We start from the raw sequence: 56,024 nt of genomic DNA on the forward strand, positions 1-56,024 counted from the left end.
CTACCCCGCCCAGGTGGGCAGAACCCACACCGAACCCTACGGTTCGCATGGGATCGCTTAGCTGATCAGAGACGCTGGACAGCCAGTCGGTGAGGGCGTTCTGGAGGCTCGCGATCGGTTTGCCGATCACCAGGAACATCAGGAAGCCGACGACGATCGACGCGAGCAGGGGAATCACCACCACCGGCATGATGCCCCGCAGAGCGGCGGGCACCTTCACCTTCTGGATGGCGAGGACCGTGCCGCCCGCGATCAGACCGGCGGCCAGACCGCCGAGGAAGCCCGCGTTGATGGTGAGGGCGATCGAGCCGCCGACGAAGCCGGGGACGAGGCCGGGCCGGTCGGCCATCCCGTACGCGATGTAGCCGGCGAGGACCGGAACCAGGAAGGCGAACGCGAGCCCGCCGATCTGGAACATCAGCGCGGCCCAGCTGTCGGCCTGGCCCCAGGCGAAGTGCTCGGCTACGGAGGGGGCCTTGTCGATGTCGTACCCGCCGATGGCGAAGCCGAGGGCGATCAGGAGACCGCCTGCGGCGACGAACGGGACCATGTAACTGACGCCGGACATCAGCCACTTGCGGAGCTTGGTGCCGTAGCCCTCTTGCTGCTCGCCGGCGCTCTCGACGGGGGTGGGCTTTCCGGCGTCCGGTACGGCGATGTCACCGCGCTCGGCCTTGCCGCGGACCTCGGAGATGAGCTGGGCGGGCCGGTTGATGCCCGCCTTGACGCCCACGTCGACGGTCGGCTTCCCGGCGAACCGTTCCTTCTCCCGTACGGGTACGTCGTGCGCGAAGATCACGCCGTCGGCGGCGGCGACGACCGCCGGGTCGAGCCGGGTGAACCCGGCGGACCCCTGCGTCTCGACGACGACCTCGACGCCGGCGGCCTCACCGGCCTTCTCCAGGGATTCGGCTGCCATGTAGGTGTGGGCGATGCCGGTGGGGCACGAGGTGACGGCGACGATCCGGAAGGGTGCGCCTCCCCCACCCCGCCCCTCCCCGAAACTGGGGGTTCCCCCCAGCCCCCCATCGCCTGCGGCGGGCTCGGCCGCCGGGGCGGCGGAGGCCGCGGCCGGCGGAGCCGAGTCGGCGCCGGAACCCCTCTCGGGCGCAGGGCTGCCTGCGGCCGCGCCCGACGAAGCCGGGTCAGCCGGCGTGGCGGCGCCGGGACCGGCCCCGGCCTCCGCCGCGGCCGTCTCCTCCCCCGCGATCAGCGCCGCCGCCTCCGTCGCCGAGGCCGCCGACCTGAGCGCCGTCGTGAAGTCCTCGTCCATGAGCTGGCGGGCCAGCGAGGAGAGGATCGTGAGGTGGGCGTCGTCGGCGCCCGCCGGGGCCGCGATCAGGAAGATCAGGTCTGCCGGGCCGTCCGGGGCGCCGAAGTCGATGCCCGCGGGGGCGCGGCCGAAGGCGAGGGTGGGGGCCGTGACGTGGGCGCTTCGGCAGTGTGGGATGCCGATGCCGCCGTCGAGGCCCGTCGGCATCTGGGCCTCGCGGGCGGCCACGTCCGCCAGGAAGCCGTCCAGGTCCGTCACCCGCCCGAGCGCGACCATGCGCTCCGCGAGCGAACGGGCCGCCGCTTCCTTCGTGCCGGCGGACAGGTCGAGATCGACCAGGTCCGCGGTGATCATCTGGCTCATCGCGGGCTCCCTTGCTCGCTGAGTACTCGGTCGAGAGGTACGTCGGCGGTCACGGTGACCGCCGCCGGGTTCAGATCGGCCGGGGTGGGCATCTCGCTCCCCGGCAGCTGGACGGCCGCCGCGCCGTGCGCGACCGCCGCCGCCAGCGCCTCGGGGCCCTCTCCGCCCGCCGCGAGGAAACCGGCCAGGGACGCGTCGCCCGCGCCCACGTTGGAGCGGACCGTGTCGGCCGCCGCCGTGCCGAACCAGGTGCCGGCCTCGGTGACGAGGAGCTGGCCGTCCGCGCCCAGGCTCGCGAGCACCGCGCCCGCGCCCCGCTGGCGCAGCTCCTCCGCCGCCTTCACCGCGTCGGCGACGGTCGCCAGGGGGCGGCCGACCGCCTCGGCCAGTTCCTCGGCGTTCGGCTTGACCACGTCCGGCCGGGCCGCGAGGGCCGCGAGCAGGGAGGGGCCCGAGGTGTCGAGGGCGATCCGGGCGCCCGCGCCGTGCGCGCGGGTGACCAGTTCGGCGTACCACTCGGGCCCGAGGCCGCGCGGCAGGCTGCCGCAGCAGGCGATCCAGTCCGCTGCCGGGGAGTAGGCGCCCACGGTGGCGAGGATCGTCTCGGACTCGTCCGAAGTGAGCTCCGGGCCCGGCGCGTTGACCTTCGTCAGCGTGCCGTCCGGTTCCGCGATCGCGATGTTCGAGCGGGTGTGGCCGGCCACCGGTACCGGCGCGACCTCGATCCCCTGGTCGGCCAGGAGTTGGGCGACCAGCGCGCCGGGCGCGCCGCCGAGCGGGACCACGGCCACGGTCCGGCGGCCGGCGGCGGCGACGGCCCGGGAGACGTTGACACCCTTGCCGCCGGGGTCCATCCGCTCGGCGGAGGCCCGCAGCACCTCGCCGCGCTCCAGGGCCGGCACCTCGTACGTCCGGTCGAGGGAGGGGTTGGGGGTGACGGTGAGGATCATGTGCGTACGACTTCCGTTCCCGCGGCCTCGATCGCCGCGGCGTCCTCGGGGCTGAGCCCGCTGTCGGTGATGAGCAGGTCGACGTCGGTGAGGGCGCCGAACCGGGCGAAGTGCTCCTGCCCGTGCTTGGCCGAGTCGGCGAGGAGCACGACCCGGCGGGCGGAGGCGATCACGGCCCGCTTGACGGCGGCCTCGGCGAGGTCGGGGGTGGTGAGCCCGTGGTCGGGCGAGTAGCCGTTGGCGCCGAGGAAGGCGACGTCGGCGCGGATCTCGCCGTACGCGCGCAGCGCCCAGGCGTCGACGGCGGCCCGGGTACGGTGCCGGACCCGGCCCCCGACGAGGTGGAGGTCGATGCCGGGGTGGTCGGCGAGCCGGGCGGCGACGGGCAGGGCGTGCGTGACGACGGTCAGCCCGCATTCGAGGGGGAACCCGGCGGCGAGCCGGGCGACGGTGGTGCCCGCGTCGAGCACCACGCTGCCCTCCTCGGGGAGTTCGGCGAGGGCGGCGCGGACGATCCGGTCCTTCTGGTCGGCGGCGGTCGCCTCGCGCTCGGCGAGGTCGGGCTCGAAGTCGAGCCGCCCGGCCGGTATCGCGCCGCCGTGCACCCGGCGGACGAGTCCGGCCCGGTCGAGGGCCTTGAGGTCGCGCCGTACGGTCTCGGCGGTGACCTGGAACTCCTCGGCGAGGGAGAGGACGTCGACGCGTCCGCTCTCGCGGGCGAGCCGGAGGATCGCTTGCTGTCGCTCGGGTGCGTACATGTTGTTTTGCATCCGTTCCATGCCCGAACCTGTGGTTTCTCTGCAGGCTACGTCCGCGTTTCCGCGAAGTAAACAGATTCGGGCATCAAGCCGGACACGGAAACGGACATACGGCGAAGGGCCCCGGCCCCGGGGACATCCATCCCAGGGGGCCGGGGCCCTTCGTCCCGCAGATACGGGGGTCGTTCAGGAAGCGAGCACGGGCTCCTTCTCGACGGTCGGAAGGTCGTCGTCGCCGTCCTCCGCGTCGTCCGCGCCCCCGCCCTCGATGTGCTGCTTCGGCTTCGCAGGCAGCGCGAACATCACCAGGAAGATCACGGCGAGCACCGCCGTCGCCCACCCGAGCGCGTTCTGGAAGGCGTCCGTGAAGGCCGCACCGACCTCGGCCGGGGCCTGCGCGATCCGCTCCTCGTCGATCACGCCGAAGAAGACGACCGAGACCAGCCCGAGCCCGAGCGCGTTGCCCATCTGCCCGGTCGTGTTGATGAGGCCCGAGGCCGAGCCGGCGTGCTCGCGCGGCACGTCCGAGAGGACCGCGTCCGTCAGCGGCGCCACGATCAGGCCCATGCCCAGACCCATCACGACGAGCGGCGGGATCATCTGCCAGGGGTCGATGCCGGAGCCGTACCGCCCGGCCTCCCACAGGTACAGCACCATGCCCGCGGCCATCGTCAGCGCGCCCGTCTGGAGCACCTTGCGGCCGAAGCGCGGGACGAGCTTCTGCACCGACAGGCCCGCCGCCGTCGAGACGGCGATCGAGAACGGCACGCCCGTCAGACCCGCCTTCAGCGGGCTCCAGCCGAGCCCGATCTGCATGTACAGCGTCCAGACCAGGAAGAAGATGCCCATCACGACGCCGAAGGTCAGCTGCACCGCGATACCGGCCGCGAAGCTCTTCACCTTGAACAGCGAGAGCTCAAGAAGCGGGGAGCCGTCCTTCTTCGTCTTGTACTTCTCGTACGCGATGAGGGCGGCGAAGACGACGAGGCTGCCGGCCATGCAGAGGTGGCCCCAGAGCGGCCAGTCCAGCTCGCGGCCGCGGGTCAGCGGGTAGATCAGCATCAGCAGGGCCAGCGTCACGAGCAGCACGCCGACGATGTCGAGGCGGAGCGCCTTCGGCGCCTTCGACTCGGTGATGAACTTCCGGCCCAGGAGCAGGCCCGCGATGCCGACCGGCAGGTTGATGAGGAAGATCGGCCGCCACTCCAGGCCGGCGATGTTCCACTGGGTGAGCAGCGCGCCCAGCAGCGGTCCGGAGACCGCACCGAGGCCGATGATCGCGCCGAACATGCCGAAGACCTTGCCGCGCTCGTGGGCGGGGAAGGTGACGTGGATGATCGACAGGACCTGCGGCACCATCATGGCCGCCGCCGCGCCCTGGAGCAGGCGGGAGGCGACCAGCATCTCCGGGTTCGCGGCGAAGCCGCAGAGCGCGGAGGCGACGGTGAAGCCGGCGGTACCGAGCAGGAACAGCCGCTTGCGGCCGTAGATGTCGCCGAGCCGACCGCCGGTGATCAGACCGGCGGCGAAGGCGAGGGCGTAACCGGCGGTGATCCACTGGATGGCACCGAAGGAGGCGCCGAGGTCCCGCTCGATGCTGGGGATCGCGATGTTGACGATCGTGGCGTCGACCAGGTCCATGAAGGCGGCGGTCATGACGATGGCGAGGGCTATCCAGCGCCTGCGGTCGGTGGCTGCCGACTCCGTGGCTGCCGCCTCCGTGACGGCGTCTTGTGAACTCATGTGAAGAAACCTAGAGCGGATATAGGTCAGTGGATGTCCTAGATGCGACGCATGCTGGAACACATGACGGACACTCCGGCACGACTGCTGAATCTGCTCTCGCTGCTCCAGACGCCGCGCGAGTGGCCGGGCAGCGAGCTCGCCGAGCGGCTCTCGGTCTCCGCGCGCACGATCCGCCGGGACATCGACCGGCTGCGGGAGCTCGGCTATCCGGTGGAGGCGACGAAGGGCGCGGTGGGCGGGTACCGCCTGGTCGCCGGTACGGCCATGCCGCCGCTGCTGCTCGACGACGAGGAGGCGGTGGCGATCGCGGTGGGGCTGCGGGCGGGCGCGGGGCACGCGATCGAGGGCGTGGAGGAGGCGTCCGTACGGGCGCTGGCGAAGCTGGAGCAGGTGCTGCCGTCGCGGCTGCGGCACCGGGTCTCCACGCTGCAGAACGCGACGATCCCGCTGACGCGCGGGGACGGCGCGACGGTCGCCCCGTCGACCCTGACGGCGCTCGCGGGCGCGGTGACGGCACTGGAGCGGCTGCGCTTCGGGTACCGGGCGGGGGACGGCACGGAGTCACGTCGCCAGGTCGAGCCGTACCGGCTGGTGTCGACCGGGCGGCGGTGGTACCTGGTGGCGTACGACCTCGAGCGCGAGGACTGGCGTACGTTCCGGGTGGACCGGGTGTCGGACCCGTTCCCGACGGGGGCGCGGTTCACGCCGAGGGAGCTGCCGGCGGGCGGGGCGGCCGAGTTCATGAACCGCTCGATGGCCCGGGCCCAGACCGAACTGGACCTCGACGTCACCTTCGAGGCCCCCGCCGACTTCGTGGCCGCCCGCCTCCCGTCCCACCTGGCTCCGACCCCGACGGGCCCGACGACCTGCCGGCTGCGCACGCGCACGGCGGACTCGACGGAGTGGCTCGCGGTCCGGCTTGCCCTGGTCGACGCCCCCTTCACGATTCACGCGCCGGCGTCCCTGATGACGTACACGAAGGACCTGGGGGCGCGGCTGACGGCGTCGGTGCGGTAGCGGGGCCAGCGGTAGCGGGGCCCAGGGGCCGAAGCCCCTGGGTCCGGTCCGCCGGCCGCTCTGGGCCACCGCCGCTCTAGGCCACCGCGTCGAAGCCCGTGTCGCGGGCCATCTTCTTCAGTTCCAGGAGCGCGTGCTTCTCGATCTGGCGGATGCGCTCGCGCGTCAGGCCGTGTTCCTTGCCGACCTCCGTCAGCGTGCGCTCGCGGCCGTCCTCGATGCCGTACCGCATCCGGATGATCGACGCCGTGCGGTGGTCGAGCTTGTCGATCAGGTCGTCGAGCTCCTCGCTGCGCAGCAGCGTCAGCACCGACTGCTCGGGCGACACCGCCGACGTGTCCTCCAGCAGGTCGCCGAACTGCGTCTCGCCCTGGTCGTCCACCGACATGTTCAGCGAGACCGGGTCACGGGCCCAGTCCAGGACGTCCACGACGCGCTCGGGCTTCGAGTCCAGCTCGGCCGCGATCTCCGCGGGCTCCGGCTCGCGACCGTGCTCCCGGTTGAACTCGCGCTGCACACGACGGATCCGCCCGAGCTCCTCCACCAGATGGACGGGCAGCCGGATCGTGCGCGACTGGTCGGCTATGGACCGCGTGATGGCCTGGCGGATCCACCACGTGGCGTACGTCGAGAACTTGAAGCCCTTCGCGTAGTCGAACTTCTCGACCGCGCGCACCAGGCCCGCGTTCCCTTCCTGGATCAGGTCGAGCAGCGGCAGCCCGCTGCGCGGATAGCGTCGCGCGACGGCGACGACGAGCCGCAGGTTCGACTTGATGAAGAGGTCCTTGGCACGCTCGCCCGCTTCGTACAGCGCTTCGAGCTCCTCGCGGGACGCGCCCCCCGCCTCGGTCTCCACCTCACCGTCGAGGATCTGCCGGGCGTACACGCCCGCCTCGATCGTCTGGGAGAGCTCGACCTCCTTGGCGGCGTCGAGCAGGGGTGTGCGCGCGATCTCGTCGAGGTACATGCCGACCAGGTCGCGGTCGGCGATCTCCCCGCCCACGGCGCGAACGCTGCTGGCCCGGCTCTTGCCGCTTCCGCTACCGCTGGTGGCGGAGGACTGACGACGGGCGACGGCACGGGTTGCCATGCGTGCTCCCTTGCTGAGTAGGTCGCGACACCCTTGCGGGTGCCCTGCATCCGACGGAAACAACGACTGGAATCAGGACAGAATTCCCACCGGGCGCATCGATTTTCGCGATCATGCAGTACCCTGTGCCGCCACCGAGGGGGTCAGATGGCGTCCACACGCACAGAGGTGCAGGTCAGGCCTGGCACGGAGGGTGACCTGGCACCGCTCACGGAGCTGTACAACCACTACGTCCGCGAGACGGGGATCACCTTCGACACCGAGCCCTTCACTCCGGAGCAGCGACATCCCTGGCTCCGCTCCCACCCTGAAGACGGCCCGCATCGCCTTCTGGTTGCGAACGATGTCCGAAATGGGAAGAACGGCCGAATTCTCGGGTACGCGACCAGCAGCGCGTTCCGCCCCAAGCCCGCGTACACCACCTCCGTGGAGGTCAGCGTCTATCTCGCCCCCGACGCCGCCGGCCGCGGCATCGGCACACTCCTCTACGAGCGCCTCTTCGAGGCCCTCGCCGCCGAGGACGTCCACCGCGCCTACGCCGGCATCGCCCTCCCGAACGAGCCCTCGATCCGCCTCCACACCCGCTTCGGCTTCCACCACGTCGGCACGTACGGGGAGGTCGGCCGGAAGTTCGGCCGCTACTGGGACGTGGCCTGGTACGAGAAGCGTCTCGGCCCCGGGGACTAGGTCCGCCGACCGTTACGGAGCCGGTACGGCCCCGCCTACGGTCACGTCATGACCGACTCCGGTACGCCCACCTCCGCCTCAAGCTCTCCCGACACCTCAGGCACCCTCGACGAAGCGCTCCAGCGCCTCCACGCCAGCGGCCCCGAGCGGAACGGCTGGCTCAGCAATCACGCCCCCATGGCCGTCGAGGCGCTCGTGCGCAACGGCCAGGCCCCCGCCGCGCACCGCTGGCTGGACCACTACCGGCGCAAGCTGGAGGACATGCCGGCGCCCCACTCCCCCGTCACCGCCGCGAACTGGCGCGAGGCCCTGGGCGACCCGAGGCGGATCGCCGACTGGGCCCGGTTCTTCGAGCGGGAGACCGCCGAGCGGCCCTGGCGCGAGGTGCTCGCGGTGTGGTGGCCACGGCTGCTCCCCGGCATCGCGGGCGGGGCGACCCACCCCGTGATCCGTACCGGTCACGCCGTACGCACCCTGCTGACGACCCGGGAGACGGAGCCGCGCCGCACCGAGCTGGCCCACGCGCTCGGATACTGGGCCGCCCGCGTCCAGCCGCTGCCCGAGATCGCCCCGCTCGCCCCGGCCCCCACGGCGGCGGCCGCCCTCGACGCCGTACCGCCCGTCCCCCGCCAGGACGGCGGGGTCCGCGACCGGCTGCCGCAGCTGACCGCGTTCCCGCACTGGGGCGCCACCGCCGATCCCGACACGGCACACACGCTGCTCACCGAGCTGGTCACGGCCGCGACCCACCGCTACGCGACGCACGGCCACGGCGAGCCGATCATGCTGGTCCACGCGGCGACGGCGCCCAATGCCGTGCTGCGCGCCCTCCCCGCGCTCCCGCGCGAGCTCTGGCCGGCGAGCCTCGCGGCCGCCTGGGCCGCCTCCGCCGCCTTGACCGCGGCCTACACGCCACGCGAGGCGGAGGCCCGCGGGGCCACGGCCCTCACCGCTCTCACCGCCGAGGAGGTCTTCGAGCGGGCCGCGGCGCACGGCGACGACCACACGATCAAGTTCGCCGACACCGCGCTCGACGTCGCGGACGCGCGGGCGCTGACCGCCGCCGTACGCGCCGTCGAACTCAACCCACCGGCCTTCTGACAGGCCCGCTCAGCAGAAACGGACCTCCGACAGCCCGCTCAGCCGAAACGGCCTTCTGACAGGCCCGCTCAGCCGAACTGGACCGAGCGCTTCGCGAGCCCCATCCAGAAGCCGTCGATCACGCTCCGGCCGCCGGCCAGGTCGCCGGCCGCGTCCGCCGCGCCGAGGGTGACGAAGAGCGGGGCGAAGTGCTCCGTACGCGGGTGGGCCAGGCGGCCCGCCGGGGACTTGTGCTCGAAGTCCAGGAGGGCGTCGACGTCCGTCGCCTCCAGCGCGTGGCGCCCCCAGTCGTCGAACTCCGCCGACCAGCCCGGCACCCCCGGCCCGGTGTGCCGCAGCGCGGCCAGATTGTGGGTGAAGAAGCCGCTGCCGACGATCAGCACGCCCTCGTCACGCAGCGGCGCGAGCCGGCGGCCGATCTCCATCAGCTTCCGCGGGTCGAGCGTGGGCAGGGAGACCTGGAGTACGGGGATGTCGGCGTCCGGGAACATCTCCACCAGCGGGACGTACGCCCCGTGGTCGAGCCCCCGGTCGGGGATGTCCTGCACCGGCGTACCGGGCCCGTGCAGCAGCTTGCGGACCGAGGCGGCCAGCGCGGGCGCGCCCGGGGCGTCGTACCGCACCCGGTAGTAGTGCTCGGGGAAGCCCCAGAAGTCGTGGACGAGGGGGATGGTCTCGGTCGCGCCGAGGGCGAGCGGGGCTTCCTCCCAGTGGGCGGAGACCATCAGGATCGCCTTCGGCCGGGGCAGGCCGGCGGACCAGGCGGCGAGTTCGCCGGGCCAGACCGGGTCGTCGGCGAGCGGCGGGGCGCCGTGCGAGAGGTAGAGGGCGGGCATCCGTTCCAGCGTGGCGTCCATGGCGACGACCGCCTCCTGAGAGTGGGAATCAGTTCCTTGAAGTTTCAAGCTTGCCTGACGGGCCAAGCCTAAGCGCACATAGTTCAACTTTCAAGGACGAGTCGTACGATGGATCCATGACCACCGCACCCGAAGACGCCCCTCGCTGGCTGAGCGACGAGGAACAGTGCGTCTGGCGCGCGTACCGCCACGCCACCACCCTCCTTGAGGACCATCTCGACCGCCAGTTGCAGCGCGACGCCGGGATGCCGCACATCTACTACGGCCTGCTCGTGCAGCTCTCCCAGGCGCCCCGGCGGCGGCTGCGGATGACCGAGCTCGCCAAGGACGCCAAGATCACCCGCTCCCGCCTCTCGCACGCCGTCGCACGCCTTGAGAAGAACGGCTGGGTGGTGCGCCAGGACTGCCCCTCCGACAAGCGGGGACAGTTCGCGCACCTCACGGACGAGGGCTTCGAGGTGCTGAAGCGGACGGCGCCCGGCCATGTCGACGCCGTACGGCAGGCCATGTTCGACCGGCTCAGCCCGGAGCAGGTGGCGCAGCTCGGCCAGATCATGAAGGTGATGGCGGAGGGCCTCCAGCCGAGCGGCCCGAACGCGGACCTGCCCTGGCTCCGCTGAGCGGAACCAGGGCAGGACCTTGCGTACGAGGAATCAGTGCGCGATGACGGGGATCTTCACCTCGTCCTCGGCGCCCTTGCCCTCACCGGAGCCGACGACCGCACCCATGTCCGGCTTCCCGGTGTTGATCAAGGTCACGGCGATCGCGGCCGAGACGACCAGGATGCCGACGGCCCACCAGATGGCCGCCGCGTAGCCCTCGACCATGCCCTGGAGCTGGAGCAGCTTCTGGGCGCCCTCGCTGGTCGCGCCGGCCGCGCGGTCGGCGATGTACGCGGTGGTGGCCGAGGCGGCGATCGTGTTCAGCAGGGCCGTACCGATGGCGCCGCCGACCTGCTGCGAGGTGTTGACCATCGCGGAGGCCACACCGGCGTCCCGCGGGTCGACGCCGTGCGTGGCGAGCGACATGGCCGGCATGAACGCCGTACCCATGCCGAGGCCGAGCAGCAGCTGCGCGGGCAGGATCAGACCGGCGTACGAGGTGCCGATCTCCAGCTGCGTGAGCAGCAGCATGCCGGCGCCGGCGGTCAGGAAGCCGGGGCCCATCAGCCAGCGCGGGGGGACCCGCGTCATCAGCCGCGTACCGATCTGGGTGGAGCCGATGATCATGCCCACGATCATCGGGAGGAACGCGAAGCCCGTCTTGACCGGCGAGTACCCCTTCACGACCTGGAGGTAGTACGTCAGGAAGAGGAACAGGCCGAACATCGCGATGACGGCCAGGCCCAGCGAGAAGTACACACCGCCGCGGTTGCGGTCGGTCAGGACGCGCAGCGGCAGCAGCGGCGACTTGACCTTCGCCTCGGTGAGGACGAAGGCGGCGAGCAGCACGGCCGAGGCGACGAACATGCCGACCGTCGTGGCGTCCGACCAGCCCTCGGACTCGGCGCGGGTGAAGCCGTAGACCAGCGCGACCAGGCCGAGCGTGGACAGGATCACGCCGGGGATGTCGAGCGGCGAGCGGTTCCGGCCGCCGGCCGGCTCACGGATCACGAAGTACGCGCCGGCGGCGGCGACGATCGCGAAGGGGATGTTGACGAAGAAGGTCCAGCGCCAGTCCAGGTACTCGGTGAGGAATCCGCCGAGGATCAGACCCACGGCGCCACCGCCACCGGCGATCGCACCGTAGATGCCGAAGGCCTTGGCGCGCTCCTTGCCGTCGGTGAACATCACCGCGAGCAGCGAGAGCGCGGCGGGCGCGAGCAGCGCGCCGAAGGCGCCCTGGAGCGCGCGGGCCCCGAGCATCATGGCCTCGCCGGTCGCGGCCCCGCCGAGCGCGGAGGCGGCGGCGAAGCCGATCAGACCGACGACGAAGGTGCGCTTACGGCCCCACAGGTCGGCGATGCGGCCGCCGAAGAGCAGCAGACCGCCGAAGGCGAGGGCGTAGGCCGTGATGACCCACTGCCGGTTGCCGTCCGATATCCCCAGGTCCTGCTGGGCGGAGGGCAGCGCGATGTTCACGATCGTCGCGTCGAGCACGACCATCAGCTGGGCGAGGGCGATGAAGACCAGCGCTTTCCAGCGCCGGGGATCTGTTTCGGACATGGGGGGAGCCACCTCATGGTGCATAAAAGGAAAAACGGGACGTAAGTGCGGGGCGCCGTAAGGGAGTCAAGAGACTTACGGGACTACGGGATTAAGGAGTTACTAGACCGTCAGCTCGGGCTCACGACTTGGCGGAGTCGACCCGCAGATCCTCCAGAGTCGCGGCCGAGCCGGGCAGCACGGAGCGCGCGGGCGCTTCGAGACCGTCCAGGAACAGCTGCAGATGGCGGTGGACGAAACGGTCCATGTTCAGGCAGGCGGTGCCCGGGAGCGGGCGGGTGAGCTGGGAGACGGCCACCAGCAGATCCCCGACGCCGACGTCGGCGCGGAGCCTGCCCGAGCCGTGCGCACGGTCGACGAGGCCCTGGACGGCCGCCTCCAAGCGCTCGCGCTCGGCGTGCAGTGCGGGGTGGTTCTTGTCGAAGGCGCCGTCGAGCACCGGGCACAGGGCGCCGATGCGTTCGTCGGCGGCGCCGTGGACGAAGCGGCGCAGCGCCTCGAAGGCGTCGGCCTCCCCGGCGTCGACGGCCGCGGCCGCCTCCTGCGCCAGATCCGTGGTGCGGCAGGTGACGGAGACGACGACCTCGTGGACGAGGTCGCTGCGCTCGGGGAAGTTGCGGTAGAGCGTGGCGTTGCCGACCCCCGCGCGGCGCGCGATCTCGTCGAGCGGCACCTGCGGGCCGAACTCGACGAACATCTCACGGGCCGCGGTCACGATCCGCTCGCGGTTGCGCAGGGCGTCCGCCCGGGCGCGGGGTACGCGGCGAACGGGCGCGGTGTCGGCATCGGCGGTCACGCCAGGGACTCCCTTTTCGATCATCGGATCGGCGATCCGGGGACTGGGTCCCCACTTCCTCGAACACAGGCGTAAACGGGGAGAGAGTCCCCGGTTATTTCCCGACTGGATTGTGACCTGAGTCACATACTCCCGGACCGGGCGGAATACCCACGATCGGGCCACCCGACGCGCGCCCGCGCGGCTCTCGACACAGGCTGATCGAACAGCAGCGCTGATCAAAGCCTGACGGCCGATCGAAGGCTGACCAGAGAGGCGACCGCATGCAGCAGACCCGCCGGCGCATACGCAGACCCGTCGTCCTCGCCGCGGCGGCGGCCCTCACGCTCGCCGCCCTCGCCTCCGCCAGCACCTCGCTCCCCGGCCCCGCCCCGGCCTCGGCAGGCCCGGTGGCCGCCGCGCCGGAGGACGCCACGGCGCTCAGTGCGTGCAGGATCGCGACGACGATGGGTGTGCAGATGTCGGAGGGGATGCCCTCGGCCCCCGGGTACGCCCGCTCGACGGGCCGGATCAGGGCCCTCAACCTGATGGTCGACTTCCCCGACGCCGAGGGGGAGGGCACGGCGCTCGACCGGTACGGCGAGTTCTTCCCGAAGACCTCCGAGTGGTTCAGCACCAGCTCGTACGGGCGCCTGCACTACGCCCCGGAGGCCCCGATACCCGACTGGCTGCGGATGCCGCGGCCGTTCTCCTCGTACGGGATAGAGCGCGGCTCACCGTACGAACCGGGCTACCGCGGTCTCGTCGAGGACATCGTGAAGACCGCCGACCCGAAGGTGGACTTCAGCGGGTACGACCTGGTCAACGTACTGATCACGCCGAACGCCGGGCCCTCGGCCCTGGACACCGTCCTCTCCGTCACCTTCTCCGGGAACGACGAGGCGCCGTACGCGGACGGCGTCCCGCTCTCGAACACGTCCTTCGTCTACAGCCGCCAGGACGACGGCTCGGGGACGTACGACGAGACCGGCTACCGCGTCCTGCCGCACGAGAACGGCCATGTCTTCGGCCTGCCCGACCTCTACACCGTGGACGGCGGGGGCACGGTCGGGCACTGGGACATCATGTCCGAGGACTGGGGGGCCAACAACGACCTGCTCGGCTGGCACAAGTGGAAGCTGGGCTGGCTCGACAACAGCCAGGTCGGCTGCGCGTCCAAGCCCGGGGCGCACGACTACACGCTGACCCCGCTGGCGACGGCGGGCGGCCCGAAGCTGGCCTTCGTACCGCTCTCGGAGAGGTCGGGATACGCGGTGGAGGTCCGCACCCGGGAGGGCAACGACGAGGCGGTCTGCGAGCCGGGCGTCCTGATCTACCGGGTCGAGTCGGACGTGGACACGGGGCACGGCCCGGTGACGGTCTCGGACAGCGACAAGGACAGCGGCGGCTGCACGCGCCGCCCGAACGTCCACGCGGAGCTGTCGGACGCGCCGTACCGGCCGGGCGAGACGTTCACGGACCGGACGAACGGCATCCGGATCACGGTCCTGGAGGAGGGCGCGGAGGGCGCCTACCGCGTACGGATCACCCGCAGCTGATCGCTCAGCTGATCGCGCAGCTCCGTCTTGAGGACCTTGCCGACGGCGTTCCGAGGCAGATCGGCGGTCTGCAGCAGGACATGGGCAGGCACCTTGAAGGCGGCGAGCCGAGCGCGCACGTGGTCCTGGATCTGCTCCGGGTCGAGCCGGGCCCCTTCCCTGAGGCGCACGACGGCGGCGACCTCCTCGCCGAGGGTGGGGTGCGGGACGCCGATGACGGCGGCGTCGAGGACGTCGGGGTGGTCGTGGAGGACGGCCTCGACCTCCACGCAGTACACGTTCTCGCCGCCGCGGATGACCATGTCCTTGAGCCGGTCGACGATGGTGACCCGCCCGTCGCGGAGGTGGGCGAGGTCGCCGGTCCTGAACCACCCGTCGTCGGTGAAGGCGGCCCGGGTGGCGGCCTCGTCGCCCCAGTACCCGCGGACGAGGGACTGCCCGCGCAGCAGCAGCTCCCCGACCCCGTCGGCGTCGGGCCGGTCGACGCGGACCTCGGTGGCGGGGGTGGGCCGGCCGACGCTGTGCGGATGGGCGCGGTAGTCGGCGCCGAAGTTGGCGAAGACACCGCCGCAGGTCTCGGTGAGGCCGTAGCCGTTACGGGGCTCGATGCGCTCGCCGTAGGCGGCGGTGAGCCGGGAGACGAGCTCGGGCGGGGCGGCGGCGCCACCGGTGTTGAGCATGGTGAGGGAGGAGAGCGGATCACGAAGGTCGAGCGCGAGCTCAACCAACTGAAGGGCGGTGGTGGGCACCCCGGCGTAATGGCTGACGCGATGGATCCGAATGAGCTCAAGGGCCCGCCGGGCATCCCACTTGCGCATGAGGACGAGGGTGCCGCCGGCGGCCATGACGGAGTAGAAGGAGGTGAAGGCGGCGACGTGGAAGAAGGGGAACGTGGTGAGCGAGACGGGCGCGGGGCCAAGACCGGGGACGGTGCCGCGACCGAGGGCGGAGGCGGCGGCGTAGTACCGCGGGTTCATGGCGGCGCCGGCATGGGCGAGGTGGGTGGCGACGGCACCCTTGGGGCGGCCGGTGGTGCCGGAGGTGTAGATGATCGTGGCGTCGTGCTCGGGCAGGACGTCGACGGGCGGGGGCCCGAGGAGGGAGTCGGTGTCGCGCACGTACGCCTGGAACCCCTCTCCGCCCTCCCCCCGGAAAACAATGCCGGGCACGCGCCGAGCGGCGGCCCACTTGCCGAGCCGCTCCTTCCGCTCCCCGTCGACAAGCAGAATGCGGGGGGTGCAGTCGTCGAGGGCGTACGCGCACTCCTCCTCGGTCCACCAGGCGTTGAGGGGCACGGCGACGAGGCCGGCGAGCTGGGCGGCCCAGAAGGCGATCTGCCACTCGGGATGATTGCGCATGGCGATGACGGCCCGGTCTCCGGGCCGGAGGCCGTACTGCCCGACGAGGGTCCTGGCGAGCCCACAGGCGGCGTCGAAGAACTCCCGATAGCTCAGCACGTCGTCCTCGGCCACGAGAAACGGCCGGTCCCCGTACGCCCAGGTGGCCTCGACGAACTCCCGCAGAGTCCGGGGCCCCTCGACGTACACGCCCCCGTCGACGGCGAAGGGCGCCCCGACCCCGGCCAGCCGCTCGCCGAAACCACCCACGCCGACCACCCTCCTAAGCGCCCGCTCACCCAGCCCGGACGCTATGCGCCCCCACCCACCCCGTCAACCCCGAACCCCGCTCCCCCCACCCGCTACACTGGCGCCCGTACCAGGCCTTCGTAGCTCAGGGGATAGAGCACCGCTCTCCTAAAGCGGGTGTCGCAGGTTCGAATCCTGCCGGGGGCACAAAAGGAAAGGCCCCCTGCCGATCTTGGCAGGGGGCCTTTGGCATCCGCCCGGGTCCGAAGGATGGGGCGGTGAGGGTGGCGGCCCGCGGTGAACAGCAGGTGAACCCCCGTCAGCATCGGCGTACAACCGTCCGGTCTTCTCGCGGGTCTTGTGGGTGTGGCGTTCTCCGCCGCGTCCGCACGTAGTTCTCCGAGGAGGCCCCACTCCATGTCACGCGCCCGCGCCCGCGCCCCCCGGTTCCGGCTGACCGTCGGTGTCGCCGTCGTCCTGGCCGTCACGACCGCCGGCACGCTCGTCGGCCCGGCCGGCGCCGCGACGGCGGCACCCGCCGGTGCGGCCGCGGTCGCGCGGCAGAGCGGCGCGGTCTTCCCGTTCCCCACCGGCGCCGTCGCGACCGCCGGGCCCAGCGGGTTCCTCGCGTTCCGGACGGACGACGTCGTCTGGACGCGGTACGCGGACGGCTCCGGCACCACGTTCCCGAAGAGCGCCGCGGTCACCTACCGGGGCGCCGCCGGAGCCGACGTCGTCGTGGCGAGCGAAGGAACCCGCCACACGGTCCACGACATGGCCGGGGGCGGCGACCCGGTCGTCATCGACGTCCCCTACGAGCTGCGCGAGGTCAACGGCTCGACGCTCGTGATGGTCGACACGGCAACCAAAGAGCTCCACCTCGTCAGCCGGGCGCCCGGTGGCGAGGTCGTCGACCGCAAGGTGACCGGGATGCCGGCCGGAGTCCCCTGGAAGTTCTACGGCTCCACGCCCGGCACGGTCGCCGTGCTGACCTCGACGCCGGACAGCGGCTTCCCTCTCGCCCTGGTCGACGTGGCCACGGCCGCCAACGTCGAGACGTACGACCTCGGCAGCTACAGCGACTTCGCGCAGGTCACGCCCGACCGCGTGCTCTGGGAGCCGGTGTACGGCCAGACCAGGATCGTGGACCGGAAGACCAAGCAGGCCGAGACCCTCCCCTACCGGGCGAAGATCGCCCTGGGCGGCGACTGGCTGGCGATCACGGGCGGCGACAAGGTCGTCGTCGACGGGGTCACGTACCCGAACAAGCCGATCGTCCTCAAGTCGCTGAAGGACGGCCGGAAGGTCCCACTCCTCGACCTCGCGAGTCGCGTGGTCGAGGTCGGCGACGGCACGCTCCTGGTGTTCGGCGGCACCTTCGCGCAAGGCGAAGGCCTCTTCCGCGTCTCGCTCGACGCGAGCGGCACCCCGGTGGCCACCATGATCGGGGACGGGCAGCGCCCCCTGGAAATGGTCCTGGAGCGGGTGAACGTTCCGAGCGTGTACCACTTCTACGGCACCGACGAGAACGTGACCTGGGAGACCAACCAGGGTGACCTGGGCGTCTCGCTGGAGCTGACCCACGTGGCCACCGGCCGCAAGGTGTCGCTCTGGAGCTACTACGACACCTTCATCCGCTGGGACGGCTACCTCGACCAGGTGACCGGCGCCTACAACGGCGCGTACACCTGGAAGATGACCGCCAACCCGCCGTCCGGGGTCGGCCCCGCCGCCGTGAAGACCGGTACGACCACGGTGGACCGTGGCACCGCGCCGCGCGACTTCAACGACAACGCCCGCCCGGACGCGCTCGTCCGCGACAGCTCGGGCAACCTCTCCGCGTACGACATCAGCCAGCTGGGCGCCATGGGCAACAGCCCCGACTGCCATGAAGAGGGCTGCCCGCCGGTCGTCCGCGACCCGAAGCCGGACGTGCTGGGCACCGGCTGGAACACGTACACGCTGATGGCCTCCCCCGGAAACCTGGCGGGTTCGGCCTCGGACGACGTCGTCGGCCGGGACCGCGACGGTGTGCTGTGGCTCCACCAGAGCGACAGGCAGAAGCTCCTGCCCCGGACGAAGATCGGCGGCGGCTGGAACATCTACGACAAGATCACCGGCGGGTCCGACCTGAACGGCGACGACCGGGGCGACCTCCTCGCCACCGACAAGGCCGGCGTGCTGTGGTTCTACGCCTCCACCGGCAACGCCACGGCCCCCTTCAAGACCCGCACGAAGATCGGCAGCGGCTGGGGCGCATACAACCTCCTCACCGCCCCGGGCAACATCGCGGGCGCCTCCGGCGGCGACCTCCTCGCCCGCGACACCTCCGGCACCCTGTGGCTCTACCTGGGCAGGGGCGACGGCACCTTCACCGCCCGCCGCGAGGTCGGCGGCGGCTGGCAGAAGTACACCCACATCTTCCCGGCGGGCACGAACGGCAGGGGCGTGGCCGACATCTACGCCATCGGCCCCTCGGGCTCCGCGCTCTACTCCGGCCGCGACAGCACGACCCGCCCCTTCGAAACGGCCCACCCGCTGCCCCTGCGCAGCGACTCCACCCGCTTCAGGACCTTCCTCTGATCCCTGGCCCTCGAAGGGGGAATGGCGACGGCCGCCCCTCCCGCCCTAAGGCGAGAGGGGGCCTTTTCGTGTCGCAGAGGCGATCACGGAGGAGAAGCCGGCAGTCACGATGAGGCTTCCCACCATGACCGTCAACACGCCGATCATGAAGAGGCCGCTGGCGTCGTCCGACCAGTCGTAGAAGGCGGCAACGGTCAGACCGGCGGTGGTCCCGAGCACGGCGCCCGCGATGTAGCGCCGGGACGCCGACCAGTAGACCGGTGCCAGCAGAGTCGACACCAGCCCGATCACCTGCCACGCCTCGTAGGGGCCGGTCTCGGAACCATCAGGCTGCACGTCACGATGCTGGTCCCAGCCCAGCCAGGCAGCCCACACCGCCATCGTCAGCAGAGCCAGCACGGGGATCGCCCACAGCTGGGGATCGAGTTTCAGAAGTCGCTGTCGCATGGCCCAAGCGTTCCGGCTCGCCTCATGGGCGCCCAGAGCGCAGGTACTCAGCCGCACCCGAGTACTGCCTCACCGCCCCACCCGACCCGGCGCCTACGCCTCAGCGCAGTTCCTCCGGGCACGCCGTGCCCCTCGGGAAGAACTTGTACGGGGCCGACAAGCGGTAGGTGCCGGCCTTCGGGGCCAGGAGTTCGGTCCATTCGTCGCCGTCCGCGTCCGCCTCCGTCTTCAGGAGGCAGCCGGACTCGTTCACGAAGACCTTCTCCAGCTCCTCCGGTGACGTCTCCCTCGCCTTCTTCGACGCCTCCGTCTCCTCCGGCGGCTCGATCTTGCCGCCGTTCTCGTCGACGAGGGCCAGCCAGGGCGAGTACGGGACGCGGATCAGGACCCGGCCCGGGGCGCCGACCTCGATCACGACCTCGTCCGCGCCCGCCCGGCGCACCTCCGCCGGCGGGTCCGCCAGCGGGGTCGGGTCCTGGACCTCGTACAGGCGCCAGTTCGCGTCCGACCAGACCTGGTTCAGGTACGGCAGCCCGTCCCCGACCAGCTCCGCCTCCAGCTCCGCGCCCGAGTCCGGTGCCCCCGTCGGCAGCACCACGTAGTGCACCGCCCAGCGGTCCAGCCAGTCCTGGTAGTTCGTGGCGTTCAGGGTGTCGTCGTAGAAGAGCGGGTTCCGCTCCATGTCCGCCTGCCGGTTCCAGCCCCGCGCCAGGTTGATGTACGGGCTCAGCGCCGACGACTCGCGGTGGCTCGACGCCGGGACGACCTCCACCCGCGCCTTCTCCGCCCCCCGCACCTGCAACTGGTTGATCAGCGGCGCGACCTCACGCGCCCACGACGCGTCCGGAGCCGTACGGATCACGTCGTCGACGCCCTTGAAACCGATCCAGAAGTTCAGCCCCGCGAAAGCCAGCACGATCGCGTACCACTTGCGCGAGCGCGGAGCCGTGTACGGGAGGGCCGCCAGCAGGACGACACCCGCGAAGAGCATCACCAGCCGCGAGACGTTCGAGCCGATCTGAGAGTCGATCAGCCAGGTCAGCAGCGTGCCCGCCGCGTACACCGCCGCGCCCGTACGGACCGTGCGCCACTCGCGCGGTACGAGCGCGAAGCACAGCACCCCGAAGAGGAACGGCAACGCCGTCGACGCCCACGACATCGGCTGCGTGCCCGAGAAGGGGAAGAGCCAGGAGGAGAGGGCTACCACCAGTACCGGGGCCAGGCCCAGTGCGTACGCGCCCGGGCGTCGGCGGTTCAGGAACAGCGCCGCCGCCGCCACCCCCAGGAACAGGCCCGCCACCGGGCTGCACGCCGTCGCGATGCCCGCGAGCGGCGCCGCCACCGCCGCCTTCGCCCAGCGCTTACGGCGCCAGCGGTGCGGCCAGCAGAACACCGCCGCGACCGCGCCCAGCGCGAACATCATGCCGAGCCCGAACGTCACCCGCCCCGACAGCGCGTTGCACAGGAACGCGAACACCCCCGCCAGCGCGCACGCCAGCGGATTGCGCACCGCCCGCACCCGCACCAGGATCAGCGCCGTCAGACCCGCCGACAGCGTGCCCGCGATCATCATCGTCGTACGGACGCCGAGCACCGACATCACGTACGGCGAGACGACGCTGTACGAGACCGGGTGCATCCCCCCGTACCAGGCGAGGTTGTACGCCGAGTCCGGGTGCCGGCCCACGAACTCCGCCCACGCGTCCTGCGCCGCGATGTCCCCGCCGCTGTTCGCGAACAGGAAGACCCAGAGAACGTGGGTGAGCGCCGCCACGCCCGTCGCGATCATGACGGGGTAGCGGCGCCGGCGGCGTCGAGGGCGGCAGTCCGGGGACGGCTCCGCCGGCTGCCTCGGCGTCGGTAGGTCTATTCGCGAAGGCGAAGAGGGGGGAGAAGAAGGGGGAGAAGAGGGGGGCGCGGAAAGGGGCTGCGCGCCCTCCGCGGCGCGTGTCGGCTCGGCGGTGGTCACTCGCGTCCCCCTCCCGTACTGCTCCCGAACTGCCTTTCGCCCATGTCTCGATCCCCGGAACGCTAACAGCCGGGCGCCCCTCCGAGACCGGAGGGACGCCCTGACACGTCAGCCCAGACGGGTCAGCTTCTTGTCGAAGCCGGGCTCCACCAGGTCCGTCTGCAGCGAGACCGGGGCGCTGACCTTGCCCGTACCCGTACCGATCGACACCTGGCCGACGACGTCGCCCGCCTTGCCGGTGTTCGGGACCGCCTTGCCGCCGTCGGTCAGCGCCAGGTCGACCTTCAGGCCCGGCCAGCCGACGGCCTTGAGCTCCTTGTCCGCGACCACGGGCGTACGACCGCCGAGACCGTCGTCGATGTAGCCGACGACCTGGCCCTTCCGGACCACGGCGGCTGAGGTCACGTCCCTCTGGGCCTGCTGGATCAGCTTGAGGCTGTAGTCGATCGACAGCTGGAGCTTCTCGTGCAGCACGGCGGCGTCCTTCGCCCCCATGACGATGCCGAGGATCCGGCGCTCCTTGCCGTCGATCACGGTGTTCGCCGACCAGAGCAGATTGCCGCCGGCCGGGGTGGACGAGCCGGTCTTGATGCCCGAGACGCCCGGCTTGAGGACGATGTTGTTGTTGTTCTCGACCTTGCCCGGGATGCCGTCGACGGTCAGGTTCGGCATGTTCACGATCTCCCGGAACACGTCGTACTGCATGACCGCCTTCGCCAGCTTCAGCTGGTCGAGCGGGGTCGAGACGGTGGTCGACTCCAGACCGGACGGGTCCGTGTACGTCGAGTCCGTCATCCCGAGGTCCTTGGCGGCGGCGTTCATCTTCTCGACGAACGCGGCCTCCGAACCGGCGTCCCAGCGGGCGAGCAGCCGCGCCACGTTGTTCGCCGACGGGATCATCAGGAGCTGGAGCAGCTCCTTCTGCGTGTACGTCTGCCCCTCCTTGACCTTCGCCGTCGACTCGAACTCGGCGCCGGCCTCGTCGGCGGCCTTCTTGTCGATGGTGATCTCGGGCCCGGTCTCGGCGCCCTTGATCGTGTGGTCCCGGAAGATCACGTACGCCGTCATCGTCTTCGCCACGCTCGCCAGCGGGGCGGGCTTCTGCGCCCCGTACGTCCCGAGCGAGCCGACGCCCTCGACCTCGGCGGCGCCCTGGCCCTCGGTCGGCCACGGCATCTGCAGCTCGCCGCCCTCGAAGGTGAAGGTGGGCGCGGCGGAGAGGGAGAGGGTGGGTGCCGGAAGCGGCCGTACGAACTGTACGACCGCAAAGATGATCAGCAGCAGGACGACCAGCGGCGTCCAGATCCGCACCCGTCTGAGCGTCGTCCGCAGGGGCGTCGGCCTCGGGGGCGGGGTGTTGGTCAGCTCGGCGAGCAGGTCGAGCGGGGGCAGCGGCGGCATCGGCTGCTGCTTGGTCCGCTCGGCCTCGGTGAGCGAGGGGGGCGGGGGTACGGGGGTGGTGGCGGCGGGCTTGGCGGGTGCGGCGGGGGTGGCAGGCGTGGGCGCTACGGGTGCCTTGGGGGCCGGGTTGGCCTCGGGGGCCTTCGCCCCGGGGACGTCCCGGCGCAGCGGCACGAACTGGCTCGTGCGCTCGGAGTCGGTGGGCAGCGGCGGCATCTTGAGCGCGGTCGTCGGCTGGTCCACGACGGGGGGCTTGACGGCCTTGAACACGGCGGTGGGCTGATCGACCGCGTCGGCAGTGTCAGCGGAGTCGTCGGGGGCGTCAGCAGTGTCGTCGTCGGTGGCGTCAGCCGGGTCGGTGGCGTCAGCCGGGTCGGCGGCGTCAGCCGGGTCGGCGGCGTCAGCCGGGTCGGCGGCGTCAGCCGGGTCGGTGGCGTCAGCCGGGTCGGCGGCTTCTTCCTGCTCCTCGGCCGCCTCGTCCTTCTCCGCGGCGGGCTTCCGCCCGGCGAACCACGACTCGCCGGCCGGCTCGGGCTCAGCATCGACCTCGGCCTCGGCGGTGTCCTCGTCGGACGCCTCCGGGGCGTCGGCGTCAGGCTCGCCCTCGTCTTCGTCCGCGTCCGCGTCCGCGTCCGCGTCCGACGGCTCGTCCTCGGCGTCAGACGCCTCTGACGCCTCAGCGGCCGCCTCGGACGGCTCCGCGGCCTCCTCGTCGCCGGAGGCGACCCACGCCGCCACCGCCGCCCTCAGGCGGTCACCCTCCCCCGCCGAGCCCGACGGCTCCGACGGCTCCGACGGCTCCGACGGAGCGTCGTCCTCCGGGGTCCGCGGGGACAGGGTCTTGAAGACCGCCGTCGGCTGGTCGACCTGGACCGGCGACGACGCGGGCTCGGCGAGTACCGACAGCCGGGGATCCCGGCCGCCGCCGCCTGGAGTCGACTCCTTCGAGGACTCCTGCTGCTCCGCCTTGTCGGGGGACTCGCCCGCCACCGTGCCTCCTCCATGGGTCATGCGTACGTCCGAACCGTGCACCAGTGTCCTGTGTGAACCCCTTGGCCCCCGTGCTAGACGAGAACGACATACCTACTGGTTCCCGTACGAAGCACCCAGGCGCTCTCGACAGATGAATGTGAGAGGGGTCACCCTGTGACTCATCCACGCGGGGAGGCATGGATGGGCAGGAGCCGCAGAACAATTCCGGAGGAGCTTCTGCTGCTCGCTCTGGACCCGGCCACGGGTACCACAGCGCAGCCGCAGTCGCTCGACCTCGGCCTCGCCGGAGCTCAGCTAGTGGAGCTGGCTCTGGCAGGACGGATAGCCCCTGACGGGGATCGTATCGCCGTGGTGATGCCACGGCCGACCGGAGATCCGACACTGGACTCCGCACTGGAGCTGCTGCGCCGTCGTGGCAGCCCGGTTCGGGCCGTCCACTGGATCGGCGGGCCCCGACTGGGGCTGCGCCAGATCTATCTCGCTCATCTGGAGCGCTGCGGCATGGTGCATGCCGTGGAGGGCCAGATGTGCGGGGTGCTGCCGACGATTCGCTACCAGGCGACGGAGACAGCGATCAGCCGGGACATCAGGGCCCGGCTGGACAGTGCGATCCGCACCGGCGTACCGCCGGACCCGCGGACCGCGGCGCTCGCCGCGCTGGCCCACGCGGTCGGTCTCGGCAAGCACCTGTACCCGGGGAACGAAGGACGGTCGTCGCGGTCCCGGCTGCGCGACCTGATCCGGCACGACCCCATGGGCGGACTCGTGGCGCACGCCGTGATGGACGTCCAGAACGGTGTGGCCGCCCAGCCACGCCGTAGTGCGCCGGGCGCCGGTGGCGTGCCGCAGCAGCCGCGTCGCGGCAGCATGGCCCGCGCCGCGGGCTGAGCACCGCACGCACCAACCGCAGCACGCAGGACGCAGCACCTACGCACCACACAACCCGTTCCGGGAGCCGCACAGTCGTGTGTGGGGCGGTCGTCGCGACCGCCCCACACACGTGCGCCCACAACACGGGGCCCCCACACGTGCGCCCCAACCACATGCGCCCGCACACATGCGCCCGCGCACGTTGTCGTCATTTCCCAGCGCACACCACACCTTTGGTGGCAGTCTGCCAAGCAGTAGATACTCACAGCTACGCAGCAGACAGCCGGAGGTGCAGTTTCCGTGGCGTCCAACGTCAATCCCACCGTCAGGCGACGCCGATTGGGCCAGGAGTTGCGCCGGCTCCGGGAGCAGAAGAACATGACGGCCGAGCAGGTGGCCGAGCGTCTTCTGGTGTCGCAGTCCAAGATCAGCCGCCTGGAGAACGGTCGCCGTTCCATCAGCCAGCGTGACGTCCGTGATCTGTGCGGCGTGTACGAGGTAGAGGACGAGCGCGTCGTCGAGTCGCTCATGCAAATGGCCAAGGACTCGCGCCAGCAGGGCTGGTGGCACGCCTTCGGCGACATCCCGTACAGCGTCTACATCGGCCTGGAGACGGACGCGGAGAGCCTGCGGGTGTACGAGCCCCAGATCATCCCCGGCCTGCTGCAGACCCATGGCTACGCGGAGGCCGTGATCAGCGGCGCGCTGCCCGAGTCGACCCCGACGGACATCGACAAGCGGGTCACCGTCCGCACCCGGCGCCAGGACCGCATCAAGGACGAGGAGCGTCCGCTGCGGCTCTGGGCGGTCATCGACGAGGGCGCGCTGCGCCGGATCGTCGGCAACAGGCAGCTGATGATCCAGCAGTTGGAGCATCTGGTCGAGCAGTCGCACCTGCCGCACGTCACCGTCCAGGTGCTGCCGTTCGAGATGGGCGCGCACCCCGGCATCAGCGGGCATTACGCGATCCTGGAATTCCCGGACACGTCCGACTCGAGTGTCGTGTACATCGAGGGCGTCACCAGCGACCTGTATCTGGAGAAGGCTCAGGATGTCGCCAAGTACAGCGTCATGTACGAACATCTGCGGGCGCAGGCGCTGAATGTCGAGCAGACCAGGGAGTTCATTTCGGACATCGCCAAGTCCTACGCGGCCGGCTGATCCGAGACACATCCCGGGCCGATCCCAGGCAGATCCCAATTCTCCGATTCGGGGGTGAAAGCGGCCATTCGGCGGGGCCCCCGGAGAAGAGGACGGTACGGTACACCGCCGACCGGCCCTGATGGAAGCTCAGTTGGAATATGCCATCCGGTCGGGTGAACGCCGCCCCCACGCACCGGGACCGGCGAGTAGCGTCGATCACGCCAGCATGAAGGTTGGCGCGCACACTACTCGCAGAACCGGAGTGAAGAACATGGCCATTATTCAGGGCGCCACGGACAACTGGACGAAGTCCTCCTACTCGGGTGGCAACGGCGCGTGCGTCGAGGTCAAGTCGCCCGCCCTCGCGGCGATCGCGGTCCGGGACTCCAAGGCCCCCGAGGGTCCGTCCATCGCTTTCGGCTCGGCGTCGTGGAACGCCTTCGTCGGCGAAGTGAGCAACGAGGCTCTCTGAGCCGAGACATGCACGGCATTACGCAAAGAGCCCTCTCGACCGGTCCGCCGTCCTGGCCGAGGGGGCTCGGCCTTTTCCCCGGCGCCCCGGCGCCCCGCCGCCCCGCCGCCCCGCCGCCCAAGCCGTCCCTCAGCGCAGCTCGTCCACGTACCGGTCCGTGCCCGGCACCGTCGGGATGAAGGGCGCCACCAGCTCCACCCGGCCCGCCTCCCCGCCGGCCGTCCCCACCGCCCCCACCGTCGCCAGGTCGGCGAAGTGCTCCGCCCAGCAGGCGCGCGGGTCGCGCTCCAGGAACCACAGCAGGGTCAGCCGGGTGTCGACCCCCTCGACCTGCTTCACGTACGTCATCCGGTCCCCCGGCAGCGGTGTCGGGCGGAAGACCGTGACCATCGCGGCCGGTGAGCCCGCGAGCCGCCTCGGCAGTTCGCTCGCGACCAGCCGTTCGAGCAGCTCCGCCCGGGCCTCCGGGACCTCCGCGTCGATCACTTGGAGGATCAGGCCCTGGTACGGGTGGTCCAGGGCGTGGAAGTCGCGCGGGCCGGCCGCCCCGTCCCGGTAGACGGTCGCCTCGTGGTCCTGGAACGACGTGAAGACGTGCGTACGGTCGCGGTAGACGCGGGCGTCGCGGTTCAGCCGCTTGTTGATGGCGACGGTCCACTTCATGTGCTCGTCGTAGCGGCCGTCGGTTACCCAGTACGTGGAGAGGTAGCAGCCGGCCGTGACGGGCTGGGCGACGGCCGACTTCTCCGGGCCGCGCAGCTCCTGGAGCGCCCGGGTGGCGACCCAGCGGCGGCCCGCGTACATCCAGGGCATCGCCATCGCGCCCGCGTAGTAGTGGTCGTCCTCGTACCAGCGGTTGTAGGCGTACTCGTGGCCCGGGTGCGGCTCCACCATCGTGATCAGCGCGTGGCCAGGGCTTACTCCGTACGGCCCGACCGCCGCCAACTCCGCGTAGGTGTCGGCCTCTTCGTTCATGCCCGTACCCCTTCCCTTGTCCTCCGGAGGCTCCTACTCTGACGGGTCGTCAGGTCCACCGCCAGAGTCGGGAGGCACCCGGATGCTGGTCCAGGGAAAGACCGTGGTCGTTTCGGGCGTCGGGGCCGGGCTCGGGCACCGGGTCGCCGAGACGGTCGTGCGCGACGGGGGCAACGCGGTCCTCGGCGCGCGTACCGAGGCCAACCTCGCCAAGTCGGCGGCCGAGATCGACCCCGACGGCCACCACACCGCCCTCCGCGCCACCGACATCACCGACGAGGCGCAGTGCGAGGCCCTCGCGGCGCTCGCGGTCGAGCGGTTCGGCGGGATCGACGCGGTCGTCCATGTCGCCGCCTGGGACAGCTACTTCGGCGGGATCGAGGACGCCGACTTCGCCACCTGGCAGGGCGTCCTGGACGTCAATCTGCTCGGCACCCTGCGGATGACGCGGGCCTGCCTGCCGGCACTGAAGGAGCGCGGCGGCTCGGTCGTCCTCATCGGTACGCAGTCGGCGGTGGCCGCGCCCTCGCAGGTCCAGCAGGCGGCGTACGCGGCCTCGAAGGGGGCGCTGACCTCGGCGATGTACTCGATGGCCCGCGAGCTCGGTCCGCACCGGATCCGGGTCAACACCGTGCTGCCGGGGTGGATGTGGGGCCCGCCGGTCCAGGCGTACGTACGGTTCACGGCGCACACCGAGAGCGTGCCGGAGGACGAGGTACTCGGGCGGCTCACCGAGCGGATGGCGCTGCCCGAGCTCGCGACCGACGGGGACGTGGCGGAGGCGGCCGCCTTCCTCGCCTCCGACCGGGCCCGGGCGATCACGGGCCAGTCGCTGCTCGTCAACGCGGGCGAGCTGATGCGGTAGCCGGCAGAGCCCCCATGGGCCGCACCGTACGCGAGGGCGTACCGTGCGGCCCTTTTTGACCCCATCTGGATTCAGGGATGTGAACGCAAGTCAGCAAGAAGAACGATTTTACTTTCTCTTGACCAGCCCGCGCGTTGTCGTAGGCCCGCAACTCCCCACAACATGAACGGCGTTCACAAGGCGGACCGGACCCCTGGAGGGGGCTCAATGAACAGTCTCGACTGGGCCGTGCTCATCGGCTATTTCGGCGTCATGGTCGCGATCGGAGTCTGGTCCCACAAGCGCGTGGACAACGTCTCCGACTTCTTCACGGCCGGCGGCAAGATGCCGTGGTGGCTCTCGGGCATCTCGCACCACATGTCCGGCTACAGCGCGGTGATGTTCACCGGGTACGCGGGCATCGCGTACACCTACGGCGTCACTTCCTACGTCACGTGGTCCTTCCCCATCGCGATCGGCATCGCGATCGGCGCGCACCTCTTCGCGCCCCGGCTCAACCGGCTCCGTTCGAGACTCCATGTGGCCTCCCCGCTGGAGTACCTGAAGAACCGGTACAACCTCCCCACGCAGCAGGCGCTCGCCTGGTCGGGCGTGCTGCTGAAGATCGTCGACGTGGGCGCCAAGTGGGCCGCCATCGCCACCCTGCTCTCCGTGTTCACCGGGATCTCCCTCAACCAGGGCATCCTCATCACCGGTGTCATCACCGGCATCTACTGCACGGTCGGCGGCCTGTGGGCCGACGCGCTCACCGAGCTCGGCCAGTTCATCATCCAGTTCTTCGCCGGCATCGCGATGCTCATCGCCGTCCTCTCCGAGCTCGGCGGCTTCAGCGCGCTGTGGGAGGTGTGGGACCGGCCCGAGCTCCAGGGCCACACCGCGCCGACGGCCGGCCCGTACACGATGACCTTCCTGCTCGCCTATCTCTTCATCAAGACCTTCGAGTACAGCGGCGGCATGTGGAACCAGGCGCAGCGCTACATGGCGACGCCCAACGCCCGTGAGGCGACCCGCTCCGGCCGGCTCTCCGCCGCCCTGTGGTTCGTCTGGCCGCTGGTCCTCTTCTTCCCGATGTGGGTCGCGCCGCTGCTCGTGACGCCGAACAAGCCCGACGCGTCCGACAGTTACGCCCTGATGACCGAGCAGCTGCTGCCGCACGGCCTCCTCGGCCTGGTCATCGTCGGTTTCTTCTCGCACACGATGGCCATGTGCTCCTCCGACGCGAACGCCATCGCGGCGGTCTTCACCCGGGACATCGCGCCGGTCATGAGCAAGGCGGCGCGGAGCTGGACGCAGCAGGCCGGACTGCTCGCGGCGCGCTGGTCGACGATCGCCTTCCTCGCGCTGTCGATGGCGGTCGCGACGCAGGTCAACTCGCCCACGTTCAAGGACATCATCACCGTCGTCATCAAGTGGGTGGCGGGCCTGATGGGCCCGATCGCGATCCCGTTCATGCTGGGTCTGCTGAAGACCTTCCGGAAGTCCGGGCCGACGGCGGCGCTGGTCTCCTGGGCGGCGGGTCTGTTCGTCTTCTGGCTGACCAACTACGGCCTGGACGGCATCGAGCTCCAGATCCAGATCGTCTCGCCGCTCACCACGTCCCTCGTCCTCTACATCCTGATCGGCTTCATCAGGCCGGAGGACACCCCGGAGCGCGACGCGATCCTGGCCAAGATCAACCAGGACCCGGACGGGGACGAGGACGGCGGCGCCGCCGTCCCGCCGCAGGCGTCGGGCGAGCCGGCCGCGCAGCCGACGTCGTGACCGCCGGCCCCACGCGAGCCCCTCAGCCCCTCGGGTAGCGGGCCAGCCAGCCCGGGTGCGACTCCGCGGGGCTGTGCAGGGCGGCACCCTGGGTCATCTCCATCGCGAAGTCGTCCGCGAGCTCAAGGACCGTGGAACGGCCCTCCAGTTCGGCCAGCCAGGCCGGCGGGAGGGCCGTTTCGCCGTGCAGGGCGCCGAGCAGCGCGCCCGTGACGGCCCCCGTCGCCGCCGACGGGCCGTCGTGGTTGACGGCGAGGCGCAGGCCGTGGCGGAAGTCCTCGCCGACGAGGGCGCAGTAGACGGCGGCGGCGAGCTGCCCCTCCGCGCGGTCCTCGTCCGCGCCGAGGTCGGTGACCCGTACCGCGCTCGGCATCCCCTGGCGTACGGCTCCGAGGGCACGCTGGAGCGCGTCGGTGACGGGCTCGTGGCCGGGGCGCTGGGTGAGCTGGGCCAGGGCCCGCTGGACCGAGCCGTCCACGCTCTCGCCGCGGGCGAGGCCGTGCACGACGACGGCGAGCGCGCCGGCGGCGAGGTAGGCGGCCGGGTCGCCGTGGGTCTGCGCGGCGCACTCCACGGCCAGCTGGCAGACGAGCTGCGGCTCCCAGCCGACGAGCAGCCCGAAGGGCGCCGAGCGGACCAGCGCGCCGGAATCGGTCGCGTGCGGGTTCTTGGGCTTGTCGAGGGTGCCGAGGATCTCGTCGCCGAGGCCGGTGAGGCAGGCGCGGGCCGGGTCGCGGCGGGCGTAGAGCCACTCCTCGCGGGCGAGCCAGCCGTTGTCCTTGCGGCGTTCGTCGGGGCCCCAGTCGCGCTGGGTGGCCGCCCAGCGCAGATGGGCGCGGTGCACGTCGGTGGGCGGGTGCCAGGCTCCGGTGTCGCGGCGGACCTGGGCGCGGATCAGGCCGTCGACGGTGAAGAGGGTCATCTGCGTGGCGGCGGTGACCGCGCCGCGCCTGCCGTGGGCGGGGACCGGCTCGCTGAGGCCCTCCGGTCCGTGCGCCGCCCGGATCCCGTCGAGGGGGAGGGTCGCGACGCCCGCGCCGAACGCGTCGCCCACCGCGCCGCCGAGGAGGCAGCCCCGGACCCGGGCCCGGAAGTCCTGCTGTTCGGCGCGGCCCCACACGGCCGCAGCGCTGGTGGTCACGACGTGCCCTCCCCCGGAAAGCCCTCGGCGCACAGGTCTCGCAGCAACTGCTCGGAGCACTGTAATCGACCAAGTTCGCTCGTTCGCGAGGGAGAACGTTTTGCGATCGGACGCCTTTCTGTCCATCTTCGACCACAGTTCACCGGGACGTGGCCCTCCCCCGCGCGGCGGAGGCGGACCCTCCCCACGACGGACGTCCGGGGACAGGGGAGTCGGCGACGCTCAGGAGGCCGAAGCCGACCCCTGAAACGGAGCATCACCGTGCTGAAGACCTCCCTGCGGGCCGCCGCCGTACTCGCGCTGGTCGCCGCCGTCGCCTCCCCCGTCGCCATCGCGGCGCCCGCGCCCGCTCTCGCCGAGGAATCTGCCACCGTCCTGCGGTCGTCCCTCAGGGGCGCGGCGCGGATGGACTATCCCGTAGCCGACGAGGACGTCCGTTTCAGCGTCGACGCCCACTCCACGTACGGCCCCGTCTCCCTCCCGACCCGCTCCTGGGGCACCTTCCGCCTCTCCCACAGCTACCGTTCCTAGCGACGTCGGCCAGTGATGGTCGAATCGCTATAAGCCGGATTGGTGGTCCGGTGACCTCGCGAACGGTCTTCGAGGTCGGGGAACAGCGCGAGCTGGTCACCTCGGCTCCAGCAGGTCTTGTCGCCTCTGTTCGGCGTGCCTGTGGTCCTGGGTGGGCTCGCGGTCCCGCGTGGTCGGGGAACGGATACGGTCTGGCCGGTAGCTCTCCGCTGCCCGATCCTCTGGTCGGGTGTGGTCACACCTGGCCGACGCCGGATCCTGTGTCCCAGGCCACGCCTGCCGATCGCCACAGCGGCACCGTGGTGCCGGGTGACGGTGGTCTTGGTCTGTTGCTGAACCGGGGCTTTCCAGTGCCTCTCGCCCCAGATCGAGGTGTATGCCGGGTCGACCGCGATCACGACCAGGCCCCGGTGGTAGGCCATTCCTCGCAGACGTTCCCGGAACTTCGCGGTGGGGATGCCGGCCACGGTGCGGCGGAAGCGTTTGCCTCGCTTGCCGCGGCCCATGGACTCCCGGCCCGTGGTGCGGGCGTCGTCGAAGCCAAGGTTCTCGATCGCGACGCCCGCGCAGTCGTGGCTCCTGGCGATACGAATCAGCTCGCTGATCGCCGCGCGGAGCCGACCGTCCCGCTGGGAGGCCGGACCTGTCAGCTCCAGCGGGATCGTGTACGGATCGCCGACCGGGTTCCCGTGCGGGTCGAGGACGCAGGCGGCCAGGTGATCAGCGTTGAGGTCGACCGAGAGAAGTTTCTCGCCGAACGCCCGGATCTCCTGCGGCGATGGGAGGACGGCCTTGTCTGCGGACCAGCTCGCGTCGAGGTAGCAGCGGCCGCGTGCCGGATCGTGCACGACGTCGTAGCGCACGGCCCGGTGCGCGGTCACCCGGTCCAGCCATTCCTCCCGCCGATACGAGAAAGCGACCGTGCACGAGAGCCTGTAGCGGCCACGCGGGGCGTTCGCCAGGTGCCGCAACGGATCCGGGAGCACGATCGACACACTGCCGTCGCCGGGGTCGACGGTGATCGTGTAGTTGCCGTGCGGGGCACCGGACTCGCCGTCGGCGGTCAGAAACAACCGAGCAGCGTCCCACCGGTCCCGCCAGCCGGCCTCGGTGAGACCGGCGTCGGCGAGGTGGTGACGGACCTTTGCCAGCCTGCGTCCGCCGACCACGATCGAGGGGCACCCCACCTCGATCTGCTGCTCCACCACTGCCAGCCGGGATTCAAGATTCTTCAGACGCCGCTGTTTCTGCCAGCGCTCGGCCTGGTCCGCATAGCCACGCACCCGGCCGCGCTTGTGGCCGCACGGCGCCGCCAGCCGCTGCTCGATCTTCCGGATCCGGCGTCGCAGACCGGCCCGCTCATCGATCAGGCAGCGCATCGACAGCTGGTACTGATCCTCCGACACGCGGGTCATCGCCCCCGCCCACCGCGACGAGGAAACGACAGTCAGGCGCTTCTTCCGCCCGGCGCGCCCGGTCTGCTTCGCCGGAACGTTCCCGATCCGGACGCGTGCCGCAAGATCAGCCCGCTGGTGGTGGCCCAAGTGCTCGCCCACCAGCGCAAGGACCGTCACATCCGCCGCCGTCAGACCCGTCAGCCGGTCCCGGATCCTCGCCCCCGAAGGGGCGGCCACGGTGAACGGGGCAGCGATCACCCGCAGCTCACGCTCCCTTCCCCGCTCGCGTGTCACCGGCCACCCCCTCCCCTGGTCGCATCGAACCAAGCCGCCACCGCCGATCATGCGTTCCACGCACACGCAAGATCCCAGGAACCGGACCCATTCACCCCATCGAGGGACACCCCGGCCAACCACGACCAACAACCGCATCAGCAGTCGGCAACCCGCAGCCCGGCGGGCAGCCGCCGAAGGTCAACTGGGGCAAGTTCGAGGTCGACTGCCTGGCCCTCGTCCCCGCGAAGGGCGAGCCGCTGCTCACGACGTGCATGGCCTCGGCGCCGAAAGGCCCGTGTCGTCGACGGCGGCTCGCCCTCCGCGAGTGCCGCTAGTCTCCCAGTACGGGCAGCAGTTCCGCTGGTCCGGCGTGGGCGCGGGTCTGGCATCTGGGGCACTGTCGTCAGTCACCGAGGAAGGTCTTCCGCCACTCCAACGGCGACATCGTCAACGCGGCCTCGGCGAGGGCCTGTGCCGACGGAGTCTTGAGGCTGGCCAGGGAGGTATCGATCCAGTCCTGAACCAAGCTGTAGCCCTGGGCCCGGTACTCGACCGCCTGTACCAGGCACTCCAACTTGTCCGCGTCCTTGGCGACGATCGCCTCCGGGCTTCCGGACTGCTCGTACTCCTCGACGACTCGCTGAACCCCAGCCTTCACCGCCGGGTGTGCGGCCGAGACCTGGTCCGCGGTCACCTTCTCGTTCGACACCGCGTCGATGTAGCGCCGGCCGATGTGCGGGATATCCCCGATCCGGGTCTCCTGCGTGTCGTGGAAGAGGCACATGAGAGCGACCTTCCCCGGATCGGCTCCCTCCATCATGGCCAGGACGGAGCCGATGATGCCGACGCGGAAAGAGTGCTCGGCGATCGACTCCGGGTTGTTGTTGCCGGTGAACCACCAGCCAGTCCTCTTCGCGTTCTTGAGGATCCCCATCTCAAACAGGAACCCGGCCGTGCCCTGGACGTTCGCCGTCTCGTCTGCCATGTGGTGACCTCCGGTCTAGTGGTACCGATCGTCCAGAACGTAATGCACGTCCGTGAGTTCGCGCCGCGATCTTTCCGAGATGCCGCCTCCGTCCAGGAGCTGTCCCGTACGCTCCGCCAACACGGCGGCCATCGGGCGGTACGCCTGCGGCAGCCACGGGTGGGCGGTCAGCAGCGCCCACAGCGAATGCACGTACAGGTCCAAGTACCCCGGCGCCCGGATGACCAGCCCTTGCCCGAAGCGACGCAGCAATACCGCCGGGTCCCATCCGGACAGTTCACGATCCCGCATGAACAAGTCGTCAGCCTGCGGGTCGCCCAACGCCCCCAACCAGTAGGCCCAGTAGTTCAGGTTCGCGGCTTCGGCGGTGTCGTCGCCGGCAAGGGACCGCTCGATGAAGTCGAGCAGCGGCTGCGGGTCACCTAGCCGGGCCAGGGCCGTTGCTGTGGATCGAGCCTCCGCCCAGTGCTCCGACCATCCCCGTCGCGCAAGCACCCCCCGTCGAGCGTGCAAGGCGGAGGCGGTCCACGATGCCGCGTCCGGTCCCCGGTCGTAGGAGGTGAGATAGAGCGCCTGGCGGTGCAAGAGGGCACCCCCTCCAGGGCGTCGGGCAGCCTCGACTGTCTCTCGCAAATGCGTGAAGAACGCCGCACGGTCCCCTGCCGCCAGAAGCGGGGCCGCAGCCACAGGGCCGCGCCGAGGTGGCGGAATGCGCCCGGTCAGTGCGGGCGGAGGAGTGCCGACGATAGCCCAGGCAAGCATGTGTGCGGTGTCCCTCGTGTGCACCCACGACGCCAGCGGGTGCAGTTCCGTGACCTCCGGCGGGTCGAGCGCCGCACCCACGATGCGGTCCGCGTCCATCGCCGCGTCCAGCAGTCCGACCACATTGGGTTCGGCGCCGAGCACGGCTAAGCGACGTCGGAGGCCCACCAACGCCCCCGCCTTCATATGTGCCAGAGGGCGGCGCCCGGACTCCCAGCCCTGCACGGTGCCAAGGTCGACGCCCAGCACCTCCGCCATCTCCGCTTGTGTGCGAGGGATGCTCTCCCGCGCCGCTCGCAGCACGAACCCCGAGATTGCCCCTGTTCCCGCACGTCCCCGTGCGGGTGATCTGCCCGCCATGGTCAGCTCCCCGTGAGCGTTCCGTCCCCCAACCCGTACTGCCAGTCAGTCCTACCGCGTCCATCGCGACCCTACGTTCAAGACGCGGAAACAACTAGCACTCGTACGGGTACCAGGCGTTGACGCACCATTGCCCGCCTCGGAGAGGAGCACCGTCATGGCCACGTCCTCACTCCCCCTCCGGGCGCCCGGCGCCAGCGGGCGCACACGCGGCATACCGGAGCCACAGCCCGGCACGCCGAGCCGCGAACTACGCAAACGAGCCGCCGGCGGTTGGGAGAAGTTCATGCGCCGATACGCCAGCGAGCAGCCCGATCAGGTGACCGAGACATGAGCGCGGTCGATCACTCCGGGTACGAGCGACACGAGCTGCTCGGTCAGATGGTCCGCGACATCGCGAGCCAAGGCGAGGGTGAGCTGATGGCCGTGACCCAGGAGATCCACAACGACGGGCGCGTGGTTCGGGTGGCTCACATCCGGCCCGCATGCGGCGTCGAGTGGTCCACGGCAGTCGCCAACGTCCAGGCTCTCCGGTGACACATTGCCTTGCCGTGCTGCTGTAAGCGTCGTCGTGAGCAGCCCTTGGCCATCGCCCTGACCGTCGCGGGACGTCCGATCACTGAACACCCAAGACTTTCCGCCCGGAACCACCCTGACAGGTCGAGCCGGACGGAACGGCGCCAGGGGCTTCCCCGGAGGCTCCTGGCGTCAGCCCACAGCACCACCCGCACCGAACGAGAGGAGCACCACATGACCGTCACGTTCAGTCCCCCGCTGGAAGCACCCGCCGGGCAGTCGCGCGACCCGCGTCAGTTCGTGAAGCCCGAGGTGTGGGACCGTGAGATCGCGCTGCTGATGCGCGACTACCCGTTCGACGAAGTGATGGCGACCCGCCTGTTCCACGCGGCCGTCTCCTACCTTGTCACGGCCATGGAGAAGTGGGGCCAGGGCCTGGAGATGTGCTGCGGCCGGATCGTCGACATCGCCGTGCATGTCTTCATCCTCGACACCAGGAACTACCGCGAGTTCTGCGCCGAACACTTCGCCGGGAAGTTCCTGGAGCACATCCCGGAGATCGCGTTCAAGCACGACGGCTCAGTGGAACGCACCGCGCACATTATTGCGGACAGCGGGTTCGCAGTGGACTGGAAACTGTGGGAGGCCGACTACGCCAAGTGCGGCCCCTGCTCACCGGGATCCAACTGCCACTGATCCATCCGGCATCGGACAGGCCCGGGGTCGCCACGTGCGGCCCCGGGCCCACCTTTGTTCATGTTTGAGTATATTTCTGGGCTTTGCCCGTGCCTCGGGAGTATCACCGGTAGCGTCACGGCACCGGAACCGACCACGTTCCCGAGGAGTCTCATGCCCAGCGCGCCTACGACCGCAGCCGAGTACTGGGACAAGTACAAGCCCCATCGGGGCGAAGCCCCCCAGCGCCGGCCTGTTGCCGATCGCTTCGACTGGACCGGCGTCCTTGGCAACGGCCCCGGCGCGGAGATCCTCGGCACTCCGAAGAACGCGCTGGACCTGGGGCCGGCCGAGGGCGAGAACGCCGCCTTCCTGGCTCGGGCCGGGGTCGAGGTGGTCGCTGTGGACTTCTCCCCGGTCCAGATCGACCGGGCCCGCGCATTCTGGAGTGACCAGCCGAGCCTCGAATTCGTCCACTCCGAAGCCTGCTCCTTTCTCGACCACGACGTGCGGCAGTTCGAGGCGATCTACTCGACCTGGGGCGCGGTCTGGTTCACCGATCCCGAGGAACTGTTGCCCCGTATCACGCGGCGTCTCACCCCCGGCGGAATCTTCGCCTTCTCCCACCGCGAACCGATCGTCGGCCAGTACGGCCCCCAGCAGATGGGCGGGAAGTGGCTGGAGGGCCGCGAGACGGAGCTCACCGTGTATCGCTGGCAGTACAGCTCCGAGCAGTGGACGGACCACCTCAAGCGCCACGCCCTCGTCAATGTCCAGGCGCAGGTTCTTCCCGCTCCCGACAGAGCGCTGGGCACGCTGCTGGTGACGGCACAGAGAACGGAATGACGACGAGTGCGCCCTCCGGGCGCCTCAGTCCCCCAGCACCGGCAGCAGTTCCGGCAGGTGCCCGTCCGAGGCGGTCGCCGCGCGGACCCTCTCCTCCGGGACCTCGCCGTACAGCGTCGTGCGGGGGCGGGACGGCCGGCCCGCCGCGTCCGCGATGGCGACCAGATCCCTGATCGAGCGGTACGAGCCGTAACTGGAGCCCGCCATGCGGGAGATGGTCTCCTCCATGAGCGTGCCGCCGAGGTCGTTGGCGCCCGAGCGGAGCATCTCGGCGGCGCCGTCCGCGCCGAGCTTCACCCAACTGGTCTGGATGTTGGGGATGTGCGGGTGGAGGAGAAGCCGGGCCATGGCGATGACCGCGCGGTTGTCGCGCACCGTCGGGCCGGGGCGGGCGATGCCCGCGAGGTAGACCGGCGCGTTGGTGTGGATGAAGGGCAGCGTCACGAACTCGGTGAAGCCGCCGGTCTGTTGCTGGATGCGGGCCAGGGTGCGGAAGTGGCCGAGCCAGTGCCGGGGCTGGTCCACGTGCCCGTACATCATCGTGGACGAGGACCGGATGCCCAGCTCGTGGGCGGTGGTGATGACCTCGATCCAGGTGGCCGTCGGCAGCTTGCCCTTGGTGAGGACCCAGCGGACCTCGTCGTCGAGGATCTCGGCGGCCGTGCCGGGGATCGAGTCGAGCCCGGCCTCCTTCGCCGCCGTCAGCCACTCGCGGATCGAAAGACCGGTCCGCGTCGCGCCGTTGACGACCTCCATCGGCGAGAAGGCGTGCACGTGCATGCCGGGCACGCGTTCCTTGACCGCCTTCGCGATGTCGAAGTACGCCGTACCGGGCAGGTCCGGGTGGATGCCGCCCTGCATGCACACCTCGACCGCGCCGACCTCCCACGCCTGCTGGGCCCGGTCGGCGACCTGGTCGAGGGAGAGGGTGTACGCGTCGGCGTCCGTGCGGCGCTGGGCGAAGGCGCAGAACCGGCAGCCGGTGTAGCAGACGTTGGTGAAGTTGATGTTCCGCGTGACGATGTACGTGACGTCGTCGCCGACCACCGACTTCCGTACGTCGTCGGCGATCCGGGTCAGCGCGTCGAGCGCCGGGCCGTCGGCGTGCAGCAGGGCGAGGGCCTCGTCGTCGGTGAGCTTCGTCGGGTCGTCGGCGGCGGTCGCGAGCGCGGCCCGTACGTCGGTGTCGATGCGCTGCGGGACCATGCCGGGGGCCGCGGCCTCGCGGAGCGCGTCCCAGTCGCCGTAGACCTCGTCGAAGTCCTCGCGGCGGTCGTGGGTACGGCCGGTGGTGTCGATCGTACGGTGGAGGTCGGTGCGGCCCGCCGCGGTGAACGCCTCGTCCGGCTCCTGCCAGGGCAGGCCGCGTACGGTCGCGTCGGGGTCGGCGAGGCCGGTCTCCGGGTCGGCGAGCGCGCGGACGTGCGGCAGGAGGCGGGGGTCGAGCCAGGGCTCGCCGCGGCCGACGAACTCCGGGTAGACGCAGAGCCGTTCGCGCAGCTCGAAGCCGGCCGTGCGGGACTTCTCGGCGAGGGTGTCGATCTGCGGCCAGGGCCGCTCCGGGTTGACGTGGTCGATGGTGAGCGGGGAGACCCCGCCCCAGTCGTCGATCCCGGCGCCGATGAGCCGGCCGTACTCCTCGTCGACGAGGTTCGGCGGGGCCTGGAGGCAGGCGGAGGGGCCCATGATGTGCCGGGCGACGGCGATCGTGGCGATCAGGTCGTCGAGTTCGGCGTCCGGCATCCCGCGCATCGCCGTGTCCGGCTTGGCGCGGAAGTTCTGGATGATCAGCTCTTGTATGGAGTGGTAGGCGCGGGAGACGCGGCGCAGCGCGAAGAGCGAGTCGGCCCGCTCCTCGTACGTCTCGCCGATCCCGATGAGCAGCCCGCTGGTGAAGGGGACGGAGGAGCGCCCGGCGTCCTCCAGGACCCGCAGCCGGACGGCCGGCTCCTTGTCGGGGGAACCGTAGTGGGGCCCGCCGGGCTCGCTCCAGAGCCGGGTCGCGGTCGTCTCCAGCATCATGCCCATGGAGGGAGCGACGGGCTTGAGCCGCTGGAAGTCGGTCCAGGACATGACGCCCGGGTTGAGGTGGGGCAGCAGTCCGGTCTCTTCGAGGATCCGGATCGCCATGGCCCGTACGTACGCGAGGGTGTCGTCGTACCCGTGCGCGTCGAGCCACTCGCGGGCCTCGGGCCAGCGGGCCTCGGGCTTGTCGCCGAGCGTGATCAGGGCTTCCTTGCAGCCGAGTTCGGCGCCGCGGCGGGCGATGTCGAGGACCTCGTCGGGGGACATGAACATCCCGTGGCCTGCGCGGCGCAGCTTGCCGGGGACGGTGACGAAGGTGCAGTAGTGGCAGGTGTCCCGGCAGAGCCGGGTGAGCGGGATGAACACGCTCTTCGAGTACGTGATGACCCCGGGCCGCCCGGCGGCCGCGAGCCCGGCGTCGCGCACGCGCGCGGCGGACGCGGCGAGGTCCTCCAGATCGGCGCCCCGCGCCTGGAGCAGCACGGCGGCCTCACCGACATCGAGCGCCACCCCGTCCCTGGCCCGCCTGAGGGCACGGCGCATGGCGCTCTCGGTGGGCGGTCCTGCCTGTCCGGGCCGTTCGGGCTGCTGATCCGTCATGAACCGAGCATACGAGTGCCCTCCCGAACCCGGACCTCCCCCTGAGCACTCGGACCCCCGCACGTGGGGTTCACGGCGCGAACACCTCGCCGTGGCCCTCGTCCGGTAGCGCTCGGGTGAGCGTCTCCGTCAGAGCAGGGTCGGCGAGGATGCGCGCCGTCGCACGCCACTCCACGACCGTCCGGTGCAGGTTCGCGTGGACGTCCGCCTGCACGGCGTCGTACGTCACGTCGATGAGCTCCTGGACGAACTCCCTGAGCTCCTCGGCGGAGAGGACACCTGAGGAAGGACCGCGGAGAGCGCTCGCGCCATCGCCCGTGCACCCTCGTCGGCCGCGAGGAGCGCGGCGAGCAGGCGGGCCGTGTTCTCGGCCGGCGCCGCGCGCGGGGGCTTCTCCGCGTCGCCGCGCTCATCCGCCGCGCGGCGCCGCGCCTCGCGCAGCTCCGCCCGGGCCGCCTCGATCTCCTCGGCCGTCAGCGGGTCGTGGAGCTCCTCGTTCGCCGCGACCAGTTCGGCGAGGGTGTCTCGCTCGATCTGACGTTGGACGGCCTGCTCGACCTGGATGGACACGGACCTGGTGTGCGTGGGCCCCTCGCCGGGAGCGTGCGTCGACTCACCCATGCCGCGAGTCCGGCAGAACCTCCGTGGCCTCTGAGTACCCGCACCCAGCCCGTCTGAGGTCTCCCGCGCATACCCGGCCGCCACCCCCGGCCCTACCGTCGTGATCATGACGAACGGCGAGTTGATGGACGACGTGACCGAGCCCCGGGCGGCCGTGCTGCGGAGTGCCCTGCGGGGTGCCTTCTTCGTGGTGGTCGCGGCCGTCGCGCTGCCCGTCCTGATCGTCGTCGGGCTCGTCGTCGTGTACGCCGTCGAGCGGGGGACCGGCGAGGGGTATCCCGAGGTCGCCCCGGACGTCATGGCCCAGCGGGCCGGCGCGCGGACTCAGGAGCTGTACGACGTCGCCGGGATCGGGGGCGAGCTGCCGCCGGTCATATCCGGCGGAGACAACCACGCCGCCGAGAACACGGTCTCCGCCGAGACCTGCTACCCGACCGGCCTGGAGTCCATCGCCGACGAGCCCGTCGAGGGCTCCTACCGGCTCGGGCACAACTGGCGCATCGCCGGCGTCTCCGAGGACGAGGGCATGCCCGCGCTGCGCCGCCTCCGCGCCCACGTGGAGAAGGCCGGCTGGGACGTCACCCACTTCAGCGCGAGCGGCGACGACTGGGTCCTGCGCGCCCGGCGCGACGAGGACGACCCCGACTCCGAGCGGATCGTCGTCACCTGGTGGTCCCACTGGCAGACCCTCGACGGGTTCACCGCCATGTCCTGCGCCTACAACCCGTCCGGCGTCGGCGGCGACGACGCCGTCCAGAACCTGAAGCCGCCGACCCTGACGTGACCGCAGAACCCCTCAGAGGTACTGGGCGTACTCGTCCAGGACGCTCAGGACCTCCGCCTCCTCCCCCGGCGGCAGCTGCAGCACGACCTCCTCGCACCCCAGCTCCGCGTAGTGCGCGAGCTTCCCCGGGTTCGGGAGGACCCCGTAGGGGACGACCTGGAGGGACTTCGGGTCGCGGCCCGCCTGCTCCCAGGCCTCCTGGAGCACCGGCATCGACTGCGTCAGGCCGCGCCCGCCGATCGGCATCCAGCCGTCCCCGTACTCGGCGATGTGGCCGAAGAGCTTCGGGCCCGCCGCCCCGCCGAGCAGGGTGCGCGGGGCGCCGCCGGCCGGCTTGGGGTACGCGTACGACGCCCGTACCGACACCCCGAACCCGCCCTCGTACGCCGTCGGTTCGGCCTCCCACAGCGCCCGCATCACCCGCATCCGCTCGCGGCTCAGCTCGCGCCGCGTCGCCCACTCCACGCCGTGGTCGGCGGCCTCCTCCTTGTTCCAGCCGAAGCCGACGCCGAGGGTGAAGCGCCCGCCCGAGAGGTGGTCGAGGGTGGCGACCTGCTTGGCCAGACCGATCGGGTCGTGCTCGGTGATCAGCGTGACGCCGGTGCCGAGGACGAGCCGCTCGGTGACGGCGGAGGCCTGGCCGAGGGCGACGAACGGGTCGAGCGTACGGCCGTACTCGGGCGGCAGCTCGTCGCCCGCCGCCGGGTAGGGCGTGGTCCGTTCCACGGGGATGTGGGTGTGCTCGGGGAGGTAGAGGCCGGCGAAGCCCCGCTGCTCCAGCTCGCGCGCGAGCCGCACGGGTGTGATGGTCTCGTCGGTCAGGAAGATCGTGGTCGAGATCCGCATAACGGCACGGTAGGCGGTGGAGCGGGGATTTCCGAGAGGTGCGACGCGTCAGGCTCCTTGCGTTGTCCGGGAGTTCACGCCCTACTACCAGGGTGCCCGACATGAGCGAACCGACCCGACGAACGCTCCTGACGACGAGCGTCGCCTCCGCCCTTACCTTGGGAAGCGTGAGCTTCGCCCACGCGGCCGACACCCCTGGGGGTGACCGCACCGAGACCGTCGGCGGCACGCTGCCGCCCGGCTCCCCCGACTACGTCTACCTCCCGGTCGAGATCCCGCGCGGCGTGCGCGAGATCCATGTCTCGTACGCGTACGAGCGGCCCGCCGTCCCCGTCGGCACGCAGGGCAACGCCCTCGACATCGGCATCTTCGACCAGCGCGGCACCGAGCTCGGCGGCGAGGGCTTCCGGGGCTGGTCGGGCGGTGCGCGCAAGGAGTTCTTCCTGCGCACCGACGAGGCGACGCCCGGCTATGTCGCCGGGCCGCTGAAGGCCGGCAGGTGGTTCGTCGTGGTCGCGCCGTACACCGTGGCACCGCAGGGACTCACGTACTCCGTGACCGTCACCCTCCGGTTCGGTGCCTCGCTGCCCGTCGTGAAGCCCGTGTACCCGCCCGAGCGGGCCAAGGGGCGCGGCCGTGCCTGGTACCGGGGCGACAGCCATCTGCACACCGTGTACTCGGACGGCCGCCGCACGCCCGCCGAGGTCGCCGCGCTCGCGCGCGCCGCCGGGCTCGACTTCCTCACCACCACCGAGCACAACACCCACGCCGGGCACGGCGCGTGGGCCGAGCTCGCCGGGGACGACCTGCTGATCCTCCTCGGCGAGGAGGTCACCACCCGCAACGGTCACGTCCTGGCGCTCGGCACGGACCCGGGCACGTTCGTGGACTGGCGCTACCGGGCACGGGAGAACCGTTTCGGCCACTTCGCCCGCGCGATCCGCCGGGCCGGCGGCCTGGTCGTCCCGGCGCATCCGCACGCCACCTGCATCGGCTGCAACTGGAAGTTCGGCTTCGGCGACGCGGACGCGGTCGAGGTGTGGAACGGCCCGTACACCCCGGACGACGAGGTGTCCCTCGCCGGCTGGGACGCGGCGCTCGCCAAGGGCCGCTGGACCCCGGCGATGGGCAACAGCGACGCCCACCGCGACCCGGACCGGGTCGGCACCCCGCAGACCGTGGTCCTCGCCGACGAGCTGAGCCGGGAGGCGATCCTGGAGGGCCTGCGCGCGGGCCGCTCGTACGTCGCCGAGTCCTCGGCCGTCTCCCTCGACTTCTCGGTCACGGACGGGCGGGGGCGGCGGGCCGGGATCGGCGAGCGGCTCAACGTCCCGGCGGACGAGCCGGTGACGGTACGGCTCGCGGTGACCGGGGCGCCGGAGGGCGCCACGGTCCGCTTCGTCACCGACCAGGGCGTGCTGCACACGGCGCAGGCCTCGGGGCAGCCGGTGGAGTGGGCGACGACGGCCGCGTACGCCTCCTACGTACGGGCGGAGGTACGGCACCCGGCGACGCTGCCGCCCCTGCCGGGCGCGCTGGTGGCCTTCACGAACCCGGTGTTCCTACAGGCCCGCTGAATCCTGGATATTGGATATCGGATATTGGATCCTTGACATCGGATCCTGGATCTTGGATCCAATATCAGCCCTGGTACTCGCTGAGGTCGATGGCGTGCACGCGGAGCGGGGTGCCGAAGACCGGGTGGGTCGTGTCGCGCTCCGGGGTCATGCCGAGCTTGCGCATGACGTTCTCGGAAGCCGTGTTCGAGATGTGGGCGATGGAGATCACCCGGTCGAGGCCGCGGTCCTGGAGCGCGAACTCCAGGGCCGCGTGCGCGGCCTCGGAGGCGTACCCCTGACCCCAGAAAGGCCGCCCGAGCCGCCAGCCGATCTCGACGGCGGGCAGCACCTCGGGCAGGAACTCCGGTACGGAGAGTCCGGCGAAGCCGATCAGCTCACCCGAGCCGAGGAGCTCGACGGCGAAAAGCCCGAAGCCCTCCTCGTCCCACTCCTCCTCCCAGCGCTCGATGGACTCGGCGGTCTCCTCCAGATCGCGGGTGGATCCGTCGCCGATCCAGTGCATCACCTCGGGGTCGGCGTTGATCTCGGCCATGGGGACGAGGTCGTCGTCGGTCCAGCGGCGGAGCAGGAGGCGGGGCGTGCGGATCTCGGTCATGGCTCCATCCTGTCAGCTTGCGCCCGGCGCCTCCTCTTGACCTCAACCTTGCTTGAGGCAGGAGGCTCGCCGCATGAACACCACAGACGCAGCCGCTGACACCGCTACCGACACCGCCGCCATCACCCGCCTCTTCGACCGCTACCTCCGCTCCCTGGACGACCGCGGGGCCTTCGACGCGACCTGGGCGGCCGCCTTCTTCACCGAGGACGCCACCACCTCGACCCCCGCCGGGGACGTGCGCGGGCGGGACGCCGTCGCCGCGAACGTCCGGATGGCGATGGGGCTCTTCGAGGGGACCGTGCACGTCGGCTCGAACTACCTGATCGACGTGGACGGCGACCGCGCCACCCTGCTCGGCAACCAGCTCTCCACCCACGTCCTTGCCGGCGACGGCGGGCTGTTCGTCTCGGGCGGGCGTACGGAGAACGAGCTGGTCCGCACCGCCGAGGGGTGGCGGCTGTCCCGGGCCGATCTGAAGATCGCCTGGACGCGAGGAAACCCGCCTGCGCTTCCGTAGCCCGGCTGCTTGGATGGCGGACATGCTGAACCGCCTGGAGACGTACTACGACTCCGTTCCCCGATCCGCCGCCCGCGCCGAGGAGTTCGGCGCGCTGACCCTCTTCGTACGGGAGGGGCAGGGCTGGCCGTACTACGCGCGGCCCGCGCTCGGACACACCGGGGAGGTGCCGCTCGCCGACGTGGAGCGGGTACGGGAGAGGCAGCGGGAGCTGGGGGTGCCCGAGGCGTTCGAGTGGGTCGCGGAGACGACGCCGGGGCTGCGGGCGGCCGTCGAGAAGAGCGGGCTCGTCGTGCACGAGCACCCGCTGATGGTCCTCGACGGCGCGGGCACGGAGGTCCCCGCACCGGAAGGTGTGGCGGTACGGATCGTGGGCGCCGGCGATCTCGCCCTGCCGTCGGCCGCCGCCGTCCCGTACGCGGCGTTCGGGGTCACCCCGGGCCCCACGGTCGTGGCCCAGCTGTCGGCCAGGATCGACGCGGGGCTCACCCGGCTCGCGGCGGCCGTGGACGAGCACGGCACCGCCCTGTCCGCCGGGCAGCACCAGCCGGTCGGCGCGGTCTCGGAGGTCGTCGGCGTCGGCACCCTGCCGGCCGCCCGCCGCCGGGGCCTGGGCCTCGCGGTGACCGCCGCCCTGGTCGCGGACGCGCGGGCGGGCGGGGTGGAGACGGTCTTCCTGTCGGCGACGGACGAGGGCGTGGCGCGGCTCTACGGTCGGCTCGGCTTCCGCACGGTCGGCACGGCGCTGATCGCCGAGCCCGCGGCCTCCTGACCGGCCCCTGGCCGGCCCCCGCCTGACCGGCCCCTGACCAGCCACGTAAGGCCTCGGAAAACGGTCCCGGAAAAGGCCCCGGAAAAACTTCCCCGGTTCCTGTCACATCCGCGTCGCGCCCTCCGTCAGTGCTGTGAAGGCGACGGAGAACGCCCCACGGACCACTGAAGGAGCCCCCGCCATGCAGAACCACGCGCACACGATCACCCCGCGCATGACCAACCCCGCCTACCTCCTCCCGGACGCCGGCGCGGCCATCCAGGGCCTGGTGAAGGCGACCCGCCAGGGCGGTGTCCCGGAGTCGACACTGGAGCTGGTGCACCTGCGGGCCAGCCAGATCAACGGCTGCGGCTTCTGTGTCGACTACGGCGTCAAGGGCGCCCGGAAGGCCGGGGTGAGCGACGAGAAGCTGTTCGCCGTCGCCGCCTGGCGCGAGACCCCGTACTTCTCCGACGAGGAGCGGGCCGCGCTCGCGCTCGCCGAGCACGCGACGCGGATCGCCGACACCTCGGACGCCGTGCCGGACGCGGTCTGGGACGCGGCGGCCGACCACTTCGACGAGAAGCAGCTCGCCGCGATCGTGCTCATGGTCGGCCTCACGAACCTGTTCAACCGGCTCAACGTCACCGTCAGGCAGCCGGCCGGCGTGGCCCTCTGACCACCCCCGGCACCCCGGCCTCACGCACCATGAAGACGTCGACGGGGTCGTCGGACTCGACCGCGAACCCCTCGCGCTCGTAGAGCCGCTGCGCCGCACTGCCCCGCAGCACCTGGAGCCGTACCGGGAGGGACTCCTCGTCCGCCCGGGCCAGCAGGTCCCGCAGTACCGCCGTCCCGAGGCCCTGCCCCTGGGCCTCGGGGGCCAGGTAGAAGTGTTCGAGGTACAGCCCCGGCCCGTCGCCGTACGGGCGGAGCGTCACACAGCCGGCGAAGGCCCCGTCGGTCTCGACGACCGAGGTGTGTTCCGGTGAGAAGCCGTCGCGCAGCCGCTGCCGCACCCGGTGCTCGTCGTAGCGGCCGAGGCGCTCCAGGTCGGGGCGCATGACCGTCGCCCGGAGTTCGGCCATCGGCTCCACGTCCTCCGCCCGCCCCGGGCGCAGCGACCACGTCGTCTCCGTATGCATGTACGCATCCCAGGAACAGCGCGCCACCCGAACAGGCGGCGCCACCCGGTGGGGGTGGCGCTCGTTGGTCGGGGCATGAAGAAGATCCTCACCGCAGCCCTGACCGGTCTCGCCCTCGCGGGAAGCATCGGTGCCGCCGGTTCGGCCGTCGCCGACACCGCCGACATCGGCAACGCCAACCTGCCCTCCGTCGTCCCGCTGAGCGGCCTGCTGAACCCGCAGGCGAAGGCGGCCGGGCCCGCCGCCCGGATGCCGGCCGCCAACGCGACCGTCGAGGGGCTCCTCCCCGGGCGCTGAGCACGGACGAAAACGCCGAGGTGGCGGGACCCTTTCGGTCCCGCCACCTCGGCTTTCGTGACTCAGGCTTCCGTACGAAGGACGGTCAGTCGGCCACCACCAGCGACGGCGTCTCCTTCGTCAGCACCTCGCCCCGGAAGAACGCGGGGCTCTTGCGCTGCATGACCAGCATGATCACGAAGCCGACGAGCAGCAGCCCGACGCCGATCACGAAGACCGAGCCGACGCCGAGGACGGACGAGCCGCTGCCGTACGCCGGGTCCCACATGTCGTAGAGCGTCTTGCCGAAGACGGCGGTCAGCAGGACGCCGCCGAGGACCGGGCACAGGCCCTTGTAGACGAAGTCCCGGCCGGAGCGGAAGAGCTCCTTGCGGAAGTACCAGGCGCAGGCGAACGCGGTCAGCGAGTAGTAGAAGCAGATCATCAGGCCGAGCGCGTAGATCGTGTCGACCAGGACGTTCTCGCTGACCAGGGTCATCACGGTGTAGAAGACGCCGGTCGCGACACCCGCGACGATCGTGGCCTTGCCCGGCACCTTGAAGCGCGGGTGGACCTTGGCGTAGGAGGCGGGGAGCGCCTCGTACGCCGACATGGCGAGCACCGTGCGGGCGACCGGGATGAACGTCGTCTGGAGGCTGGCCGCCGCCGAGGCGAGGACGGCGACGAAGAGCAGGATGCCGAGGGCCGGGCCCATGACCGGGCCGGCGAGGGCCGCGAAGACGTTGTCGGAGGTCTCCGGGTTGGCCAGGCCGAGGCCGGTGTCGCCGGAGCCGACGGCCATCTGCGCGGCGACGCCGGTGGCGAGGTAGGAGCCGACCAGGACGACCATCGCGATGAGCGCGGCGCGGCCGGGGGTCTTGGTGGAGCCCGTGGTCTCCTCGTTGGTCGCCATGCAGGCGTCCCAGCCCCAGTACATGAAGATCGAGAGGGACAGACCGGCCGTGAAGGCGGCGAAGGACTGGACGGCGAACGGGTTCATCCACTCCCAGGAGAAGGAGAGCCCGGTGTCGAAGGCGCCGCTGCCGGCCTTCTGGAAGGCCATCGCGACGAAGAGCGCGAGGACGACGAGCTGGAGGCCGACGAGGGCGTACTGCACGCCCTTCGTGGCGGTCATGCCGCGGTAGCTGATCGCCGTGGCCACCGCGATGAGCACGAGGCAGGTGAGGATGTGGACGGCCTTGTTGTCGTCCAGGGCGGCGATGGACTCGCTGCCGGTGATCTCACCGGCGAGCAGCCAGAAGTAGGAGGTCGCGACGCCTGCCAGGTTGGAGAGCACGATGATCGTCGCGATGACGAGGCCCCAGCCGCACATCCAGCCGATCTTGGGGCCGAAGGCCTTCACGGTCCAGGTGAAGGAGGTGCCGCAGTCGGGCATGACCCGGTTGAGCTCGCGGTACGCGAAGGCGACGAGCAGCATCGGGAGGAAGCCGGCGAGGAAGATCGCGGGCATCTGGAGTCCGACCTCGCCGGCCGTGGAGCCGAGCGTGGAGGTCAGACAGTAGACGGGGGCGACCGTCGAGATGCCGATGACGGCACTGCCCATCAGCCCGACGGAGTTCCCGCCGAGGCCCTTCTTGCGCACGCCGTTGTTGTCGCCTGGGGCGTTGACGCCCCTTACCGTGTCTCCGGCCTGGGGCCGTGCTTCCACCTGAGTCATGAACAGGACGTTAAGTGCTGCGGTTTCCACATCCGGAGGACGAAAGTCCGGGACTTTGGTCGATCTTCACCTTGAATTAACAGGGCGACAACACCATCTTGGCATTGATTGAAAGATCGACCACGCAGTCACGCCGACCGATCGTTAGGTGCCTCAAAAACTGTCCGGTATGCGGGAACCGCAGCAGCGCCCCAAATGTCCGTTTTCAAATTTTCCCGAACTATTTTCCGAGCTGCGCGGGAAGAGGGGCCGAGCTGCGCGGGAAGAGGGGCCGAGCCGCGCGGGAAGAGGGGGCTGAGGGGTCAGCCGGGCCAGACCACCGCCTGCGTCTCGCTGTACGCGTGCAGGGCGTAGGACCCCACGTCCCGCCCCACGCCGCTCTTCTTGAAGCCGCCGAACGGCGCCTCCATGTTCCGGCCGATCGTGTTCACCCCGACGCCACCCGCCCTCAGCCGGGCCGCGATACGGAATGCGCGGGCCACGTCCCCCGACCAGACGTAGTCGAGGAGCCCGTAGTCGCTGTCGTTGGCCAGCGCGACGCCCTCCTCCTCGTCGTCGAAGGGCACGACCACCACGACCGGGCCGAAGATCTCCTCCTGGACCACCCGCATGTCGTGCGTGCAGTCCGCGAGCAGGGTCGGGGAGACGTAGAAGCCGTGCTCCAGGCCGGCACCGGCGGGCCGCTCACCGCCGGCGACCACGGTCGCCCCCTCCTTCCGCCCCAGGGCGATGTACGACTCCACCCGGTCGCGGTGGGCCGCCGAGATCACCGGGCCGACGACCGTGCCCGGGGCCGTCGGGTCGCCGACCTTCATGAAGCCGAGGTAGCCGGTCAGCTTCTCGATCAGCTGGTCGTGGATCCCGCGCTGGGCGAGCACCCGGGTCGGGGCCGTGCAGATCTGGCCGCTGTAGAAGGAGAAGGTGGTGCCGATGCCCATGACGGCCGAGTCGAGGTCGGCGTCGTCGAAGACCAGCGCCGCGCCCTTGCCGCCCAGCTCCATCAGCTGCCGCTTCAGCGACCGGCCGCAGACCTCGCCGATCGCCTGCCCGACGGCGGTGGAGCCGGTGAAGCTGACCATGTCCACGTCCGGGGAGTCGACGGCCGCCTCGCCCACGGCGATACCGGTGCCGGTGACGACGTTGACGACGCCGGGCGGAACCCCCGCCTCCGCCAGGGCCCGCGCCATCGCGTACACGGAGAGCGGGTCCTGCGGGGCCGGCTTCACCACGACCGTGTTGCCCATGGCGAGCGCCGGGGCGATCTTGCCGGCCGGGTTGGCCCAGGGGTTGTTGTACGAGGTGATGCAGGTGACCACACCGACCGGGCGGCGCACCGCCACCGCGCCGAAGACCCCGGCCTTCCCCATCGGCCCGGCCTCGTTGATCTGCGGCGGCAGCGCCTGCTCGACGGGCTCCAGGGCGCCGCGCGCGTACCGCCGAAAGCGGGAGGAGCCCACCGCGACCTGCATCCCGCGCGCGGTACCGGTCGTCGCCCCGGTCTCGGCCTGCGCGAGGGCCGTGTTCGCCTCGGCGTCGCGGGCCATCAGGTCGGCGGCCCGGTCGAGGATCGCGGCCCGCTCCTCCGGTTTCGTACGGGACCAGGTCGCGAAGGCCGCACGGGCGGCGGCGGCAGCGTCGTACACCTGGGCGCGGCTTGCCTCGGGTGCGAGCCCGACGACTTCCTCGGTGGCCGGATTGACGACCTCGTAGTGACCGGCGGCGGGCTCGACCCACTCGCCGTCGATGAAGAGCTGCTGATTCACCTTGTGGACACCGTCCTCGTGTCGCGGCCCGAGCGCAGCACCCGGCCGGGGATCGCGCCGGTCACCTCGTCGTCGCGGATGGTCTCCACGCCGTTGACCCGTACGGAGACGATGCCGACCGCGCGCGAGTCGAGGCGGGGGCTGTCGCCGGGCAGGTCGTGGACGAGGGTGGCCGGGCCGGCCTCGATCCGTTCGGGGTCGAAGAGGACGAGGTCGGCGTGGAAGCCCTCGGCGATCCGGCCGCGCTCGCGGAGCCCGAAGAGCCGGGCGGGGTCGTCGGTCAGCATCTTCACGGCCTGTTCGAGGGGGACGAGCTTCCGGCCGCGCAGGCAGTCGCCGAGGAAGCGGGTGGTGTACGGGGCGCCGCACATGCGGTCCAGGTGCGCACCGGCGTCGGAGCCGCCGAGCATCACGTCCTCGTGCTCCCAGGTCTCGCGGCGCAGCGCCCAGGAGGCCGGGTCGTTGTCGGAGGGCATGGGCCACAGGATCGTCCTCAGCTCGTCGTTGGCGCAGATTTCGACGAGGCACTGGAAGGGGTCCTGGCCGCGTTCGGCCGCGATGTCGTTCACGACGCGGCCGGTGAGGCCGTCGTTCTCGGGGCTGTACGTGTCCCCGATGACGTACCGGCCGAAGTGGGCGAGGCGGCGGAAGACGCCGGCCTCCTTGGAGTCGGCGCGGCGCAGCATCTCGGCGCGTACGTCCGGGTCGCGGAGCTTCGCGATCCGCTCCGGCACGGGGAGGCTCAGGATCTCGCCCCAGCCGGGGATGAGGTTGAGGGCGCAGAAGGTGCCGAGCGACATGTTCATGGGGGTGAGGATCGGCATGGTGAGCGCGACGATCCGGCCGCCGGACTTGCGGGCGCGTTCGGAGGCGACGAGCTGGCGCGGGACGCGTTCGGGGACGGCGGCGTCGATGGTGAGGACGTTCCAGTTGAGCGGGCGTCCGGCGGCGGCGGTCATGTCGACGAAGAGGTCGATCTCGTCGTCGGAGAACTGGTCGAGGCAGCCGGCCAGGATGGCTTCGAGCTGGGTGCCTTCGTGTTCGCCGACGGCTTTGGAGAGCGCGATCAGCTCGGCGGGGGTGGCGTGGCGGGAGGCGACGGGGGCGCCGTCGCCGTCGGAGTGGGTGGCGGACTGGGTGGTGGACAGCCCCCAGGCGCCGGCCTCCATCGCCTGGCGCAGGAGGTCGGTCATCCGCTGGAGCTGTTCGGGGGTGGGCTGTCCGCCGACGGCGGCCTCCCCCATGACGTACCGGCGCAGGGCGCAGTGGCCGACCATGAAGCCGGCGTTGACGGCGATCCGCCCTTCGAGGGCGTCGAGGTACTGCCCGAAGCTGGACCAGCCCCAATCCACGCCCTCCTCCAGGGCCTTGAGGGCCATGCCCTCGACCTTGGACATCATGCGGCGCGTGTAGTCGGCGTCCTCGGGCCGGTCCGGGTGGAGCGGTGCGAGGGTGAAGCCGCAGTTGCCGCCGGCGACGGTGGTGACGCCGTGGTTCATGGAGGGCGTGGCGAAGGGGTCCCAGAAGAGCTGGGCGTCGTAGTGGGTGTGCGGGTCGACGAACCCGGGCGCGAGGACGAGACCGGTGGCGTCCTCGGTGGTACGAGCTTCTGTGAGGGTGCCGGCCTCGGCGAGGACGATCCGCCCGTCGCGAATGCCGACGTCGGCGATCCGGGCGGGGGTGCCGGTGCCGTCCACGACGGTGGCGCCCTTGATCAGGTGATCGAGCATGACGTTCCCTTCAGCACGTGGACTGCCCCGGCCGGGGGCCTTGCGCAGCCGGCCGCGGCTGCGGGTGCCTCCGACCGGGGCCGGTAACGGAACGGTGATCCGGGAAGACACCGCCCCGCGCTTGTGGGTGGTGAGCGGGGGTCCCCACGACTCGCTGTGGTCAGCGGAGGGTTCCGCCCTCGGTCGTGGACGGCGATCCCGCCGAGGCTCCCCCGCCCCGTTGTGGGCGACGGTTCCGGTGGGCTCCCCCGCCCCGTTGTGGGCATTCGTTCCGCTGGGGCGGAACGGGTGGGCACAACGGAACGGCGCCCTGGCGGGCGCGTCCGCCCCGTGCACCTACGCCCACCCCGAGGGCCCTGCACGCGCAACGGCCCCGGGGTCCGGGTCCGGGCTCTCGTGCGGAACGCGCCCGCATGGCGCGCCGTCCCGTGTGCCCACCCGCCCCCAAGCTCTCGGCTTCGCTCGAGCAAGGGGGACCCCCATCGCCCCAGCGGGACGATTGCCCACACGGGGGTGGGTGGGGGTGCGGGACCGCTCCCCAGGTGGGGCCGGGAGCTGGACGCCCCCACCCGGAGGGGCCGGGAAGCGGGACGCCCCCCACGCCGGGCACGATCGCGCCGCCCCCCGCTACGCGCCCGCGGCCCCGCGGAAACGCGTCGTCCGGTGGACCGGGTCCGTGTCGATCTTCGGGATCACGTGCTCGCCGATCAGCTTGATCGAGTTCATCGTGTCCTCGTACGAGATCCCGATCGGGAGGCCGAACGACAGCTGGTCCGCCCCCGCCTGCTCCCACCGCTTGCACTGCGCGAGGACCTCCGACGGGTCGCCGCAGATCATCAGCTCCTCCTGGATGAGGAGTTCGATGATCTCCGCCGAGTACTCCGGCAGCAGCTCCGGCCACTCCGGAATGCCCTCCGGCCGCGGGAACGTGTCATGGTAGCGGAAGAGCAGCGACTGCAGGTAGTTGAGCCCGCCGCCCACCGCGATCTCGACCGCCTTCTCGTGCGTCTCCGCACAGATCGCCGTCGACGTGACCATCACGTTGTCGTTGACGAAGTCACCGACCGCGACAGCCTCCTTGATCGCCGTCTTGTACGACTCGACGACCCACTCCATGTCGGAGACCTTCTGCACGCTGAAGCCGAGCACGCCAAGGCCCTTCTTCCCCGCCATCGCGTACGAGGCCGGCGAGCCCGCCGCGTACCACATGGCCGGGTGGGACTTCCCGTACGGCTTCGGCAGGACCTTGCGCGGCGGCAGGGACCAGTGCTTGCCCTGGAAGCCGACGTACTCGTCCTGGAGCCACATCTTCGGGAACTCGGCGATCGTCTCCTCCCACAGCTCCTTCGTGTGGTTCATGTCGGTGATGCCCGGCATGAACCCGAGGATCTCGTGGGACCCGGCCCCGCGCCCCGAGCCGAACTCGAAGCGGCCCTGGGAGAGATGGTCGAGCATCGCGACCTTCTCGGCGACCTTGACCGGGTGGTTGACCGGGGCGAGCGGGTTGAAGATGCCGGAGCCGAGGTGGATCCGGTCCGTGGCGTGGGCCAGGTAGCCCAGGTAGACGTCGTTCGCCGAGAGGTGCGAGTACTCCTCCAGGAAGTGGTGCTCGGAGGCCCAGGCGTACTTGAACCCGGACTTGTCCGCCTGGATGACGTACTCGGTCTCCTCCATCAGCGCCTTGTGCTCGGCCTCGGGATCGGTCTCGGCCCGCTTACCGACGTATCCCTGTACGAAGATCCCGAATTCCAAGGGGGTTCACCGTCCTCGTTGTTTCTGACGTTCCGTCAGATTCTCGATGTGCCCGACTTTCGCACCGCCTGGCGGGTGCGTCAATACCTGACGCTTCGTCAGAACAGCGCCACGCCCGCCAGCCACCCACCGTCGATCACGAACGGCTGCCCCGTGATGTACGAGGAGTCGTCGGCCGTCAGGAAGAGCGCGAGCGCCGCCACCTCCTCCGGCTTCCCGATCCGCCCCATCGGCACGAGCTTCTGGTACAGCCCCGCCGTCGCCTCCGGGTCGACGCCCTCCGGGTTGCTCATCGGGGTGTCGATCGCCCCCGGGCAGACCGCGTTGACCCGGATCCCCTTCGCCGCCAGCTCCAGCGCCGCGACGCGCGTGAGCCCGAGCACGGCGTGCTTGGTGGCCGCGTACGCGCCGACGCCCGCCATGCCCGTCATACCCGTGTACGAGGCGGTGTTGACGATCGTCCCGCCGCCGGCCGCCGCGATCTCGGGCGCCACCGTACGTATCCCCAGGAAGCAGCCCACCTGGTTGACCGAGACGATCGCCTGGAACTCCTCCAGCGGCGTCGACACCAGCTCGTTGAAGCGGAGGATCCCCGCGTTGTTCACCAGCCCGTCGATCCGCCCGAAGCGCTCCTTCGCGAAGGCCACCGCCGCCGCCCAGTCCTCCTCGCTCGTGACGTCGAGGTGGACGTAGACGGCCTGCTCCTCCCCCAGCTCCTTGGCCAACGCCTCGCCCTGCGCGTCCAGTACGTCCCCGAGGACGACCCGCGCCCCCTCGGCGGCGAAGAGCCGCGCCTCCTGCTCGCCCTGCCCGCGCGCCGCGCCCGTGACGACGACGACGCGCCCGTCCAGCTTGCCCATGTCGGTCCAACTCCTCAGCTCAGGTGGGGGGCGACCTCGGCGGCGAACGCCGCCATCTGATCGGTGAGTTCGGTACGGCTCCGGGAGCGGAACCGGACCTGGATCTGGTGCACGCCCATCGCGCCGTACGCGCGCAGCGACTCGGCGAGGGCCGCCGGCTTGCCGGTCAGCGTGCGCCGCCCGACCTCCCAGCCGGCGTCGCCGACGTACAGCGCCTCGGTGATGGCGCCGACGGTGATCGGGTCGGTGATGCCGGCGTCGGCCCGCAGCGCCTTCAACCGGGCGATCTGCGCGGCGAGCTTCTCCCTCGGGTCGCCCTGCGGAAGCCAGCCGTCGCCCTTGAGCGCGGCCCGGCGCACGGCGGCCGGCGAGGAGCCGCCGACCCAGACCGGCACCCGCTCCTGGGCGGGCCGGGGCCGCTGCCCGAGGCCCTTGAAGGCGAACCGCTCGCCCGCGTGCTCCGGGTACTCCTCCGGGCCGAGCGCCGCCCGGAGCGCGTCGATGGTCTCGTCCAGTACGCCCCCACGGCCCGCGAAGTCGGCACCCACGGCCTCGAACTCCTCCTGCACGTGCCCGGCCCCGACCCCGAGGACCAGGCGCCCGCCCGAGAGGTGGTCGAGGGTCGCGTACGCCTTCGCGGTGACCAGCGGGTGGCGCAGCCCGACGACGGCGACGTGCGAGAGCAGCCGGACGCGCTCGGTGGCGGCCGCCAGGAAGGAGAGCGTGGCGACCGGGTCGTACCAGATGGTGCTCATGGGCCCGGCGAGACGGCGCGGGATGGCGACGTGGTCGCAGCTCGCGATGTAGTCGAAGCCGCTGCGGTCGGCGACGCGGGCGATCTCCAGCAGGTCTGCGGGGCCCGCGTCGGCCTCCCACCCCTCGGCGTAGAGGGTGCTCTGCGACTGGACCGGGAGCTGCATCCCGTAGACGACCATGGTGGGATCCCCTCTGGAGCTGACGGTTCGTCACATGCTTACGTCTGACGGTTCATCAGACAAGGGGTGCGTCGGGACCTGGTGCCGGAACCGTCCCGGCCATGTCCCGGACGCGTAACCGGCCGACTACCGGCTGAGTGACCCGCGCCGCCGCCCCCGTACTCCCCCGCGAAGGCAGCGCACACCACATCACCCAGGGGGAACCATGAAGATCACGCGCTTCGGAACGATCGCCGCCGTCACCGCCACGGCCGCCCTGCTGCTCACCGCCTGCGGCGGTGGCACCACGGAGGACAAGGCCGCCGACAAGGCCGCCGACAAGGGGGCGGCGCCCTCGGCCGCACAGGAGGCAGCACCCTCGGCCGCCTCCGAGTTCGACTTCCTCAGCGGCACGGCGAAGCAGAACAAGGCGCAGCCGAAGACCGGCGACTGGGCGAACGCGCCCCGCACGCCGCAGAAGTGGGTCCAGCTGAGCGCGGCCCTGGCGGGCGCGCTCGACCCGGTCGTCGTCAACGGCGCGGGCTTCACGCTCTACCGCTTCGACAACGACACCGCCAACCCGTCCAAGTCCACCTGCAACGACGCCTGCGCCACCACCTGGCCCCCGGTGGTCGTCAAGCCCGGCGGGCGGATCTTCATCGACGGCGTGCGGAAGTCCGACGTCGGCG

At 71.1% G+C, this 56,024-nt stretch carries 51 protein-coding genes and 1 tRNA gene (1 of these 52 running past the window's edge); 23 read left to right on the forward strand and 29 right to left on the reverse strand.

Annotated elements, in window-relative coordinates:
* The 4 genes from Q5762_RS30510 to Q5762_RS30525 form a co-directional block, all read right to left on the reverse strand.
* On the reverse strand, positions 1-1,636 hold a 1,636-nt coding region (locus tag Q5762_RS30510; RefSeq protein WP_315895510.1), incomplete at its 3' end, for a fructose-specific PTS transporter subunit EIIC.
* Positions 1,633-2,586: a 1-phosphofructokinase gene (gene pfkB, locus Q5762_RS30515; protein ID WP_315895511.1), complete on the reverse strand. Its 954-nt coding sequence runs from the start codon at positions 2,584-2,586 to the stop codon at positions 1,633-1,635. The genes Q5762_RS30510 and pfkB, both read right to left, overlap by 4 nt.
* The gene (locus Q5762_RS30520; protein ID WP_315895568.1) at positions 2,583-3,344 is read right to left on the reverse strand and encodes a DeoR/GlpR family DNA-binding transcription regulator; all 762 of its coding nucleotides are present in this window, start codon (positions 3,342-3,344) and stop codon (positions 2,583-2,585) included. The genes pfkB and Q5762_RS30520 overlap by 4 nt, the downstream gene beginning before the upstream one ends.
* Before the next feature lie 186 nt (positions 3,345-3,530).
* Positions 3,531-5,087 carry an MFS transporter gene (locus Q5762_RS30525; RefSeq protein WP_315895512.1) on the reverse strand — a complete coding sequence of 519 codons (1,557 nt, stop codon included), beginning with the start codon at positions 5,085-5,087 and terminating at the stop codon, positions 3,531-3,533.
* 63 nt (positions 5,088-5,150) lie between these two features.
* Between Q5762_RS30525 and Q5762_RS30530 the strand changes: the two genes are divergently transcribed.
* On the forward strand, positions 5,151-6,107 hold the full coding sequence (locus Q5762_RS30530; RefSeq protein WP_315895513.1) for a YafY family protein: 957 nt from the start codon (positions 5,151-5,153) through the stop codon (positions 6,105-6,107).
* Positions 6,108-6,183: 76 nt separating this feature from the next.
* Here Q5762_RS30530 and Q5762_RS30535 read toward each other — a convergent pair whose 3' ends face one another.
* On the reverse strand, positions 6,184-7,197 hold the full coding sequence (locus Q5762_RS30535; protein WP_315895514.1) for a sigma-70 family RNA polymerase sigma factor: 1,014 nt from the start codon (positions 7,195-7,197) through the stop codon (positions 6,184-6,186).
* A gap of 147 nt (positions 7,198-7,344) precedes the next feature.
* On the opposite strand from Q5762_RS30535, the gene Q5762_RS30540 reads away from it, so the two are divergent.
* Complete coding sequence (locus Q5762_RS30540) at positions 7,345-7,884, forward strand: GNAT family N-acetyltransferase (protein ID WP_315895515.1); 540 nt, start codon at positions 7,345-7,347, stop codon at positions 7,882-7,884.
* Between the two features lie 48 nt (positions 7,885-7,932).
* Positions 7,933-8,985 (forward strand): questin oxidase family protein, encoded by a 1,053-nt coding sequence (locus Q5762_RS30545; protein WP_315895516.1) that lies wholly within the window; start codon positions 7,933-7,935, stop codon positions 8,983-8,985.
* Between the two features lie 68 nt (positions 8,986-9,053).
* On the opposite strand, the gene Q5762_RS30550 is transcribed toward Q5762_RS30545, so the two are convergent.
* Complete coding sequence (locus Q5762_RS30550; protein WP_315895517.1) at positions 9,054-9,842, reverse strand: class III extradiol ring-cleavage dioxygenase; 789 nt, start codon at positions 9,840-9,842, stop codon at positions 9,054-9,056.
* A gap of 116 nt (positions 9,843-9,958) precedes the next feature.
* On the opposite strand from Q5762_RS30550, the gene Q5762_RS30555 reads away from it, so the two are divergent.
* Complete coding sequence (locus Q5762_RS30555; protein ID WP_315895518.1) at positions 9,959-10,462, forward strand: MarR family transcriptional regulator; 504 nt, start codon at positions 9,959-9,961, stop codon at positions 10,460-10,462.
* A gap of 33 nt (positions 10,463-10,495) precedes the next feature.
* On the opposite strand, the gene Q5762_RS30560 is transcribed toward Q5762_RS30555, so the two are convergent.
* Positions 10,496-12,007, reverse strand: a complete 1,512-nt coding sequence (locus tag Q5762_RS30560) for an MFS transporter (protein WP_315895519.1) — start codon at positions 12,005-12,007, stop codon at positions 10,496-10,498.
* A gap of 121 nt (positions 12,008-12,128) precedes the next feature.
* On the reverse strand, positions 12,129-12,803 hold the full coding sequence (locus Q5762_RS30565; RefSeq protein WP_315895520.1) for a TetR/AcrR family transcriptional regulator: 675 nt from the start codon (positions 12,801-12,803) through the stop codon (positions 12,129-12,131).
* Positions 12,804-13,066: 263 nt separating this feature from the next.
* On the opposite strand from Q5762_RS30565, the gene Q5762_RS30570 reads away from it, so the two are divergent.
* Positions 13,067-14,341, forward strand: a complete 1,275-nt coding sequence (locus Q5762_RS30570; protein ID WP_315895521.1) for a M6 family metalloprotease domain-containing protein — start codon at positions 13,067-13,069, stop codon at positions 14,339-14,341.
* Here Q5762_RS30570 and Q5762_RS30575 read toward each other — a convergent pair.
* Positions 14,314-15,948: a class I adenylate-forming enzyme family protein gene (locus Q5762_RS30575; RefSeq protein ID WP_315895522.1), complete on the reverse strand. Its 1,635-nt coding sequence runs from the start codon at positions 15,946-15,948 to the stop codon at positions 14,314-14,316. The genes Q5762_RS30570 and Q5762_RS30575 overlap by 28 nt on opposite strands.
* A 113-nt stretch (positions 15,949-16,061) precedes the next feature.
* On the opposite strand from Q5762_RS30575, the gene Q5762_RS30580 reads away from it, so the two are divergent.
* Positions 16,062-16,134, forward strand: a tRNA-Arg gene (locus Q5762_RS30580).
* Positions 16,135-16,344: 210 nt separating this feature from the next.
* Positions 16,345-18,510, forward strand: a complete 2,166-nt coding sequence (locus tag Q5762_RS30585; RefSeq protein ID WP_315895523.1) for a hypothetical protein — start codon at positions 16,345-16,347, stop codon at positions 18,508-18,510.
* Positions 18,511-18,555: 45 nt separating this feature from the next.
* Here Q5762_RS30585 and Q5762_RS30590 read toward each other — a convergent pair whose 3' ends face one another.
* From Q5762_RS30590 to Q5762_RS30600, 3 genes are all read right to left on the reverse strand, one after another.
* On the reverse strand, positions 18,556-18,957 hold the full coding sequence (locus Q5762_RS30590; protein WP_315895524.1) for a hypothetical protein: 402 nt from the start codon (positions 18,955-18,957) through the stop codon (positions 18,556-18,558).
* A gap of 100 nt (positions 18,958-19,057) precedes the next feature.
* The gene (locus tag Q5762_RS30595; protein ID WP_399495304.1) at positions 19,058-20,926 is read right to left on the reverse strand and encodes an MFS transporter; all 1,869 of its coding nucleotides are present in this window, start codon (positions 20,924-20,926) and stop codon (positions 19,058-19,060) included.
* A 108-nt stretch (positions 20,927-21,034) separates the two neighbouring features.
* Positions 21,035-23,338, reverse strand: a complete 2,304-nt coding sequence (locus tag Q5762_RS30600; protein ID WP_399495305.1) for a D-alanyl-D-alanine carboxypeptidase family protein — start codon at positions 23,336-23,338, stop codon at positions 21,035-21,037.
* 162 nt (positions 23,339-23,500) lie between these two features.
* Between Q5762_RS30600 and Q5762_RS30605 the strand changes: the two genes are divergently transcribed.
* The 3 genes from Q5762_RS30605 to Q5762_RS30615 all read left to right on the forward strand — a co-directional run bounded on the left by Q5762_RS30605 (position 23,501) and on the right by Q5762_RS30615 (position 25,805).
* The gene (locus Q5762_RS30605) at positions 23,501-24,208 is read left to right on the forward strand and encodes a GPP34 family phosphoprotein (protein ID WP_315895526.1); all 708 of its coding nucleotides are present in this window, start codon (positions 23,501-23,503) and stop codon (positions 24,206-24,208) included.
* A gap of 282 nt (positions 24,209-24,490) precedes the next feature.
* Entirely contained in the window at positions 24,491-25,351 is an 861-nt protein-coding gene (locus Q5762_RS30610) for a helix-turn-helix transcriptional regulator (protein WP_315895527.1), read from the forward strand.
* 253 nt (positions 25,352-25,604) lie between these two features.
* Positions 25,605-25,805, forward strand: a complete 201-nt coding sequence (locus Q5762_RS30615) for a DUF397 domain-containing protein (RefSeq protein ID WP_315895528.1) — start codon at positions 25,605-25,607, stop codon at positions 25,803-25,805.
* A 129-nt stretch (positions 25,806-25,934) separates the two neighbouring features.
* On the opposite strand, the gene Q5762_RS30620 is transcribed toward Q5762_RS30615, so the two are convergent.
* Entirely contained in the window at positions 25,935-26,780 is an 846-nt protein-coding gene (locus tag Q5762_RS30620; protein ID WP_315895529.1) for a hypothetical protein, read from the reverse strand.
* Positions 26,781-26,862: 82 nt separating this feature from the next.
* On the opposite strand from Q5762_RS30620, the gene Q5762_RS30625 reads away from it, so the two are divergent.
* Together Q5762_RS30625 and Q5762_RS30630 are read left to right on the forward strand one after the other, a co-directional pair.
* A complete protein-coding gene (locus tag Q5762_RS30625) occupies positions 26,863-27,645 on the forward strand; it encodes an SDR family oxidoreductase (protein WP_315895530.1) in 783 nt (260 codons plus the stop codon).
* Between the two features lie 207 nt (positions 27,646-27,852).
* On the forward strand, positions 27,853-29,406 hold the full coding sequence (locus tag Q5762_RS30630; protein ID WP_315895531.1) for a sodium:solute symporter family protein: 1,554 nt from the start codon (positions 27,853-27,855) through the stop codon (positions 29,404-29,406).
* A gap of 22 nt (positions 29,407-29,428) precedes the next feature.
* Here Q5762_RS30630 and Q5762_RS30635 read toward each other — a convergent pair whose 3' ends face one another.
* Positions 29,429-30,547, reverse strand: coding sequence for an ADP-ribosylglycohydrolase family protein (locus tag Q5762_RS30635; RefSeq protein ID WP_315895532.1), 1,119 nt, complete (start codon positions 30,545-30,547; stop codon positions 29,429-29,431).
* A 261-nt stretch (positions 30,548-30,808) separates the two neighbouring features.
* Between Q5762_RS30635 and Q5762_RS30640 the strand changes: the two genes are divergently transcribed.
* Complete coding sequence (locus tag Q5762_RS30640; protein WP_315895533.1) at positions 30,809-31,078, forward strand: hypothetical protein; 270 nt, start codon at positions 30,809-30,811, stop codon at positions 31,076-31,078.
* On the opposite strand, the gene Q5762_RS30645 is transcribed toward Q5762_RS30640, so the two are convergent.
* The 3 genes from Q5762_RS30645 to Q5762_RS30655 all read right to left on the reverse strand — a co-directional run bounded on the left by Q5762_RS30645 (position 31,075) and on the right by Q5762_RS30655 (position 34,756).
* On the reverse strand, positions 31,075-32,769 hold the full coding sequence (locus Q5762_RS30645) for a hypothetical protein (protein WP_315895534.1): 1,695 nt from the start codon (positions 32,767-32,769) through the stop codon (positions 31,075-31,077). The genes Q5762_RS30640 and Q5762_RS30645 overlap by 4 nt on opposite strands.
* Before the next feature lie 385 nt (positions 32,770-33,154).
* Positions 33,155-33,736, reverse strand: a complete 582-nt coding sequence (locus Q5762_RS30650; RefSeq protein ID WP_315895535.1) for an HD domain-containing protein — start codon at positions 33,734-33,736, stop codon at positions 33,155-33,157.
* 15 nt (positions 33,737-33,751) lie between these two features.
* Complete coding sequence (locus Q5762_RS30655) at positions 33,752-34,756, reverse strand: XRE family transcriptional regulator (protein ID WP_315895536.1); 1,005 nt, start codon at positions 34,754-34,756, stop codon at positions 33,752-33,754.
* A 432-nt stretch (positions 34,757-35,188) separates the two neighbouring features.
* Here Q5762_RS30655 and Q5762_RS30660 point away from each other — a divergent pair, with 432 nt between their 5' ends.
* The 3 genes from Q5762_RS30660 (at position 35,189) to Q5762_RS30670 (ending at position 36,895) form a co-directional block, all read left to right on the forward strand.
* Positions 35,189-35,395, forward strand: coding sequence for a hypothetical protein (locus tag Q5762_RS30660; protein ID WP_315895537.1), 207 nt, complete (start codon positions 35,189-35,191; stop codon positions 35,393-35,395).
* Between the two features lie 213 nt (positions 35,396-35,608).
* Complete coding sequence (locus Q5762_RS30665; protein WP_315895538.1) at positions 35,609-36,070, forward strand: hypothetical protein; 462 nt, start codon at positions 35,609-35,611, stop codon at positions 36,068-36,070.
* Positions 36,071-36,223: 153 nt separating this feature from the next.
* Positions 36,224-36,895, forward strand: coding sequence for a class I SAM-dependent methyltransferase (locus tag Q5762_RS30670; protein ID WP_315895539.1), 672 nt, complete (start codon positions 36,224-36,226; stop codon positions 36,893-36,895).
* A 24-nt stretch (positions 36,896-36,919) separates the two neighbouring features.
* On the opposite strand, the gene Q5762_RS30675 is transcribed toward Q5762_RS30670, so the two are convergent.
* The 3 genes from Q5762_RS30675 to Q5762_RS30685 form a co-directional block, all read right to left on the reverse strand.
* On the reverse strand, positions 36,920-39,520 hold the full coding sequence (locus tag Q5762_RS30675) for a bifunctional FO biosynthesis protein CofGH (protein ID WP_315895540.1): 2,601 nt from the start codon (positions 39,518-39,520) through the stop codon (positions 36,920-36,922).
* 70 nt (positions 39,521-39,590) lie between these two features.
* Complete coding sequence (locus Q5762_RS30680) at positions 39,591-39,749, reverse strand: hypothetical protein (RefSeq protein ID WP_315895541.1); 159 nt, start codon at positions 39,747-39,749, stop codon at positions 39,591-39,593.
* A complete protein-coding gene (locus tag Q5762_RS30685; RefSeq protein ID WP_315895542.1) occupies positions 39,746-40,090 on the reverse strand; it encodes a hypothetical protein in 345 nt (114 codons plus the stop codon). Before Q5762_RS30685 ends, Q5762_RS30680 begins: the two co-directional genes overlap by 4 nt.
* A gap of 157 nt (positions 40,091-40,247) precedes the next feature.
* On the opposite strand from Q5762_RS30685, the gene Q5762_RS30690 reads away from it, so the two are divergent.
* Positions 40,248-40,925 (forward strand): hypothetical protein, encoded by a 678-nt coding sequence (locus Q5762_RS30690; protein ID WP_315895543.1) that lies wholly within the window; start codon positions 40,248-40,250, stop codon positions 40,923-40,925.
* A 12-nt stretch (positions 40,926-40,937) separates the two neighbouring features.
* On the opposite strand, the gene Q5762_RS30695 is transcribed toward Q5762_RS30690, so the two are convergent.
* Positions 40,938-41,771: an LLM class F420-dependent oxidoreductase gene (locus Q5762_RS30695; protein WP_315895544.1), complete on the reverse strand. Its 834-nt coding sequence runs from the start codon at positions 41,769-41,771 to the stop codon at positions 40,938-40,940.
* A 101-nt stretch (positions 41,772-41,872) separates the two neighbouring features.
* Here Q5762_RS30695 and Q5762_RS30700 point away from each other — a divergent pair, with 101 nt between their 5' ends.
* Positions 41,873-43,348 (forward strand): CehA/McbA family metallohydrolase, encoded by a 1,476-nt coding sequence (locus tag Q5762_RS30700; protein WP_315895545.1) that lies wholly within the window; start codon positions 41,873-41,875, stop codon positions 43,346-43,348.
* Between the two features lie 64 nt (positions 43,349-43,412).
* Here the strand turns inward: Q5762_RS30700 and Q5762_RS30705 are convergent, their stop codons facing one another.
* The gene (locus Q5762_RS30705; RefSeq protein WP_315895546.1) at positions 43,413-43,946 is read right to left on the reverse strand and encodes a GNAT family N-acetyltransferase; all 534 of its coding nucleotides are present in this window, start codon (positions 43,944-43,946) and stop codon (positions 43,413-43,415) included.
* Positions 43,947-44,019: 73 nt separating this feature from the next.
* Here Q5762_RS30705 and Q5762_RS30710 point away from each other — a divergent pair, with 73 nt between their 5' ends.
* From Q5762_RS30710 to Q5762_RS30720, 3 genes are all read left to right on the forward strand, one after another.
* Positions 44,020-44,466 (forward strand): nuclear transport factor 2 family protein, encoded by a 447-nt coding sequence (locus Q5762_RS30710; protein WP_315895547.1) that lies wholly within the window; start codon positions 44,020-44,022, stop codon positions 44,464-44,466.
* Positions 44,467-44,479: 13 nt separating this feature from the next.
* Positions 44,480-45,238: a GNAT family N-acetyltransferase gene (locus tag Q5762_RS30715; protein WP_315895548.1), complete on the forward strand. Its 759-nt coding sequence runs from the start codon at positions 44,480-44,482 to the stop codon at positions 45,236-45,238.
* Between the two features lie 181 nt (positions 45,239-45,419).
* A complete protein-coding gene (locus Q5762_RS30720) occupies positions 45,420-45,896 on the forward strand; it encodes a carboxymuconolactone decarboxylase family protein (RefSeq protein ID WP_315895549.1) in 477 nt (158 codons plus the stop codon).
* Here Q5762_RS30720 and Q5762_RS30725 read toward each other — a convergent pair.
* Positions 45,868-46,362 (reverse strand): GNAT family N-acetyltransferase, encoded by a 495-nt coding sequence (locus Q5762_RS30725; protein WP_315895550.1) that lies wholly within the window; start codon positions 46,360-46,362, stop codon positions 45,868-45,870. The genes Q5762_RS30720 and Q5762_RS30725 overlap by 29 nt on opposite strands.
* Before the next feature lie 75 nt (positions 46,363-46,437).
* On the opposite strand from Q5762_RS30725, the gene Q5762_RS30730 reads away from it, so the two are divergent.
* Positions 46,438-46,659 carry a hypothetical protein gene (locus Q5762_RS30730; RefSeq protein WP_315895551.1) on the forward strand — a complete coding sequence of 74 codons (222 nt, stop codon included), beginning with the start codon at positions 46,438-46,440 and terminating at the stop codon, positions 46,657-46,659.
* 85 nt (positions 46,660-46,744) lie between these two features.
* Here Q5762_RS30730 and Q5762_RS30735 read toward each other — a convergent pair whose 3' ends face one another.
* The 6 genes from Q5762_RS30735 to Q5762_RS30760 form a co-directional block, all read right to left on the reverse strand.
* Positions 46,745-48,316, reverse strand: coding sequence for an APC family permease (locus tag Q5762_RS30735; protein WP_315895552.1), 1,572 nt, complete (start codon positions 48,314-48,316; stop codon positions 46,745-46,747).
* A gap of 302 nt (positions 48,317-48,618) precedes the next feature.
* Positions 48,619-50,079: an aldehyde dehydrogenase family protein gene (locus Q5762_RS30740; RefSeq protein WP_315895553.1), complete on the reverse strand. Its 1,461-nt coding sequence runs from the start codon at positions 50,077-50,079 to the stop codon at positions 48,619-48,621.
* The gene (locus Q5762_RS30745; protein WP_315895554.1) at positions 50,076-51,809 is read right to left on the reverse strand and encodes a D-aminoacylase; all 1,734 of its coding nucleotides are present in this window, start codon (positions 51,807-51,809) and stop codon (positions 50,076-50,078) included. The genes Q5762_RS30740 and Q5762_RS30745 overlap by 4 nt, the downstream gene beginning before the upstream one ends.
* 627 nt (positions 51,810-52,436) lie before the next feature.
* Positions 52,437-53,561, reverse strand: coding sequence for an LLM class flavin-dependent oxidoreductase (locus Q5762_RS30750; RefSeq protein WP_315895555.1), 1,125 nt, complete (start codon positions 53,559-53,561; stop codon positions 52,437-52,439).
* Between the two features lie 98 nt (positions 53,562-53,659).
* Positions 53,660-54,421: a glucose 1-dehydrogenase gene (locus Q5762_RS30755; protein WP_315895556.1), complete on the reverse strand. Its 762-nt coding sequence runs from the start codon at positions 54,419-54,421 to the stop codon at positions 53,660-53,662.
* Positions 54,422-54,435: 14 nt separating this feature from the next.
* Entirely contained in the window at positions 54,436-55,356 is a 921-nt protein-coding gene (locus Q5762_RS30760; protein ID WP_315895557.1) for an LLM class F420-dependent oxidoreductase, read from the reverse strand.
* A gap of 205 nt (positions 55,357-55,561) precedes the next feature.
* Here Q5762_RS30760 and Q5762_RS30765 point away from each other — a divergent pair, with 205 nt between their 5' ends.
* A protein-coding gene (locus Q5762_RS30765) for a hypothetical protein (protein ID WP_315895558.1) crosses the window boundary here: on the forward strand, positions 55,562-56,024 show its 5' portion. It continues 413 nt past the right edge of the window; 463 of the gene's 876 nt are visible here — the first part of the coding sequence; its start codon is at positions 55,562-55,564; its stop codon lies beyond the right edge, outside the window.

Source organism: Streptomyces sp. P9(2023), from assembly GCF_032436795.1.
Classification (GTDB): domain Bacteria; phylum Actinomycetota; class Actinomycetes; order Streptomycetales; family Streptomycetaceae; genus Streptomyces.

What these genes read in the sequence shown, in the direction of transcription:
- pfkB (WP_315895511.1), bottom strand. Translation starts at nt 2,586, where the DNA reads ATGATCCTCACCGTCACCCCCAACCCCTCCCTCGACCGGACGTACGAG.
- Q5762_RS30520 (WP_315895568.1), bottom strand. Translation starts at nt 3,344, where the DNA reads ATGTACGCACCCGAGCGACAGCAAGCGATCCTCCGGCTCGCCCGCGAG.
- Q5762_RS30525 (WP_315895512.1), bottom strand. Translation starts at nt 5,087, where the DNA reads ATGAGTTCACAAGACGCCGTCACGGAGGCGGCAGCCACGGAGTCGGCA.
- Q5762_RS30530 (WP_315895513.1), top strand. Translation starts at nt 5,151, where the DNA reads ATGACGGACACTCCGGCACGACTGCTGAATCTGCTCTCGCTGCTCCAG.
- Q5762_RS30535 (WP_315895514.1), bottom strand. Translation starts at nt 7,197, where the DNA reads ATGGCAACCCGTGCCGTCGCCCGTCGTCAGTCCTCCGCCACCAGCGGT.
- Q5762_RS30540 (WP_315895515.1), top strand. Translation starts at nt 7,345, where the DNA reads ATGGCGTCCACACGCACAGAGGTGCAGGTCAGGCCTGGCACGGAGGGT.
- Q5762_RS30545 (WP_315895516.1), top strand. Translation starts at nt 7,933, where the DNA reads ATGACCGACTCCGGTACGCCCACCTCCGCCTCAAGCTCTCCCGACACC.
- Q5762_RS30550 (WP_315895517.1), bottom strand. Translation starts at nt 9,842, where the DNA reads ATGGACGCCACGCTGGAACGGATGCCCGCCCTCTACCTCTCGCACGGC.
- Q5762_RS30555 (WP_315895518.1), top strand. Translation starts at nt 9,959, where the DNA reads ATGACCACCGCACCCGAAGACGCCCCTCGCTGGCTGAGCGACGAGGAA.
- Q5762_RS30560 (WP_315895519.1), bottom strand. Translation starts at nt 12,007, where the DNA reads ATGTCCGAAACAGATCCCCGGCGCTGGAAAGCGCTGGTCTTCATCGCC.
- Q5762_RS30570 (WP_315895521.1), top strand. Translation starts at nt 13,067, where the DNA reads ATGCAGCAGACCCGCCGGCGCATACGCAGACCCGTCGTCCTCGCCGCG.
- Q5762_RS30585 (WP_315895523.1), top strand. Translation starts at nt 16,345, where the DNA reads ATGTCACGCGCCCGCGCCCGCGCCCCCCGGTTCCGGCTGACCGTCGGT.
- Q5762_RS30590 (WP_315895524.1), bottom strand. Translation starts at nt 18,957, where the DNA reads ATGCGACAGCGACTTCTGAAACTCGATCCCCAGCTGTGGGCGATCCCC.
- Q5762_RS30600 (WP_399495305.1), bottom strand. Translation starts at nt 23,338, where the DNA reads ATGACCCATGGAGGAGGCACGGTGGCGGGCGAGTCCCCCGACAAGGCG.
- Q5762_RS30605 (WP_315895526.1), top strand. Translation starts at nt 23,501, where the DNA reads ATGGGCAGGAGCCGCAGAACAATTCCGGAGGAGCTTCTGCTGCTCGCT.
- Q5762_RS30615 (WP_315895528.1), top strand. Translation starts at nt 25,605, where the DNA reads ATGGCCATTATTCAGGGCGCCACGGACAACTGGACGAAGTCCTCCTAC.
- Q5762_RS30620 (WP_315895529.1), bottom strand. Translation starts at nt 26,780, where the DNA reads ATGAACGAAGAGGCCGACACCTACGCGGAGTTGGCGGCGGTCGGGCCG.
- Q5762_RS30625 (WP_315895530.1), top strand. Translation starts at nt 26,863, where the DNA reads ATGCTGGTCCAGGGAAAGACCGTGGTCGTTTCGGGCGTCGGGGCCGGG.
- Q5762_RS30630 (WP_315895531.1), top strand. Translation starts at nt 27,853, where the DNA reads ATGAACAGTCTCGACTGGGCCGTGCTCATCGGCTATTTCGGCGTCATG.
- Q5762_RS30650 (WP_315895535.1), bottom strand. Translation starts at nt 33,736, where the DNA reads ATGGCAGACGAGACGGCGAACGTCCAGGGCACGGCCGGGTTCCTGTTT.
- Q5762_RS30655 (WP_315895536.1), bottom strand. Translation starts at nt 34,756, where the DNA reads ATGGCGGAGGTGCTGGGCGTCGACCTTGGCACCGTGCAGGGCTGGGAG.
- Q5762_RS30660 (WP_315895537.1), top strand. Translation starts at nt 35,189, where the DNA reads ATGAGCGCGGTCGATCACTCCGGGTACGAGCGACACGAGCTGCTCGGT.
- Q5762_RS30665 (WP_315895538.1), top strand. Translation starts at nt 35,609, where the DNA reads ATGACCGTCACGTTCAGTCCCCCGCTGGAAGCACCCGCCGGGCAGTCG.
- Q5762_RS30670 (WP_315895539.1), top strand. Translation starts at nt 36,224, where the DNA reads ATGCCCAGCGCGCCTACGACCGCAGCCGAGTACTGGGACAAGTACAAG.
- Q5762_RS30675 (WP_315895540.1), bottom strand. Translation starts at nt 39,520, where the DNA reads ATGACGGATCAGCAGCCCGAACGGCCCGGACAGGCAGGACCGCCCACC.
- Q5762_RS30690 (WP_315895543.1), top strand. Translation starts at nt 40,248, where the DNA reads ATGACGAACGGCGAGTTGATGGACGACGTGACCGAGCCCCGGGCGGCC.
- Q5762_RS30695 (WP_315895544.1), bottom strand. Translation starts at nt 41,771, where the DNA reads ATGCGGATCTCGACCACGATCTTCCTGACCGACGAGACCATCACACCC.
- Q5762_RS30700 (WP_315895545.1), top strand. Translation starts at nt 41,873, where the DNA reads ATGAGCGAACCGACCCGACGAACGCTCCTGACGACGAGCGTCGCCTCC.
- Q5762_RS30705 (WP_315895546.1), bottom strand. Translation starts at nt 43,946, where the DNA reads ATGACCGAGATCCGCACGCCCCGCCTCCTGCTCCGCCGCTGGACCGAC.
- Q5762_RS30710 (WP_315895547.1), top strand. Translation starts at nt 44,020, where the DNA reads ATGAACACCACAGACGCAGCCGCTGACACCGCTACCGACACCGCCGCC.
- Q5762_RS30715 (WP_315895548.1), top strand. Translation starts at nt 44,480, where the DNA reads ATGGCGGACATGCTGAACCGCCTGGAGACGTACTACGACTCCGTTCCC.
- Q5762_RS30720 (WP_315895549.1), top strand. Translation starts at nt 45,420, where the DNA reads ATGCAGAACCACGCGCACACGATCACCCCGCGCATGACCAACCCCGCC.
- Q5762_RS30725 (WP_315895550.1), bottom strand. Translation starts at nt 46,362, where the DNA reads ATGCATACGGAGACGACGTGGTCGCTGCGCCCGGGGCGGGCGGAGGAC.
- Q5762_RS30730 (WP_315895551.1), top strand. Translation starts at nt 46,438, where the DNA reads ATGAAGAAGATCCTCACCGCAGCCCTGACCGGTCTCGCCCTCGCGGGA.
- Q5762_RS30735 (WP_315895552.1), bottom strand. Translation starts at nt 48,316, where the DNA reads ATGACTCAGGTGGAAGCACGGCCCCAGGCCGGAGACACGGTAAGGGGC.
- Q5762_RS30745 (WP_315895554.1), bottom strand. Translation starts at nt 51,809, where the DNA reads ATGCTCGATCACCTGATCAAGGGCGCCACCGTCGTGGACGGCACCGGC.
- Q5762_RS30755 (WP_315895556.1), bottom strand. Translation starts at nt 54,421, where the DNA reads ATGGGCAAGCTGGACGGGCGCGTCGTCGTCGTCACGGGCGCGGCGCGC.
- Q5762_RS30760 (WP_315895557.1), bottom strand. Translation starts at nt 55,356, where the DNA reads ATGGTCGTCTACGGGATGCAGCTCCCGGTCCAGTCGCAGAGCACCCTC.